Raw genomic sequence first — 56,819 nt, 5'->3', positions numbered from 1 at the left:
TGTTTGAGATAACGTTATAAACTTCCATCATGACGCGGTCAACAGATTTTGAGATTCCCCAAATACCACCGACTATAATCCCTATCACAACGTTGATGAAGGTTGCAAGGACAGAAATCAAGATAGAGTTACGAGCTCCAAACCAAACACCATCAAATAAAGACTTACCGTTACTATCTGTTCCAAACCAATATTCTCCATTCGGTTTGATATAACGAGCACTAAAGTCATTTACCTTACTAACATCGTTATAGTCAAAATTAGAGAACATTGGATAAATGAAACTCATCAAAATAACTGAAATCAAAATCGCTAGCATAACGATTGTTGATTTCTTTTTCATAAATTGTCTGAAAACAGAACCCCAGTATGAATAGGCAGGAGCATCAATTGCTTCAGAGGCAAAATCGTCACGTTTTACAAACTTAAATTTCTCATTACTAATTGTAGACATTATTTGCCTCCTTTCTCTGTCAATTTAATACGTGGGTCAAGCATTGTCATCCAGATATCTCCAATAAACAATGAGAAGATGGAGATACAAGTGAAGATAAAGACAAGTCCAACTACCATAGAGTTATTTGAAGCTTTGACAGAGTCAATCAACATTTTACCCATACCAGGATAAGCAAAGACTGTTTCAGTCAAAGTAGCTCCACCGATAACTCCCATAATAGAAGCCGGAATACCAGAAACCAATGGAACCATGGCATTTTTAAAGATATGCTTGTTAGAAATTTCTTTTTCAGACAATCCTTTTGAACGAGCAAAACGTACAAAGTCTTGAGATTGCAAGTCAATCATATAACGGCGAATCCAGATAGCCGTACCTGGTGCCCCCAACAATCCTAAAATGACTGCAGGTAAGATATAAGAGCGCACATCTCCAGCTCCCAAGATTGGGAATGAATCTGGAAGTCCGATAGAAGATCCAATCAAACGGATGATATAAACTAAGGCGATTGTTGGAAGAGCCAACAAGAAAGTCAAAGCACCTGTAGAAAAACTATCAATCCAAGAATTCTTATGGCGTGCCATGAGAGATCCAAGAGGAACTGCAATTGCATAAGAAATAACTAAACCAATCAAACCAGCAATAGCTGAACTTGTAATCATTGAAGGATATTGATAGTTGCTTTCAGTTGCAGTGTATGGATCATCCTTGCCGTAGTTTGCCACTTCACGGGCATCAGCTTGGCTTGGAGACTTATAAGTTCTTGAGTAAATATTGACAGATGACGTCTTTTTACCTGTTGGGAATTGAACCTCTGAAGTCTTCGTTTGACCTTGTCCTTGAGTGATTACTTGAAGAACAGGCGTATTTGCGTAGGTTGGATAAGAATCACCTAAGTTAATATTCACAAAGTTCTGATGGACAAACGGGAATTTATTGTTAAAATACAACAAATATTTATGCTTAGTTCCTGAACCGACTAAAGACCAACCAATAGCTGGGTCATTTTCAAATCGTAGATAACGCTGCAAGTTGGGATTTTCAGGATCTTGAATTTTATTTGTATGATCAATATCAATCAAATTAGCATAGAATTTGAATACACGTTCAAAAATTGGAATTTCACGCGTCGCATAAAATTGTCCACTTTCTGTGAATTCACCCAATTTCCAACCATGTCCTAGTTGTTGGATATACTTCTCATAAATGGCTTTATTAGTATCATTTGCATCAACTGTTACAGAGGAATCCATGCTACTAGCTTTTTCTTGCAACTCTTTTGTATCGTAATACTCAATGTATCCCATACGTTCATAAACGGTATTTTCATAATTATCCCGTTTATCCGCAGTAGTTGCGATCTTATTATAGTTCGGGTCCTGTTTGAAGATTAATTGCCGAGGAACCATCGTATAGATAATCGTATAGGTCAAGGTCGTTACTAGAAAAATAGAAACCAGTGACCGCAAGATACGCATAAAAACATATTTTCTCATATTATTTCCTTTAAAATCCCAAAAGAACCTTCTCCTTTAGGAGAGAAAGTTCTGATGAGCATTATTTATTTCACATGACTCGCTAATTCTTTTTGAGCTTTTTCGTTTGCTTCTGCTTTTTCTTTAAGCCATTTTTCACGAGCTTCTTCGTATTGTTTCTTCGTTACAGGTTTGCTTTGTAATTGAAGATACTTGAAGTAGATATCTGATCCTTTATCTCCAGATTGAGCATAAGTAGCCGTGAATGGTACTACGCGAGAGATGACTGGAGCAGCACCCGCACCTGTCATTGTAGGCATGAAGAGTGAGCTATCTGTTAACCAAGCTTGAGCAGCTGCATATTTTTCATAACGTTTGTTAAGATCTTTTGTTTCTTTGCTAGCTTCATCGACTAACTTATCATACTCTTTCAAACCAACTTGTTGAACTGCAGCGCTATCTGGATTATCGTAACCCATGTAGCTCTTAGTGTTTGCTTTATTAGTTGTTTTTAAGATATCCAAGTAAGTTGATGGGTCTTGATAGTCTGGGCTCCAACCAACTGCACCTGAAAGATCCCAGTCTTCAGCAGCTGCATTTGGTGCATAGTAAGTAATATTGTTCAACTCGTCTTTAGAAACTTGTTGGATATCAATCACTACATTATCAGTTCCAAGCACTGTTTCAACTGATTGCTTAAGAGATTGGATACGAGCAATATAGCTCTTAGTAGTTTGGTCAACTGGAATATCCAAATGGATTGGGAATTTGACACCTTCTGCTTCTAAGGCAGTTTTAGCTTTGGCAAACTCTGCTTTAGCTTTATCTGCATTGTAGAATGCATCTTGTCCATCAGCGAATTTCACATCTTTCCACTCATCTCCATAGCTAGCCATCTTTTCAGCAACCATATCACCGAAGGTCTTACCATCAGCAGAGACAAAGTCCGGTTTTACAAAAAGATTTCGAATTGCAAGAGCTGCTGCATCTTTACCATTTACTTGAGCAGAGTATGAATTACGGTCAAGCGCAAAGTTCAAAGCTTTACGGAAATCTTTGTTAAGAAGAGCTTTCTTAGTAGATGTTTTTTCTTCATCCGTAGTTTTTGAAGTATATTTATAACCTTGACGGTCAATATTCACACCAATACCGAAGGTACTTGAACCTGCTGGAGTGTAGTAAATATTGTCCTTGTAAGTTTCTTCAACTTTAGAGTAGTTTGAGCTAGTTGGGAAGAGACGGGCAAAGCTATAAGCACCACTTGTAAAGTTACGTTCAAGCGATTCTTGGTCTGAACCATCATAGAAAGCAAGATTTACTGTATCAAGATGGACATTGTCTTTATCCCAATAGTTTGCATTTTTAACAAATTCGATAGAAGACTTGGCTGTCAAAGCCTTAAGCAAGAATGGTCCATTGTATAACAATGAAGTTGGATCAGTCGCTTTGGCAAAGTTCTCACCTTGTGATTTTTCAAACTCTGCATTCAATGGCCAGAAGATACCGTAAGACATCTTAGAGTTCCAGTATGGTTCTGGTTGGTTCAATGTATATTGAAGAGTATAATCATCAAGAGCTTTCACACCAACTGTTGAAAAATCTGTTGTTTTTCCTGAAACATAATCAGCCAAACCTTTAACAGAATCTTGTGCTAGGTAAAGTGCTTCAGATTTTTTATCTGCAGCGTGTTTCAAACCGTTGACAAAGTCATTGGCTGTAACTTCCGCATATTCTTCTCCGTCAGAAGTGTACCACTTCACACCTTTACGAATCTTATAAGTGTAAGTCAAGCCATCTTGAGATACTGACCAGTCTTCTGCCATTGCTGGGGTAATATCACCATATTTATCATTTGTGAAGAGACCATCAATACCATTTGAAGTAACGATTTTCGTACTTGATTTACCTGAGATGAGGTAATCCAATGTTTCTGGGTCAGCAGAATAAACATAACCATAAGCTTTTGGTGCTTCTGCATCAGAAGATTTTGAAGAACCACAAGCTGCAAGGGTAGCTGATGCAAGCAGGACAACACCTGCTACAGCAAGAATCCGACTTTTTTTCATGTCTCATAACTCCTCTTTTTCTAAAAATTTTGAGATACTGATAATTATAACACAGTTTATTTAAAAAGTAAACAAATTTTCAGAATATTTTGTCATACCGCTTTCAAAACGGTGAAAACTTTCTATTTAAGAATAGAAACTATTGACGAGAATAAAATTTCAATGTATAATAATAAAAGTCAAGGCGGTATAGCCAAGTGGTAAGGCACGGCTCTGCAAAAGCTTGATCGTCGGTTCAAATCCGTCTACCGCCTCTATATTGAACTAAGACTCCGGATGGGGTCTTTTATTTTTAACGATGAAAAAGCTTTATCAGTATTTAGCTGATAAAGCTTTTATTCAGTTTCTTCTTCGACTTCAAGTTCTTGAATCTGAACCTTGACCTTTGTTACACGGCCGTTCTTGACCTTGTCGTTGGTCAAAGTAATTTTTTTATTACAATTTTCTAACTCATAACTGAGTTTTTCCGTTGTTGGTATAGTTCCTACACCTGTCAAATAATAACCGGCGATGGTATCAACATCGTCGCTTTCTAACTCTAAATCAAAGTAATCATTAAAGTCATTCAAATTCATGGTGCCTTGAACGATATAGGTATCTTCACCTATCTGATGGACTTCTACTTCTGCCTTGTCAGTTTCGTCATCAATATCACCAACAATCTCTTCCAGCAAATCCTCGAGAGTGACCAAACCTGCCATTCCTCCGTATTCATCGAGAAGAATAGCCATTTGTCTTTGTGAATTTCTCAATTCTTTTAACAAATCGTCCACAAAAATAGTTTCAGGTACAAAGAGTGGTTCCTGTAAAATTTTTCTCAATACAATATTGTCAAAACCATCGTCAAAGCCTGCTTTTAACAGGCTCTTGGTATGAATCAGACCAATCACGTTATCCTTGTCATCATCATAAACTGGAATTCGAGAAAAGTTTTGTTTTAAAATGCTTTCGATAATCGTCTGAGTATCATCTTGAATATCAACCATGAAGGCATCTGTTCGTGGGACCATGACTTCACGCGCCATAAGCTCGTCAAGCGAGAAAACCCCTTGCAGCATTTCAATTTCATCAGCATCCAAGGTTTCTTCACTATTAGTAAGCATATACTCAATCTCATCACGAGTCATTTTTTCATCTGCATCGTCAAATGTCATTGGTGTCAAGCGACTCAAAAGATTGGTTGATGCCGATAACATCCAAACAAAGGGACTTACAATTTTACCAAGAGCAATAATAAATGGTACTGTTCGGATAGCCAAGGAATCCTTAAGGTTTAGAGCAATTCGTTTGGGATAGAGCTCACCAAAAACGATAGAGATATAGGTCAAGAAAGCAAGTGACAGGAAGCTTGCAATTGCATGTGCAGATTCGCTATTTCCCATCCAAGAGGCAATCAATTCTCCAAGAGAACCCGCCAACTTCGCACCTGACAAGATCGTAATTAAAGTAATACCAACTTGAATGGTTGATAAAAAGTGATTTGGGTTTTCAAGTACCTTTAGCAAACGGATATAGCGTTTATCACCTTCTTCAGCTTTTTGTTCAACACGCGACCGGCTAAGGGAAACCATGGCCATCTCTGTCGCAGAGAAAAAGGCATTTAAAAAGGTCAAAACAACTAATAATACAAACTGCAGCAACAAATTCTGACTGCTCGGGTCTTCCATTTTCCTTCTCCTAAAAAGTATAATTGACACTATTATACCACATTTTTTATTTTCTACACATTAATTTTCAATTTCTATAATAAAGCCCCTATCGAATCGATAAGGGACTTTCTTACTATTAGTTCTTTGTAACTGTAACTTCTCCGGTGCGATAATTTAATTGAATCCCCTTTTGAACATTCGGAATTACAACATTAAATTCCAGTTCTCCGTCAGAAGATTTCGCTTCTATCTGAGATGCGGAAGGAACTAAGTCTTCTTCTGTAGCATATAGTAGCGTAACACGGTAACGCACTCGTTTATTCTGATCCAGTGCTTTTCGAACTAAACTTTCATAGTAGTTTTGTCCAGTTGAATCATCTGCACGTGCTTGATTGGCCCAAGCTGTCTGTACTGCAATATTTTTAGGATTACTGGTAGATGCATCGAAGCCATCTAAACCACCAATCAAGGCATAGCCTAGTAAATGCCCTCTATCCACTGCGTGATTGTAACTACCTTTTAGGTTCTTGACCTGATGCCATCCCGCTGGTGTCCAAGACGTTGAACCATTCCCAGTCTCTTCACGGTCTTTATACTGTCGAGTCGCCTTTGACATGAGAGCATTGGCTACAGTTGGGATAGTCTCCCCTCCTACAGTTTTCGTCTTATTATCAGCATAGGGTTTACTCGATACCTTAGCGTCTAGATTTGTTTTATTCCCATTAACTATGAAGGAACCTGCTCCATTCCACTCAAGAGTTCCCTTTATTTGTTTTTTGATTGAGTCAGTCAGTACACTCTCCGCCAATTCTTGACTAGGAGTGTCAAGCGACTGCGATTTTTGTGTTACTTGTGTTTGCCGTGCACTATTGGAAGTCTGCATCCTTTTAATGTAGTAACTTCCTATCGACAAGAGTAGAAAAATCAGAAGACCTATAAGGGCTTGTCTGGTTTTTTTATTCATGTTTCCTCCTTGTTTTTTATCCCTAGAAAAAGGCCGGTGTCCCAGCCTATTTTCCTGTAAATTTTGAAATCAATTCATGCCATTTTTCCGGTGTTAGTATTGCCCACGGATCTTGGCCTTTCCCAACTAAGCCATAGCCAATCATTAAACCGACGCCAATTGCTAAAATTCCTAGAAGTAAAACAACAATAACTAATAGAAATCGGCGTAATACATAAGTTACTTGTTTATTCGTCTTCATCAGCTTCCACACTTACCCGTTTAATATTAGCTCCTAACTGAGCCAATTTTTCATGGAAACGATAATAGCCTCTATCTAGATGGACAAGTTTCCCAACAACTGTCTCACCTTCAGCCACTAAACCTGTCAAAATCAAGGCTGCACTAGCGCGAAGGTCTGTAGACAGGACCTCTGCTCCTTGGAGAGCTTGCCCACCGACGATACGAGCTGTATCACGAATGATTTCAGAGTGCAAACCCATCCGGCGCATTTCCTCTAGATGTTGGAAACGATTCTCAAATACAGTCTCCACCATGGTTGATTCACCTTGAGCAACCGTCATAAGAGCCGTGAACTGTGCTTGCATGTCTGTCGGAAATCCTGGATGAGGAAGTGTCTTAACATGAACAGCCTTTAACTTATCACGCTGAAAGCGGATACGAATTCCTTCGTCTTCATCAATAACTTCAACACCCATTTCCTGCAATTTAGCAATCAAAGGGCGATTGTGTTCCCAGATAGCATCTTGAATCAAGACATCTCCACCTGTCATGGCTGCCGCCACCATAAAGGTCCCAGCTTCAATACGGTCCTGCACAACCTTATGTGTAGCGCCGTGTAGTTTTTCAACACCAATGATTGTCACTGTTTCTGTCCCTGCACCTTTGACTTTTGCGCCCATTTTATTTAAGAGAACAGCCAAATCAACAATTTCGGGCTCGCGAGCAGCATTTTCAATAACAGTTATGCCGTCAGCAAGTGTTGCAGCCATCATCAAGTTTTGGGTTGCCCCAACACTAGGAAAGTCCATATAGATATGAGCTCCATGCAAGCGTTCTGCCTTCGCCTCTATGTACCCTGCTGTTTGAGTGATCTTAGCACCCATTGCTTCTAAACCTTTAAGGTGAAGGTCAATAGGACGACTACCAATCGTACAGCCACCAGGCATCGAAACTTTAGCGTGACCAACTCTAGCTAGGATTGGACCCAAGACTACAATAGAGGCACGCATCTTACTAACATACTTATAAGGAGCTTCTTCTGTGATATCTTCTGTTGCATCCACTTCAACAACATGTGCCTCTTGATCAAAATTAACCTTCGCATTTAATCCACGAACTACCTGGTTCATGGTAAAGACGTCTGATAAAATCGGAACATTTTTTAAAACTGTTTTTCCTTCACTTGCTAAAATAGTCGCCGCAAGTAGTGGTAAAACTGCATTTTTTGCACCTTCAATAGTGACGCTTCCAACTAGGCGATTATCGCCACCTTGAACTACAATTTTTTCCATAAATATTTTCCTTTACTTTCAAGTTAAAACAATGTTCGTACTGCTTCTTGCCATAGTTGATAGATATTTAGGAAAAAAGAACTGATTAGATATCCTAAACCGATACTACACAAGACTACTAAAAGTCGTACCTTCCTCGCATTGTCCTTGGTCACCTTCAAGATTCGATCCCATTTAACCAAGTCTTTCAAGAGTTGAAAAACTAGGTAGACAAAAAACATATGACTACTGAGGGTAAAAAACAACTGAATCATCTGCCTATTATACCATCTTCTCTTTTTCTATGCTAGTCTATGAGCTCACACTTTAATTATGGATTGTTTTTCAAGTAATCAATCGCATCTTGAAGCGTTTTGACTGGAACAATCTTCATGTCTGTTTTAATCATTTCAGCTGCTTCTACAGCTGTGTCATAATTACTTTTAGCGTTTGGATTTGCCTTTTTTGCTTCTTCAGAAACAGGATTATTAGGAGCGAAAAACACAGTAGCTCCTTTTTTAGCAGCAGAAACAACCTTTTTATCGATGCCGCCAATATCACCTACATTCCCATCTCTGTCGATACTTCCTGTACCAGCAATGACACGCCCATTTCGAAGAGTAGGGTCTGCAATTTGCGTATAGATGGATAAACTAAACATCAATCCAGCACTAGGACCACCAATCCCAGCAGTTGAGAAACGGATTGGCACGTCACTAGATACTTCTGTGCGGTCAATCAGACCGATTCCAATACCATTTTTCCCATTTTCGAGGGTAATGATTTTACCTTCAGCGGTTTTGACTTTCCCATCTTCTTGGTAAGTAACCTTAACCTTGTCACCTAGCGTTTGAGAGTTAACGTAGTCGACCATTTCCTTGGAGCTCTCAAAAGTCTTATCATTCACAGCTGTCACGGTGTCAGCGATATTAAGAACTCCCTTAAAAGTTGAGTTATCTGTCACAGTCAAAACATAGACCCCCAAATATTTGAGTTCTATTTCCTTACCCGCTGTCTTTAGACCTTGATATTTAGCCATATTTTGCGAAGTTTCCATATAAAACTGATTGATTCGCATAAATTCCGTATCAGATGAACCACCTGTCATCTCTTTGGCGCTATGTATGTCCGTAAATGGTGTTAACCAGGCATACATCAAGTCAACCAGCCTGGCATGTTTAACTCCAACCGTCACAAATTGGTAGGACCCCTCCTCTTGGTCAGGTTGATTATTGACCAATAAGACTTTTCGAATATCCTCTGCAGTTCCTGGAACCTCAATGTAATAAGGCAGCGGCACCGTAAAAGCTATAAAAGTGATAATGAGGCCAATAATTAGATATATGGGCCATCTAGTCTTTCTCTTCATTCTTTAACTCCTCTAGGACAGCATTTGGCACATACTTACTGATATCTTGACCAAATTTCAATAGTTCTCTCACAGCTGAAGAGCTGATGTAAACATGCTCTGGGCGACTATGGAGATAGACTGTCTCAATCTCTCCTACTAATTGATGATTGTAAAAATCAAAACTGGCTTCATACTGAAGATCCGCAGCGTTACGCAAACCACGAACAAGAACATGGACACCCAGTTTTCTAGCAACATCAACGACTAATTCATCATGAGAGGCAATGACTTGGACATTTTTTAGGTGTCCCACCGCTTTTTCAACCGTCTCTAGCCGACTTTCTATCGGTAAAAATCCATTTTTGTTTGGATTATAAAAAATTCCTACATATAATTTATCAAAGAATTTACTTGCACGTTCAATAATATCCAAGTGCCCAGTAGTCATCGGATCAAACGAACCCGTGAACAACCCAATTTTATCTGACATAAACCGTCACCTTACTAATTCCATATATTTTTTGCTTCCAAATACCCAAACAAGCAATCTCTTCTGGAAGTTCTACTGTTTTATCGGTCTCACATACCACCATGACATCTTCTGAAAAAAGATTTCTCTCCGCCATTTTTTCAATGTCAGACGCAATCTGTTCCTTGGCATAAGGAGGATCCAAAAAAATGAGATCAAAGACGCCACTTACTTGTTCCAAAGCACGGCTAGACTCCATTTTTAATAGTTGAAACTTAGAGGTTTCTTTGGTCATCCCTATATTTTCTGCAACGATGTTCTGGGCTCGACGATCTTTCTCGACCAGAACTGCACTCGACATTCCTCTTGAGACTGCTTCGATGGATAGACCACCACTTCCAGCATAAAGATCCAGAACACGGCCACCATCAAAGTAGGGGCCAATCATATTAAAAATCGCTCCTCTAACCTTGTCCGATGTTGGTCTAGTCGTTTTTCCCTCTAGCGTCTTTAAAGGGCGCCCTCCGTAAAATCCAGATACAATTTTCATACCGTCTATTATACCAAATTCTGATAAAAAAAGAAAATCGAACCTTACGGTTCGATTGTTTAAAGAATGTTATCGTAAGTATCTCTGACTTCTTGTGGCCAAACACTAGTTTGAACTTCACCGATATGTTTCTTACGAAGTAAGAACATGGCCATACGAGATTGTCCAATTCCTCCACCAATTGTCAAAGGGAAAAGGCCATTTAAGAGAGCTTTATGCCATTCCAACTCTAAGCGATCCTCATCACCTGTAATGGCTACTTGGCGACGAAGAGTTTCTTCATCGACACGAATCCCCATAGAAGATAGTTCAAACGCGCCCCCAAGAGCTTCATTCCAAACAAGAATATCTCCGTTTAGTCCCTTATATCCATTTTCAGATTCTGTTGTCCAGTCATCATAGTCTGGTGCACGCCCATCATGAGGTTTCCCATCCGGCAAGACGCCACCAATACCAATCAAGAACACAGCTCCAAATTCTTTACAGACAGCATTTTCACGCTCTTTCGGAGTCAAATCTGGATAACGTTCCACCAACTCTTCGGTATGAATAAAAGTAATTTGTTTTGGAAGGACAGACTCAATGTCATAACGAGCTTCTACTGCAAGCTCTGTTAAACGAACGGCCTTATAAATCTTCTCAACAGTTTCTTTTAGATAAGCAATATTTCGTTGCCCATTTGGAATCACTTTTTCCCAGTCCCATTGATCAACATAAACAGAATGAATCGCATCTAATGAATCTTCGTCTGGGCGAAGTGCCTTCATATGTACGAAGAGACCTTCTCCTTCTCCGAAACCGAAACGCGCAAGGGTATGACGTTTCCATTTGGCTAATGAATGAACTACTTCGTAAGTTTCATTTGGGATTTGCAAGACCTTAACAGATACAGGGTGTTCAATCCCTGAAAGATTATCCTGCATCCCGTCCCCAACCTTACTGAGGATTGGACCTTGAACTTCAACGACTCCTAACTTATCTTTTAAATATTGAGTAAAGGTATTTTTTACAAATGAAATCTCTTCTTGCTGATGAATAAAACTCTTTTTCATATGCCCCTCCTTTTGAATAATAAAAAGATTATACCTTTTTGATGATAAAATTGAAAGTAAAAAGTAAAAAAGAGCTCAATCGAGCTCTTAAAGTTTTAATCATCACTTCCGAAAATACGTAAGAAGCTAAGGAAGAGGTTGATAAAATCAAGATATAGGCTAAGAGCTAAAGCAACTGCCCAACCTGTAGCAACCTGACCATCTGACTCTTCGTAAACATAACGAATTTTTTGATTATCCCAAGCGATTAAACCTGCAAAAACAATGACCATAACAATACTAATAATGTAGTCCATAAAGCCACTATTTAAGAAGATATTGACAACCATGGCTAGTATCAAACCAAATAAAGCTGCAATCAAAGCACGACCGATTCCACTCAAATCCTTCTTAATCACGACTCCAATAATGGCCATGACAAAGAAGAGGGCTGCACTGGAGATAAAGGCTGTTAAAACCGTACCAGGTAGGTATAAGGAAACAATAAAGCTAAGAGAGAAGCCATTTACCACTGAATATAGTAGAAACATTGGAAGTGTGGCAGGACTATTCTTTGCTGCTAAGCCACTCGCAAAAATCACTAGAGCAACTTCAACAATTCCTGTTACGATTAACCATATGCGGGCGTTAAGCATCAGCTGAACAAGTAAATCTTGGAAGGTTGTCAGCATTAAGGCTGAAACAATTGCGGATAAAGCAATTCCCAAGCCAACAAAACTATAGACTTTCGCATAAAATTGATTCAATCCAGAACGTTCTTGAATAATTGTTTGATTCATATTTGTTCTCCTTTATTTCCATTCTTTTTTATAGATTATAACAAAAATAAAATAATTTAACTCAAATAAAACATGAGTATCCCTGCAGCAACCGCTACATTGAGGCTTTCCGCCTGCCCTTTCATGCTGATGTGAACCAGTTGATCAGCCTGCTCCACCATGAATGGACTAATCCCTTGTCCTTCATTTCCCATGACCAAGGCGAAGTTTTCTAGCCTAGCAAGTTCACGATAATCCTTGGACTCTTGAGATAAGGTAGTTGCCAGAATTGGTAAATTGCCCTTTTTAGCCTCTTCAACAAATGTTTCAACAGGCATCCGATAAATCGGTACATGAAAATGACTGCCCTGCATAGATCGAAGGGTTTTCAAACTGTAGATATCTGCCGACTTGCTTGAAACAATCACACCAGTAAAATCAGCTGCATCTGCCGTTCGAATCATAGTCCCCACATTTCCTGGATCCTGTACATCTTCCAAAAAGAGATATTTCCCTGAAGTCAAATCTGGCATCTGCTCCTCTTCCTTTTGAACAATGGCTACAATGCCCTGAGGAGTTTGTGAATCTGCCAAATCAAGCAAAATTTCTTCTGTCACAAATACGGCCTGAGGATAGTCAGTTAATTTTTCCTCATGTTCTGCTAAAGCAAAGATTTTTTCAATCCTAGCTCCAGCTTGTACCGCCTCTTCAAATAAATGCCATCCTTCAATTAAATAAGAAGACTTTCGATATTTTTTTGATGCAATTTTTTAGCATTTTTCACCACAGAATTGGCTTTTGAGGTTATAATAGTCATAAAGATATTATAACACAATCAAGGAGGTTTGGTATGCAAAAGGTGAAGATGATAGCCCAAGGACGGGTTCAAGGGGTTGGTTTCCGTTGGGGTGTCTATAGCCTCGCTCTCGAATTGGGTGGTATTACTGGTCGTGTCTGGAATAATGATGATGGAACTGTCGAAATTTTAGCCCAAGCAGAATCCTCTGCTACCATGGCCAAATTCATCCAAGAAATCCGAAAAGGCCCTACCTCTTTTTCAGATGTCACATACTTGGATGTCGAATTAAGTAATTTTCCTTCCTACTCTGACTTCAAAATCGCAAATTAGGTCTCTAGAACTATTGTATATTTTCCAAAAAAACAGTAGAATAGAAAGGTATCAATTAAAAAAAGGAATAATTACTGTGAAATCAATTAAACGAATCGCTCTCTCTATCATGGGAGTTGCTATGCTATTAGTCTTGACAGGTTGCGTTCAGATTGATAAAGCAACAGGTCAGCCAACTGGTCCCGTTTGGGAGTTCTTAGGCGCTCCGATGGGAGAAGCTATCAAGTACCTCGCTACTGATAAAGGGTTAGGATTTGGAGTCGCTATTATTGTCGTAACCATTATCGTTCGCTTGCTTATCCTTCCACTCGGTATCTACCAATCATGGAAGGCAACCCTTCATTCTGAAAAGATGAATGCTCTCAAAGACGTCCTTGAACCACATCAGACTCGTCTGAAAGAGGCAACAACTCAAGAAGAAAAACTCGAAGCCCAACAAGCTCTCTTTGCTGCTCAAAAAGAGCACGGCATTAGTATGCTTGGTGGTGTAGGATGTTTCCCTATCCTCATTCAATTGCCATTCTTCTCGGCTATCTACTTTGCTGCTCAACATACAGAAGGTGTTTCTGAAGCTAGCTTCATGGGAATTGCACTCGGTTCTCCAAGTTGGATTCTTCTTGCCTGCGCAGGTGTTCTCTACTATCTCCAATCACTTCTTTCTCTACACGGAGTTGAAGACGAGACTCAAAGAGAGCAGCTTAAAAAGATGATTTACATGAGTCCGTTGATGATTGTCATGTTTTCAATCTTCTCACCAGCCAGTGTAACACTTTACTTTGTTGTTGGTGGTATTATCATGATTTTCCAACAATTTATCATTAACTATCTGATTCGTCCAAAACTTCGTAAAAAAGTACGCGAAGAATTTGCGAAGAATCCACCAAAAGCAAGCAAAACTTCAGGCGCTCGTAAAGATGTAACCCCTCAGCAACCTGCTGGCATTCCAACTAAGAAGAAAAATAATAAACGAAATTCTGGAAAACAACGTTCTAGATAAAGCCACGTGTATTATCCAATAATTAAAAAACGAATGAATGACAAATAGTTTTCATGAACTAGGTATCATTCATTCGTTTTTATTATCTACTTTCACATCTTAAATTTATTTAGATCCTATGATAACAAATTAGCAAGTAAATCACTTTGATTTAATACAATTGAGAGTCATTAAAACTTCTGCTCCCTCGTCTCTATTTCTAATCTCAACTCGGCCTTTATGCAGTTTTGCAACTCTACATACAAAACTAAGTCCAATACCATAATGTTGCTCATTAAACGATCTAACTTTATCCATACGATAAAAGAGCTTCCCAAAATTAGTTAAAACTTCATCTGGAAATTCAGAGCCATTATTCCATATCCCTATTTTCAATTCCTTCCCCTCTTGCTCTACTCTAATTTTAATTTTAGGATTCTGTTTATCAGCGTACTCCAAAGCATTTGTTAAAATATTTTGTATTGCACGAATTAGAAGAGATGGATTTATATAATAGCTTTCAGTTCCTTCCACATTTTGTTCAAAAGAAAACTTCATCTGATTTTTTATCAAAAAAGAGACTTCTTTCTCTAATTCATTGATAAAATCTGAAGAAGAATACTCCGTCCAACCTGTCTCATCATCATAGTAAGTTTTAGAATAATGAATCAACTGATTAAAATAATCAAGCAAGCGTTGACTAGCACGAACGATGTCTGCTAAACATTCTTTAGACTGCTCATCTTTAGTGGACATGTGCAAAAATTCTGCATTCCCTTTGATGATAGTTAAAGGTGTCTTCAAATCATGAGACACTGCTGAAACCTGAAACATCAAATCTTCTTTCTGTTGCTTCTCATCATCTAATAGCTGTCGAATACGATCTTGCATCACAATAATTCGATTTCCAGTCTCACGAAATTCCTTAACTGTTAATCTTTCTGTACATTCGCTTTCTAGCCACATACTATTTTCATAAATCAAATTCATTTCATAACTTAGTTTTTTCAACAATTTACCAATGTGGTAACTTATTAGAATAATCAATAAAACACAAATATATATCCATGATGACACATTGAAAAAAATTGATTGAACATCATTATTTTTAAGAGGTTTTCCATCCTCCATTATTTGTATAGATACAGAAGTTAAGGGAATAAGATAGGCCATTAATAAGCCAAGACTAAACTGCCAAATAATTCTCCAACAGGTTTCTCGAATTAATTGTCTAAAACTTTTGATTCTACCCATTGATAACCTCCACCGTACAAGGTTTTAATCGGATTTAATTGATAAGGTTTCAGCTTTTGACGAATTTTATAAATGTACTCTGAAACTGAACGTAAAAGAGCTTCTGAACTTTGGGGATATAAATAATTATAAATTTCCTCTATAGAGTATATTTTACTTGGGTTGCTTGCTAAAAGATTCACTATATCAAATTCTCTCCTTGTCAAGGCAATCTTATCATCGTTTATAAATAGTTCCTTACTATCAGTATATAGTATAAGCTTCCCACTTTTTATCTGATGAACAGTTTCTTTAGTCCGTTCTTCACGACGTAAGTGCATTTTAACTCGCGCTAAGAGTTCCTGCATACTGAAGGGCTTCATAATATAATCATCAGCGCCTGCATTAATTCCAGCTACCAAATCTTCATCCATATCCTTAGCAGTTATAAAACAGATAGGAACCGTTATCTGCTCGCGGATCATCTGACAGATTTCTAAACCATTAACAGGCATCATAATATCTAATAAAATTAAGTCAAATCCTGTAAAATCACAAAGGTCAACCTCTTCTATGTTATTTCGTATAACTACTTCATACTTTTCATACTCTAGTACCTTTTTTATTAGGCGAAGAATAGCAAGATCATCATCTACCACTAAAATTTTATAAGCCATAACTCACGCTCCTAAATTATATTATATCATTAACTGAGAAAAAGACAGGATAGCCCCTGTCTTTAGCGTACATTTCTTCCTATAAGTATCAGTGTAGCAACTACAAAAACAATTAATAACCAAACTATTTGTATCCCTAAGCCTTGCCACACTGGATAATAAAGTGATAAAGGATGGATATAGTAACAGTTCATACTAGCTAGTAATGATAAATTTCTAAAAAAAGAACTGAATTGTAGTAGCATTTGTCCCAACCCCAATAAAAGGGATAAACTTATTCCCAAAATTAAGGTAAAAGATCGAAAAATAAATACAAAAATACCACTTAAAAGAGAGAAGGTTAAAATAGAAATACAAACTGGAAATAGGATTGTTAGAACATTTTTAATATTGCTCAAAAGATTGATATTATAATATCCTTGAGTAAGTAGTATACATACTGATATTACAGCTAGCAATAATACAATTTCCACACATAACACAATAGCTAGTTTACATATTATAAATTTTAAACGATTTGGACATGTAAGAAAACTTGTACGAAGGCTAGAACCTGTAAATTCCTGACCTATAAATAGGACAGCTAGACTAATAAAACCCGCCTGTCCTAAATAGAGACTTTGCAGTAGCTGTTCCAAAACAAAGTTTAGGGTCAACTGATCTGGTTTACTATTTAAAAAAATAACCATCGCTGGAACACACAGTAATAGAGCACCTATAATCAACCAGTGCCAAGGATTCATCATAAACTTGAGATACTCACTTTTAAGTTGCTCTTTCAACTTATTCACCTCCTCCAACATCTGACTGAAGCAAGCGATAAATTGCCAAAGCCAAGAATGTCAAATTCCAAAAAAGTAAAAGCAAAATATTTTGGAAACTATTCTGTTCTAACATTTGAGGAGATGTAGCAATCAGTCCATAGCTCAATGAAACTGGAAGAAATTTTGCAACTGATATATGATTGGCTAAGAATGTTCCTAAATTGTAGACTTGAGGAAGCAAAAACAATAGGGGAACAAGGGGTTTTTTAAATGTTAAAGCCAGAATATAGGCTAAAAGTCCCAATAATGTCCAAGCTATACTGTCCAAAAACATATAGAACCAAACTGTCCCATTTAGTGAAAAAAGCAATAAACCATCTTGTCCTAAAACATAATGTGTCATGTTAATCGTCAGAAATATTGATAGGAAGGAAATGACAAAAGAAAATACCAACCAAACTACTGTTTTTGAAACTAGGAAAGTACTTCGACTCGTATTAGAGAGGAGGCTTGTACGAATAGCAGAGCCTTTATACTCTTCAGCTCCGTAGATTGAGCCTAAGATAATCATAAAAAAAATGCCAACTAAAGTAACATCAAAACCTAAAAATTCAATAGGGGGAATAGCTTCTATTAACTCTGGGTTTGTCTCTGGGGTAGCATGGATACCAACTGAAACAATTTGAGATGCACCAATATTTGCTAAAAACGTTTGAAATACTAGTAGCAAGAATAGTACAACATGAGTAGCTCTCTTATAAAGTAATTTCAATATTTCAGAATGAAGAGAGTAAATAAGTGCCATGTCACTTTCCTCCCTCTGTTAATCTAAAGAAGACTTCCTCCAGTGAAGAAAGATTTTTCATCACTTCTTGTAAAGTCCCTTTTATAAGAACTTTGCCTTTATTTATGATGACCACATCATCTGTTACTGCTTCCACTTCCGATAATATATGAGATGATAGCAAGACTGTCTTCCCTTCTTGAGCTTGTTTTTTTATAAACTCTCTAAACCACCGAATTCCTCTTGGATCCAACCCATTTGTCGGTTCATCCAATATCAGATACTGAGGATCCCCTAATAGAGCTGTTGCAATTCCCAAGCGTTGTCCTTCTCCTAATGATAATTTTCCAATTTTAGATTTTTTCTTATGGCTAATATCCACCATTTCCAAGACTTGCTCAATTCGCTGACTGGATATCCCATTACTAGCAGCAACAATTTTCAAATGTTGATAAACAGTTCGATCATCAGGAGCTCCTACACTGTCAAATGAAGCCCCTACAGTCTTTAGAGGAAATTGTAACTCCTTATAAGTTTGATCTCCAATTTTAGCAAGACCAGATGTTGCTTTGTCTAATCCTAATAAGATACGTAAGGTTGAACTTTTACCAGCTCCATTTGGACCCAGGAAAGCAGTCACTCTACCTGCTTTTGCTTCAAAAGAAATATCTTTTAAAATTTGAGTTTGACCATATGACTTACATAGATTTTTAATGGTAATACTTTGTTCCATGATATTCTCCTATCCAATTTGTTGTATCAATTTAAACAAGTATATATTAACCAATAATTTTCGGATTTTTTTCAGAATTTTAAATCTTTGTAAAATCTGTACTGTCATATAACTCATAAAAATTTTGTTTATTTTAAGTAAACTTAAAAGCCCGATGTTCCCATCAGGCTTCTTTTTATCCATGTACACGTTTCATGTAGTCTTGATAACTTTCTGTATCCATGAGTTCCTTAGCGTTCTTGACTCGTTCTTTCGTCGGTGGTTTAACACCTTCGAGCGAATATGGAATTCCGAGTTCACGCCACTTGAACTCACCCATGGTATGGTAAGGCAAAATCTCAAACTTATCAACGTTTTTAAGAGTTTTCACGAACTTACCAAGTTCAATCAAATCCTCATCTCGGTCAGTCAATCCAGGTACGAGAACGTGACGAATCCAGACAGGTTTCCCAATATCTGACAAGTATTGAGCACAAGCTAAAATGGTTTTGTTACTTTGACTAGTTACAATTCTATGCTGAGCATCATTAATTTCTTTGATATCAAGAAGAACCAAATCAGTCACAGCCATTAATTTATCAAATTTTTCAAGATAGCGTGGCTTATTACGGAATGGAAGTGCACAGGTATCTAAGGTACAGTGGATACCTTTTTCTTTTGCCTTTGTAAAGAGGGCAATCAAGAAATCGATTTGGAGAAGAGCTTCTCCCCCACTGACTGTAATACCACCCTTGTCCCCCCAGAATCCGCGGTAACGAAGCGCTTCTTCTAGAACATCATCCACTGTTCGTACACGAGACTTATTGGTTTCCATTGCCCAAGTATCTGGGTTATGGCAGTATTGGCAACGCATTTGACAACCCTGCAAAAAGACAATAAAACGAATCCCAGGACCATCTACCGCCCCAAAACTCTCTGTCGAATGCACCATTCCTGTCACTTGTCCGTAGTCAATTGTTTCTTCTGACATAGCGTTACCTTCCTTGAAACCGTTTTATAATTTTATTATATCACGCTTGAAAGGAAAAACAATAGATTTTGTCTATTTTTTAGTAAACAATCTGTTTTTCACTTTCAACTTTCATGATTTTCAAAAATTCTTCTATTCTTTGTTAAAATTAAACCCATACAAGGTCGCAAAATAATCTTCTGGGCGCTCTGCTCGACGAATTTCCTTGGCTTTTCCTTCTTCGGTAAAGAGAATCTCTGCCGAACGAAGTTTAGCATTGTACTGGTAACCCATAGAAAAACCATGGGCGCCTGTGTCATGAATCACTAATAAATCACCAATTTCTGTATGTGGAAGTTCGCGATTGACGGCAAATTTATCATTATTTTCACAGAGTGAACCAACCACGTCTACCACTTCAGTCTGACCATCTGGATGCATCATATTTGTAATGTGATGATAAGCACCATACATAGCTGGTCTCATCAGATTGACAGCTGAGGCATCTACTCCTAGATATGTACGATAGGTCTTCTTTTTATGGGTAACTCTTGTAACCAATACACCATGAGGCGCTAGCATAAAGCGTCCTAATTCTGTGAAGATTTTGACTTGACCAAGGCCTGCTGGTGTCAAAACTTCTTCATAAACCTGGCGAACTCCTTCACCAATCAAAGCAATATCATTAGGCTCTTGCTCTGGTCGGTAATTGACTCCAATACCTCCAGATAAGTTGATAAATTCAAGTGAGATTCCTAATTTTTCTTTAACCTCAACAGCTAACTCAAATAATTGACGCGCTAACTCCGGGTAGTAAAGATGCGTAACTGTATTGGAAGCTAGGAAGGAATGAAGCCCAAATCTTTTGGCACCCTTATCCTTTAGAATTTTATAGGCATCAAAGAGCTGTTGCTTGGTCATCCCAAACTTTGCTTCACCAGGATTATCCATGATGTCTGTTCCTAGTTCAAATACTCCACCAGGATTATAGCGACAAGAAATCACTTCTGGGATTCCCGCAGCACGCTCTAAATGTTCAATATCCTCAAACGCATCGAGGTTGATAGTTGCACCCAATTCGTGTGCATAAGTGTATTCTCTATCGGGAGTATTGTTAGATGAGAACATCATCTCAGAACCTGAAAAACCGAGTTTATGACTCATTAACAATTCTACGTAACTCGAGCAATCAACTCCACATCCCTCTTCTTGTAAGATTTTTAAAATAGTTGGATTTGGGGTAGCCTTAACTGCAAAATATTCTTTAAATCCCTTATTCCAAGAGAAGGCTTTGTTTACTGCACGCGCCTTTTCTCGAATTCCTTTTTCATCGTAAAGATGAAAAGGAGTTGGAAATTCTTGAACGATTTTTTCTAAAGCTTCACGATTTATAAATGGTGTTTTCATAGGACTCCTTTATATCCTTTACTAAAGAAAGGCTGGGACGAAAGTTCCAACCTTTGTATTTTAAGTCAATTCTTATTTTACTGAGTCAAAAATATTTCCGACTTCAACAGCAATTTGTTGGTTCTTCACATCAATATTTGTGACTTTCAAGAGGGATTTATAGTCAAACTGTTGTTCACGATCTTCTTGCGCATTATCAGCAAAGACGGCTACTCCAGCTAACTCTGAATCAAACTCTGCTAAAAGGCTGATCATCCCGTTAATGGTTCCTCCACCCTTCAAGAAGTCATCGACAATCAAGACACGGCTTCCTGCTTTGAGGCTACGTTTTGAAAGGAACATTTTTTCAATACGATCACTAGAACCTGAAACGTAGTTGACACTCACAGTTGAACCCTCAGTGATTTTCAAGTCACGACGGACAATTACAAATGGTACGTTGAGAACATTTGCTACCGCATTTGCAAGCGGAACCCCTTTTGTTGCAACAGTCATAACAGCATCAATCTTTTGATCCATAAAACTCTTAGCAATAATACGACCAATATTTTTTAAAATAGCTGGGGTACTAAGTAGATCAGATAAATAGATATAGCCACCTGGAAGAATACGGTCGCTCTCTGAAAGTTTATCGCGAAGCTCTTCGATAATTGTTTTTGATTCGAGGGTGGAGATTGATGGTGTGAAAATAACTCCACCACCAGCACCTGTAACTGTCTGGATATGGCCGATTTCAATTTCTTCAAAGGCTCGCTTGATAATGACAATATCTTCTGAAATCGAAGATTTAGCAGATTCATACTTTTCCGCAAAGGTATTGAGACTTGTTAGTTTATAGGGGTTGTTGATCAGGTAATTTGAAATCACAACCATCCTATCACTTCGTCTTAATTTCATTATTTTTTTACCGTTCCATTCATTTCATATTTTTTCTATTATATCACAATCATGAGAAAAAACGAACTTTATTACTCAAATAAAGTCCATTTTTTAGTTTCTAGTCTAATTTTGGCTTGTAGAAGGAACGATTGTCCATGGCAAAGACCTTATTGGTCATTTCTCCTTCATCCACTAACCCAAGAGCTGTCGTCATCATCATCATACTGGCGTCCAAATTGTCAATCATATGAATAATTTCTGCCTCCATCACACGTGGGCGAACAGGACTACCATACTCGAGCAAACCGTGGTGGCTGAGAATGACGTGACGCAAGAGCACTACTTCTTCTCGAGTATCATCAATGCCAAGTTCCATAACAGTTTTGATGATTTCGCTGTCTATCAAAGAAATATGACCTAAAAGGTTTCCTCTAACGGTATATTCTGTCTGCTCAGGCCCACTCAACTCAATAACCTTAGCCAGATCATGCAACATAATGCCCGCATAAAGAAGACTTTTGTTGAGCTGAGGATAGATATCACCAATTGCATCTGCTAAGCGAACCATAGTCGCTGTGTGATAAGCCAGACCACTCTCAAAAGCATGATGATTAGTCTTAGCGGCCGGATAGGAGTAGAATTCCTTATCATATTTAGTGTAAAGACTCCGGACGATTCGTTGCCAAATGGGATTTTCGATTTTGAAAATCATCTGTGACATATACTCACGGATTTCTTTGACATCTACTGGGGATTTAACCTTGAAATCTGCTGGATCACTAGGTTCGCCAGGCTGAGGTAGGCGAAGGGTGATTTGATTAACCTGTGGAGTGTTGTTGTACACCTCACGACGACCCTGCATGTGAACAACTTTCCCTGCAGTAAAAGCCTCTACATTATGAGGTTGGGCATCCCAGAGTTTTCCTTCAATCTCGCCACTATCATCTTGGAAGGTAAAGGCTAGGTAATTTTTCCCAGCACGTGTTTGTCTCAGGTCAGCTGATTTGATTAGATAAAATCCTTCAAATAGCTCATCTTTCTTCATGTGACTAATCTTCATATTCTTCCTCATCTTCTTGGAACTGGAGTAAGTCAAGCGTAGGCTCATCTTCCGATAACTCAATATGACGGAGCGTTCGCTCGATAGCTGTAGTACGACGGTTTAACAATTCATCAATGTTGCCAGAGGCATGTTGGAGATGCTTTTGTGCCTTGACCAGAATCCCACCAAACTTAGCAAATTCGGTTTTGACGTTGGCTAGAGTCTGACTAATATGGTCCGCACTCTTTTGGATATTAAGGGTCTTGAAACCAACTGATAGGGAGTTAAGAAGGGCTGACAAGGTACTTGGCCCCGCAACAATAATCTGCTCCTCTCGTCTCAAACCATCAAAGAAAATCGGATTTCGAACGATTTCTGAGTAAAGACCTTCTGTCGGAACAAACAAAACTCCAAAATTGGTCGTCCTTGGTGGCGCTATGTACTTGCTCTTGATATCTTTGGCAAAACGCTTGATGCTCGTTTGGAGAGATTTGCGACAATTTTCGATTTCATCCTTATCACCTGCCTCATAGGCTTCTTCCAGGCGGTAATAAGCTGCCAGTGGAAACTTAGAGTCAATCGGCAGATACACATATTCCTGATCACCTTGGCCAGGCAACTTGATGGCGTACTCGACTCGCTCACTGGAATTTTCAACCGTTGCAAATTCTCGTTCATACTGGGCAGGCGTCATGATATCTTCAATAATCTGTCCCAGTTGCAATTCTCCTAGAATACCTCGGGTCTTAGTTCCGGAAAGAACTTTATTTAGCGCACCAACATCTCGCGCAACAGTTTGCATTTCTCCCAGACCTCGATTGACAGACTCCAACTGTTTAGAAACTGTCTCGAAGGAGGCTTGCAAACGTGTCTGCAAGGTCTTTTCTAGCTTTTCCTCAACCGTTTGGCGCATCTGCTCTAAACGTTGCTCATTTGATTCTTGCAAGGCTTGGAGGCGTTGGTCGGTCTTATCTCTGGTTTGGAGGAGGTTCTCATTCATCTCTTGCCGAACCTGAGTCAGCCCTTGGTGCAATTCGATTCGCACCTCCTTCAAACGGTCGCTAACAGCCACTTCTAGATTTTTTTGGTCCAGCTGGCTTGCTTGTCGCGCTTGTTCAAATCGATAATCTAACTGGTCTGAAAGGTTATCTGCCTGGTCTTCTAAACTTTTGGTCAGGTATTTCTCCTGCTTGTCCTGCCTTTGCCAAATGAGAAAGAGGCCGGTTAGGTTAGCAATTAATAACAGTAGTAATACAATCTCCATCCTATCTCCTGTCCTTGCTATGCAGTACGACCACATAGCCATCTGGGCAAGTCACCGAAACTTCCCTATTTATATATTCGTTAGAAGCGTAAACTTTCTTAAAGAAAAAATTCTCCTCAGTCAGTTCGTACTTGGCTCCGACAATGGTCAACTGACTATCCCTCACAGGCATAAAAGCAAGGTAATCATAGTCCGAACGTGGTTCTAGCTGACTGGTCCCTTCTGGACAGTAACGAATCAAATTTTGCCCATCCTCAATCTCTATTTGACGCATAAAGGGCGCCAATTTAGGATTGCTAGGCAGAAAGACATTAGCCAGCATATGGTCAATACGACCACCTAGTGCACCAAAAATAGTGACCTGAGCTTGAGGATTTTGTTCAAAAATCGTTAAAAGTGCCAGTTCCAGATCTGTATCATCCTTTTCTGGCTGGGCTTGAATAAAGTACTGAGCACATTTTTTAATTACTTGGCGCTCTTCTACAGTCACAGAATCAAAATCCCCAACCGCAATAGCAAGAGGAAGATTTTCCTCTAGTACCCAAAGTGAGCCTCGATCCACACCAACAAAGCAGTCAAAATCTGTCCGATAGTGACCACGATCTCCGCCTGCAAAAACTGCAACGTTAGTCCAGTTGTTTTCTGAGAGCTTGCACTCGTTCATTGACATCTCCCTTAAAGACATAAGAACCGGCTACAAAGACTGTAGCACCAGCTTCTTTGGCTTGAGCAATAGTCTGGTCATCAATCCCGCCATCCACTTCAATTTCAAAATTCAAGCCTTTTTTCTCGCGTAGGGCAACCAACTCACGAACCTTGTCCATAGTTTCTGGTAAAAAGGCTTGCCCACCAAATCCAGGGTTAACCGTCATGACTAATACTTGGTCAACCAAATGAAGGACATGTTTAATGGCCTCGACAGGTGTACCAGGATTGATGACCACCGAAGGTTTAACACCGAGAGAACGAATCTTTTGAAGAGCGCCATGGATGTGAGGTGTTGCTTCAACATGAATGCTGATGATATCAGCTCCTGCACGCGCAAAATCTTCTAAATAATGCTCTGGATTAGCTACCATCAAGTGGCAGTCAAAGACCATCTTACTATGAGGTCGAAGACTTTCGACTACACCTGCACCAAAGCTGATCTGAGGTACAAAGTGACCATCCATGATATCGATATGGGCGTATTCTGCCCCAGTTGCTTCTAGGCGTTTGATTTCACGTTCAAAGTTGGCATAATCTGCTGCCAAAATTGACGGAGCAATCTTGTATTGTGACATGGGTTTCTCCTTATTTTGGAATTTTTTTACTGACTTTTTTATAGGTTTCTCTACGATTTTCAATCTCACTGAGGAATTGTAGATAGTTATCAAAACGGAAGGTAGCAATGGTACCTTCTTCTACTGCTAGCTTAACCGCGCAAGATGGCTCATGAGTATGAGTACAGCTACGGAACTTACAGTCTCGGCTGACAGAGGCAAGCTCTGGAAAGGCCTGATTCAGGTCTTCTGACGTCGATACTTCATAATCTAGCGATGAAAAACCTGGTGTGTCTGCGATTTTTCCACCATTGAGATTGTAAAAACTAACAGCTCGAGTGGTATGACGACCGCGCCCCAGACTATCTGAGATTTCACCCGTCTCTAGATTGAGATCTGGTGCGATTTTATTGAGGAGAGTTGACTTTCCAACACCTGTCTGCCCCATAAAGACTGTCACTTTATCTGTCAACAGAGGCAAGAGTTCCTCTTTACTAGTCACAAAGTCATAACCAATAGCGTGGTAGGTCTGCTCGTAAAAATCCAGTTCTCCCCCATCTTCCAGTAAGTCCATTTTGGAAATATAGATGATAGGATGAATGCCCTTATGTTCTAAGAGAACCAAGAAGCGATCCAGCAAATTGCTATTAAAATCCGGCTCTTTAACGGACATAATGACAACGGCTTGGTCAATATTGACAATGGGTGGACGAACCAGACTATTTTTTCGCTCGTGAATCTTGAGAATATAACCTTCGGAATTTTCCTCTGCAGAAAAATCTACCCAATCTCCAACATAGGGGGTATGACCTTTTTTACGAAAATTCCCACGCGCGCGTGTTTGATAAATCTGACCATCACTTTCCACATAGTAGAAGCCGGCCAAGGCTTTAATGATTTGTCCTTGCATCTTAGAGTCCTTGTCCTTTAAGCGCATCGGCTAGACTGGCAAATTCTTCTAAGCCAAGAGCTTCACCACGCACAGATGGCGACAGACCTGCTTGGTCCAGAGCCTTGGTCAACTTATCCTTGACTTCATCAGTCTTGCCAAAGTAGCCTGTCAAGTTATTCCACAAGGTCTTGCGACGATGGGTAAAACTAGCCTTGGAAACCTTAAAGAAGAAGTTCTCGTCTTTTACTGCTACCGCAGGTTCTGGACGGCGTACCATTTTCAGGATAGCTGAGTCCACATTTGGCGCTGGTACAAAGACCGTACGAGGTACGATAAAGGCAACCTTGGCTGTCATGTAATACTGAACTGCAATCGACAAGCTGCCGTATGCCTTGGTATTTGGCTTAGCAGAGATACGATCTGCCACTTCTTTTTGCATCATTACCACAAACTCACTAAAAGGAATGCCACTTTCAATCAAGTGCATGAGAATAGGAGTCGTGATATAGTAAGGCAAGTTGGCTACTACCTTAATAGGCAGGTCAGGGTTTTTAAAATTCTGGATATGTTGCGCTAGGTCAACTTTTAGAATGTCCTCGTTGACTACGGTCACATTGTCAAAATCACGCAGGGTATCTGCCAGAATTGGTACCAAACGGTGGTCAATCTCAAAGGCCATGACTTGGGCCGCACGCTCAGCTAAAAACTCAGTCAGGGCACCAATCCCTGGCCCAATCTCGATGACATTGACCTGGTCATCAATTTCAGCCGTATCCACAATTTTTTGAAGGATATTGGTATCGGTCAAGAAATTTTGCCCGAAGGATTTTTTAAAGGTAAAACCGTGACGCTCCAGCACTGCCTTGGTCACGCTATAATCTGCAATTCTCATGTATTCTCTTTTCTATCTCTTAACCATCATATAAAAAATCAACCTAATTACTAGTGCAAGTATAAATAAATATACTATACCATTCCTCCACTTGTTCGCTTTTGTATCGGCTCCAGTCAAATCGTCTCCTTGCTTATCATCTTGAGGGTTCGTTTTATTCAATTCATCTTGATAGGCGACTGAGGCTAGAATATTGTCTTCTGGCAATAATTCTGAGGCATAATAATCAGGAAACCCCATAGCAAGGCCGATTATGTTCTTATCCGTTAGAGAAAAGTCCAAATCTTTTGGTTGATTTTCTCGAATAGCTCGTATGTTTTTTAACAGTTTATCAGAAGCTGTGGATACTTGATCCATAAAGATAACTTCTAAAACATCAAATCCAAGCACATCACCGTCTTTGACATTTGCAAGAATATAGCGAACAAAGGCATCATATAGTTGCAAGGCTTGCGGGGCATTTTCTTCTAAAAAAGAGCGATTTTGGAGGGCATGTTGCTGAAATTTCTCAATAGGAAGCAAAATATCTACATTCTGCTCTTGATAAAACTTTTCTGCTTGCTCTTCATCTTCTTCGAGTTTTTCTGCTGTTTTCCAGAGAGAAATGGGAGCTCTTAAATCTTCTTCATCCCAAAACAATTGCCAAAAATAGGGTATCGTGTAAATTCCCTCTGTTAGAATACGAGTTTCATCCCCGTTTTTTAAATAAATATAGCTTCTATTTGCCATATCGTTCCCTTTCAAAATCTTTGAAGATATCTAGTAGTTCAAGCAAGAATTGAAAAATTTTACATTTTTTTATGCAAAGTAACTTCCTAATCTTGAGTTCTTCCTTCTAGCTCCTCACTAAGCTTTTGCATCTCTCTAAATGTCTTTTCACTGACATAGGCACCTGCCTTATAATACTCAGTTGCATTGATAGCATAGTCAAAAGAGGCAATCATCCCGCCTGCTTCTTCAATCATGCCGTTCCACTGTTCATCAAAGACCATTCTCAGACGTTTCCAATCAGTAAATACCTGCACGGAGTTTCGGCCATCTTTTCCTTCTCTAACTGGAATGCTGAACTTGGCGTCTTCTTTCAATACAAAGGAGTTGACTCCCTGATTCTTATCTGGGAAACCTGAAGTAGCATTTAAAGGAATGAGGAGTTTGGCTTTTGGCATGGCTGCTGAGAAGAATTTATAATAGAGCTTATATATGACTTCTTCGTCTTCTGTCGTGGGCTTATCCATCTGCCCCATCAACAGCATCCATCTTACAATATCCGGATTCATGACAGGAACTTGTATCTCTGGCAGGTTCGAAAAATCTGGTTTCTGAACCAAAACAGAAGCACTGATGCTGACTTCCTTGGTATTAAAGGTTGCTCCCAAAGCTCCGTTTAAGTAAAAGGCAGTCCCAAGAAAATTCTCAATTCCTTTTTTATCTGCTGTATTTTCAATCAGTTTCACAACTGAATTTGGTCGGCTATCAATGGTTTCCTTAAACTGGTGATACCAACGTGGTGTATATAGCATAATCATCGGGTCTGAACAGAGATAGCCCTCTTCACCTCTATCATAAGTCGTCGAAAAGAGATATGGTTCACCCGTTTTTTCTGAAAAGACCGCGTAAATCGAATCTGCTGCTAACAACTTATCCTTAACGATAGCTGCTAGGCGTTCTAGCTTACGAGTGTTGGCTTGATAGCTTTCTTCACTTTCAGTTTCCTGATTTTGACGGCACTCCCATAAAAAGAGACGTAAAATCTCTACGCTGTCATCAAGGCTAGCTGCCAAATAGTCTTCATTTGTTAACTGACCCTCTTGGATGGCTACAAAAGCACGATAAAGAGCATCTGAATAGCTAGATAATTTTTGCTCTTCCTCAATACCTGAACTAAAGAGCACACTTCCTTTTTTCAGTTTATCCAAAGAAGGAATCCTATCAACCACTAGATGGGCAAGAACTTCATCAGTTAGACTATCTGCATCTTTGTTTTGACTGCTGAGTTTTTTAACCTCTACAGTACCAAGACTTTCCATTCCTTGGTCGGGATTGCAAAACTGCAACTGATCTCCAACCTTGATACTACCTTCTAGACTCCCAACAATTAATAATTGGTTCGTTTCCTTCATCTGGAACAAATCTAGAACACCTACGCAAGCATTGCCTTTCGCCTCTTCTGCTTCCTTATTGGATTCAGTTGTTTTAGTAGGTTTTGTTGCTTCTGTCTTTTTTAAAAAATCAAAGATTCCCATAACTTTTCCTCATCATCTCCACTTAGCACAATTTCTATGGAGTCACTTTTCTAATGCTTGCTACCAAGCCTGATTAAACCGTTTATGATTACTTCTATTGTATCATATTCCCCTTACATTTTGGGGAGTTTCTCAATCCTCATAAGATTTCATGGCATCTTCAACTTCAGCCAAACTGATCCCAAATAATTCCAATCGCTTGAGAAGTTGCTTGCCATTGGAATAACCGATACGAAGGTTTTCTCCTAGATATTCTCTACGTTTTCGACTATCTGCTCCAGCCAAAAATCCTAACCGAATCAAGTCACTACGGCTAATATCAAAGTCACTTTCTGCTTCAAACCGCTCTGTCACTTGTTCTAGTGCTGTTTTCAAGTCTTCATAACTGGCGTGTTCGACTCCTAAAGAACGTCCCTTGGTCTTGGACTTAGGAACTGCCTCATCACGCTTGAGGAAGGCGTGTTGAACTGTCGGAATAGCCGTCATAATCATCCGACGAATGCGTTCCCCGTTAAAATCAGGATCTGTAAAGACAATCACCCCATGACGTTGGTGTAGACGTTGGATTCGTTCAAGGTCCTGTTCATTGATAGCAGATCCACGAGTCTCATAGGTCTCCACATCAAAATAACGTTTGAGATTGGCCGTGTCATCGCGTCCTTCAACTACGAGGACTTGGGAAATTTTCTCTTTCATGATTTACGTTCCAATCCAAAGATTCGTTCAGCATTGGCACTTGTCGCAGCAGCTATTTCTTCTGTCGTTAAGCCACGCAAATCTGCGATAAAGTCTACTACATAGCGCGTGTATGCTGTCTTATTTTCACGACCACGCTTGGGTACTGGTGCCAAGTATGGCGCATCCGTCTCTACCAAAATCTTATCCAAAGGAAGTCCTTTAGCTGCTTCCTGAACATCTGTCGCTTTTTTAAAGGTCACCACTCCTGAAAAGGAAATGGTCATGCCAAGCTCCACAAACTTCTGAGCCCACTCTAGAGAACCTGAGAATGAGTGCATAATCCCACCTCGAGGACCAACGCCCTCACTCTTAATAATCTCATAGGTGTCTTCTAACGCATCACGGGTGTGGACTACAAAAGGCAAATTCAAATTCTTAGATAGCTGAATCTGACGACGGAAAATTTGTTCCTGTACTTCTTTAGGCGCCGTCATCCAGTGATAGTCCAAACCAATCTCACCCAAGGCAACAACTTTTGGATGTTTTAGTTTTTCCAACAGGTAATTCTCAACCTCCTCTGTATAGGTTCCTGCTTCTGTCGGATGCCATCCAATAGTCGCATAGAGTTGATCATACTTATCTACCAGTTCCAAGGCACGCTCAATGGTCGGTTTATCAAAACCAACAATATTCATTCGCGTCACGCCCATTTCAGCGGCTAAGGCTATTTCTTCTGCTTCTCTTCCTGAAAATTCTTCCACATTCAAGTGGGTATGTGTATCAAAAATCATGATTTCTATCCTCTTTTTCTTTTCCTATTATACCAAAAAATCGAGCCTCTTTCTTTGGAAAAGAATAGTTCCTTCCTATAAAAGGCCTAATCATAGAGGGACAGAGCTCCTTTTATCCAAGAGCGAGAGCACAAACTAGACAAAAGCGCCTGTATACAAGGCATCAAGTACCATTCTCCCTTGACTATATCTTCTCAAAGCAGTATAATATCACTTGTTTAAAATTCTAAACAAAGGGAGATCTTATGTTTCTTAAATTAAAACAGACCTTTATCGGTCGTCCTCTTAAATCACTTACAGAGGGAGAAGGTGGCCTTCTCGGAAAACTACAAGCTCTCGCTATGTTATCCAGCGATGCACTTTCTTCCATTGCATATGGACCTGAGCAAGTTATTCTCGTTTTAACCAGTCTCTCTCCGCTCGCTATTTGGTGGAGCCTTCCTATTGGCGTTTTCGTTCTTTTGCTACTTGCCAGTTTAACAATTTCTTATCGTCAAATCATTCACGCCTATCCTCAGGGTGGTGGCGCATATATGGTAACACGCGAGAATCTCTCCCCTAAATTGGGTTTAATTGCAGGTGGTAGCCTTTTGGTTGACTATATGCTAACAGTTGCGGTATCCGTCTCCTCAGGTGCTGATGCCATAACCGCAGCGATTCCTCTTCTCCACCCCTATAATTTACATATTTCAATCTTTTTAGTCTGCATCCTCATGCTTCTAAATCTTCGGGGATTGAGGGAGTCTGCTAGTTCCCTTATGATTCCTGTCTACCTCTTTATCCTAAGCACTGTATTCTTATTACTTTACGGAATATTCCAGCTATTGACGGGGAATCTCAGCTATCACGCAACTTCGGCTATCGGTCAAGCTGTTCCAAGTCTCTCTATCGTTCTTATCCTGAGAGCTTTCACCAGCGGTTCTGCTTCTCTAACAGGGGTTGAAGCCATCTCAAATGCTGTTCCATTTTTCAAGGTTCCAAAAGAAAAGAATGCTGCACAGACATTAACCATTATGTCTCTCATTCTTGGATTCTTATTTGCAGGAATCACTTTCTTGAACTACTGGATGGGAATCACTCCTCAACATGGTGAAACAATCCTTTCGCAAATGGCTAGAGGAATCCTAGGAGATTCTGCATTCGGTCAAATGGCCTATTATCTATTCCAATTTTCAACGGCTCTTATTCTAGCAGTCGCTGCTAATACTGGATTTTCAGCCTTTCCAATGTTGTCATACAACATGGCGAAAAACAAATACATGCCCCATCTTTTCATGGAAAAAGGAGACCGTCTTGGCTACTCCAATGGTATCCTAACACTTGCCTTTGGTGCCATTATCCTTCTTCTCATCTTTAATGGGAATACCGAACGACTTATTCCTCTTTATACAATCGGTGTATTCGTTCCCTTTGCTCTTTCACAAACGGGAATGGTCCATCACTGGAGAAAGGTCAAGGGCGCTCATTTTTTGAAATCTGCCTTTGCAAATATCCTCGGCGCTATTATTTGTTACGCTATTGTCCTCATCTTACTCCTCTTCAGAATCGGTGATATTTGGCCTTTCTTCCCAATTATCCTCGTGCTTACCCTACTCTTCTTGGCCATCAATCGCCATTATCAAAATGTTGCGAAACAACTTCGACTATATGAAGGAATCCAAAAACGAACATACGATGGCAATATCGTCCTTGTGTTGGTGGGGAATGTCACTCGAGTGAGTGTTGGAGCCATTAACTATGCACAAAGCATCGGTGATCAAGTGTTGGCCATGCATATCTCTACGAAAGAGACCGCAGAAAAAGACCAAGAAATTTTACAAGAATTTACCCATTATTTCCCAACTATTTCTTTGAAAAATATCCATACTAGCTATCGTGATATCATCACTCCTACTGTTAGATATGTCAAGAAAGTCTCTATGGAAGCCAAGAAGAAAAACTGTACCGTAACAGTATTAGTTCCTCAGTTTATCCCTAACAAACCTTGGCAAAATATTCTCCATAACCAAATGAGCCTCAAGCTCAAATACGCACTCAGATGGCACGAAGATGTCGTCGTTGCTAGCTATTCTTATCATTTGAAAGAATAACAAAAAGCCCAAAATCAGAGATTTAATTATCTGATTTTAGGCTTTTCCTATATGCAATCTTTCCAATTCATCATCTTAAACTTTCACCCTAAACCAACTATATTGGAAAATTCCATTATGAAACAACAGAAAAGTCAGTAGGCTCGAGTTCCTACTGACTTCTTTGTTTCATTTGTTTGGATTATGCAGCCAAAACTTTGCGTCCTTTGCGACGACGAGCTGCCAATACGCGACGACCGTTTTTAGTTGACATACGGTTACGGAATCCGTGTTTGCGCGCACGACGAAGTTTACTTGGTTGATAAGTACGTTTCACGATGAATACCTCCTCATAGATTTTGTATTCGTTTAGCCGGCTATAAAGTGATCAGTTACTAAACATACTTTACTATTCTATCTGATTCTTACCTATTTGTCAATAGCTCTGACAAATGTTTCCAGCTTTTTTTGCCATGAAAGCCTTATCTACGATACTGTTTCAAGAAGCGAGTCATCTTCTCTTGGATTTGTGCCAACTCATCGACACGAGGAAGATAAACGATACGGAAATGATCTGGTTCTTTCCAGTTAAAGCCTCGTCCGTGTACCAAAAGCACTTTCTCTTGTTTCAAGAAATCTAACACAAATTGCTCATCATCTTCAATTCGATACATATCTCGATCGATTTTAGGGAAGATATAAAGACCAGCCTTAGGCTTGACGGCTGACAAACCTGGAATATCTTGAATGGCATTGTAAATAAAGTTTCGTTGCTCGTAGATACGACCGCCTGGCAAGAGTAATTCATCTACAGATTGGTGACCACCAAGTGAGGTTTGAACGACCTGTTGGGCAAGCACGTTTGAACAAAGGCGCATATTTGAAAGCATATTGAGACCTTCAATGTAGCCTTTTACATGATGTTTAGGTCCAGACAAGACCATCCAACCCACACGGAAACCAGCAATACGGTGAGATTTAGAGAGACCATTCATGCTAACACAGAAAAGATCTGGAGCCAAACTTGCTACTGATGTGTGGACATTCCCATCCATGACCATACGATCGTAGATTTCATCCGCAAAGATAATCAGGTCATTTTGACGAGCAATCTCAATAATATCTAGCAAGAGTTCTTTGGGATAGAGGGCCCCCGTTGGATTATTCGGATTGATCAACACAATGGCCTTGGTATTTGAACTAATCTTAGACTTGATATCATCTAGGTCTGGATACCATTCAGCTTCTTCATCACAGATGTAGTGCACGGCATTTCCTCCGGCCAAGCTGACAGCAGCCGTCCAGAGAGGATAGTCAGGCATAGGAACTAAGACTTCATCGCCATTGTCCAAAAGCCCCTGCATAGACATGACAATCAGCTCACTAACCCCATTTCCAAGGTAGATATCATCGATACCTACATTTGGGAAATTTTTCAGTTGGCAATATTGCATGATCGCTTTACGAGCTGAAAAGATCCCTTTTGAATCTGAATAACCTTCGCTATCACGCGTATTCATAATTAGGTCATGAATCACCTCATCTGGTGCTGTAAAACCAAACTCGGCTGGGTTTCCTGTATTCAAACGGAGAATTTTTTCTCCATTTGCACGCATGCGCATAGCTTCTTCCAAAACTGGACCACGAATATCATAAGCCACATGTTCTAATTTGATTGATTTATTAAATTCTTTCATTTGAATTCCTCTATTCATCAGGATAGTTAATATTATACCACTCCAAAACGAAATCGTAAATTTCCTAGCGCTTTTCCTCAAAAAAACCTTGCTTAACGCAAGGTAACAGAGCAAGGTCGATTTCTTTCTGTATTTGGAGAAGAAAGAGTAGAGAAACTCTCTAGATCGAAAACAAAGTCATCATAATGGATAGTAACTGCATAGACAAAAGAATCGCTTCTCTTATCCAGCAAAACGCAAAGAAAAAATAAGTAGACTCACTAACATTAGGAATAATGTTTAGACTAAGCCGAGTCTAGTTGTAAAAATACCATCTCACTAACTTATTTCCTTACCCTGTCAATTCATATTATACACTAAAATCTTTGCATTTTCAAACAAGTATACATATAAAAAGAACTCAATATTTGAGCTCTTTTTAAGATGCTATTTTGCGATTTTTTCCAACATGCTTTCAATGTGTTGGATTGATTTTTCACGACCAAGCAGGAAAATAGTTTCTGGCAATTCTGGACCATGCATTTCTCCGGAAACTGCAATCCGAATTGGCATAAAGAGATTTTTTCCTTTGATACCAGTCTCTTTTTGAACCGCTTTAATTTGTGGGAAGATATTTTCTACCACAAACTCTTCGTCAGACATAGCCTCCAATTTCGCTTTGAAAGATTCCAATACTGTTGGTACTGTTTCTCCTGCCATGACTTCTTTTTCTGCATCTGTCAACTCTGGGAAGTCTGCAAAGAATAGATCTGTCAATGGAACGATTTCATCGACTGATTTCATTTGTGGTTTGTATAGTTCTACAAACTTCTCAGCCTTATCAGTTAAACGACCTGCTTTTTCTAAGAATGGTTTAGCCATTGCTACGATTGTTTCAAGATCTGCATTCTTGATATAGTCGTTGCTCATCCAATCCAATTTCTTTTGGTCAAAGGCTGCTGGAGACTTGCTGAGGCGGTGTTCATCAAAGAGTTTGATGAGTTCTTCACGAGAGAAGATTTCGTCTTCTCCACCAGGGTTCCAACCAAGAAGAGCGATAAAGTTAAAGACCGCTTCTGGAAGGTAACCTTTTTTACGATAGTCTTCGATAAATTGAAGGGTATTGGTATCACGTTTAGACAACTTCTTACCAGTTTCAGAGTTGATGATCAAGGTCATGTGACCAAACTCTGGTGCTTCCCATCCAAGCGCTTCATAAACCATGAGTTGTTTTGGTGTGTTAGCGATGTGGTCGTCTCCACGAATAACGTGAGAAATCTGCATATCGTGGTCATCAATGACAACAGCAAAGTTGTACGTTGGGTAGCCATCTTTCTTTTGGATAACCCAATCGCCACCGATATTACCACCTTCAAACTCGATATCTCCTTTAACGATATCATGCCATTTGTAGATACCAGACTCATTAACTACCAAACGAACGGTCGGAACAATCCCTGCCGCCTCACGTTCTGCGATATATGCTGCTTTTTCCTCTTCGCTCATGCCAAGATATTCATTGACGTAGCGAGGTGTTTCCCCCGCTGCTTCTTGACGTTCACGTTCTGCTGCCAATTCTTCTTCGGTTACGTAAGATTTGTAGGCTTTTCCTTCTGCCAAGAGTTGGTCAATGTATTTTTGATAGAGTTCCAAACGTTCTGATTGGCGGTAGTTTTCATGCGTTTCAGGGCTTTCATCCCAGTCCATCCCCAACCAACGAAGATTTTCCAGCTGTGAACGTTCTCCGTCTTCAACGTGGCGCTTACGGTCAGTATCCTCGATACGAATAATAAAAGTTCCACCATGGTGGCGCGCATACAAGTAGTTAAACAATGCTGTACGGGCATTTCCGATGTGTAGTAGTCCTGTTGGACTTGGTGCATAACGCACACGAATATCTTTTGACATATCTTCTCCTATAAAGTCTCTAGGCATCTGCCTTTTTGCTCTCTTTATTATATCACAAGTCTTGCCAGAGTCCAATTTCTCTTTTCGAGAAAAAGCAAAAAAGAGTGGTTTCCCCACTCTTTTTATTCTATTATAGACGGGCGTTTAGTTCTTTGCTCAATTCTTCAAATCCTGGTTTTCCAAGAAGGGCAAACATGTTACGTTTGTATGCTTCAACACCTGGTTGGTCAAATGGGTTGATCGCATTCAAGTAACCTGAAAGGGCGATTGCCAATTCAAAGAAATAGATAGTGTAACCAAGAGTAAAGGCATCTTGCTCAGGAAGTGTTACGTACATGTTTGGCACGTCACCATCAGTGTGGGCAAGGAGAACACCGTCTGTTGCTTTTTTGTTTACAAAGTCAACATCTTTACCTTGAAGGTAACCAAGTCCGTCAAGGTCTTCTTCCAAAGTAGGGATGATCACGTTCTTACGTGGTTTGTCAATGCGTACAACTGTTTCAAACATGATACGAGTTCCTTCTTGGATAAATTGACCCAATGAGTGCAAGTCTGTTGAGAAGTTAGCTGAAGTTGGGTAAATACCTTTTTGGTCTTTCCCTTCTGACTCACCAGCCAATTGTTTCCACCATTCTGAGAAGTATTGAAGAGATGGCTCGTAGTTTACCAAGATTTCAGTAGCATAACCTTTACGGTAAAGGATGTTACGAACTGCTGCGTATTGGTAAGCTTCGTTTTCAGAAAGTTTGTCTGATGTGTAGTCTTTACGAGCAGCATTTGCACCTTCCATAAGGGCTTTGATATCTGCACCTGATGCAGCGATTGGAAGCAAACCAACGGCTGTCAATACTGAGAAACGTCCACCGATGTCATCTGGAACTACAAATGTTTCCCAACCGTTCGCATCTGCTTCAACTTTAACAGCACCTTTTTGGCGGTCAGTAGTTGCATAGATACGTTTGTTAGCTTCTTCTTGTCCGTATTTCTTCACCAAGAGTTCTTTGAAGACACGGAAAGCGATGGCTGGTTCAGTTGTTGTACCAGATTTAGAAATCACGTTTACTGAGAAGTCTTTGTCTGCAACATACTCTACCAAGTCAGCAAGGTAAGTTGATGAGATTGAGTTTCCAGCGTAAAGGATTTGTGGCGCTTTGCGTTCTTCTTTTGTTTGCAAGTTTGCAAAATGGTGGTTCAAGAAGTCGATGGCCGCTTTCGCTCCAAGGTATGATCCACCGATACCAATCACGACCAAAACATCGCTGTCTGCTTTAATTTGCTCAGCAGCTTTCAAGATGCGGTCAAATTCTTCGCGGTCGTAATTTTCAGGAAGGTCCAACCAACCCAAGAAGTCGCTACCAGCACCAGTTCCTTTACGGATTAATTCGTCTGCTGCTGTAACTTGTGCTTGCATATATTCCACTTCATGTGGTGCAACAAATTTGTCTAATACTTTTGAATAATCAAATTTAATATGTGACATAGTATTCCTCCAAAATTTCTTCTTTTCTATCATAACCCTTACCTTGGATTTTTTCAAGTTTTTATACTGAATTTTTCCAAATTTTATCATAATTCAAACGTTTGCGTAAAAAATGTTACAATATTAAAATTTGAATGAAACAAGACAAAAAACGACTAGATTTCTAGTCGTTACAATTCCTTCAATAAATACTCAAATAATTCTAGATTCCCATCTTCTTCATTAACCAAGAATTCTGGATGCCACTGCAAGCCAATAATACGGTGTTCATCGATAGATTCGATTGCTTCAATCGTTTGGTCGCGAGGATCAACAGCCGTTACGCGGAAATTCGGTGCCAAGTCTTTGATGCTCTGACGATGGACTGAATTCACTTGACTTTCTTTTCCAAATAACTTGGCTACAACACTTCCTTCAACTGTCTCAATGGAATGAGATGTTCCAAAAGGTAAACCTTGCCAATGCCCTTCAATTTCTTGATTGAGAGTACCTCCGAAGGCAACGTTGACAAGCTGAACCCCACGACAAATTGCAAGAATCGGCTTATTTTGCTTCAAAGCTTCTTGTAGTAGCGCTAATTCAAATTCATCGCGAACAAGATTGTAATCATCACTATCAATGGTTTTTTGTTCCCCATAAAATTGCGGATGAACATTTTGCCCGCCTGTTAAGATGAGTTTATCAATCATTTCAACATAATCTCGGACAACTGACTCATCTCCAACTGGAATCACTAAAGGAAGACCTCCGACCTGACGAATGCTCTCTGCAAATCTACAAGATACTGATGAGTGAATATTTTTCCCTTCTGCATCGACTGGGCATAAATTTGCAGCAACTCCAACAACCGTTCTAGTCATGATAGGACTCCTTTCATCTTTCTGATTACAATGCTATCTTATCACCCTTCCCACCATCTGTCCAATATGTATTTTTTAAGTCCGTGATAAAATTTTTTTATCAGAAAAAGTTGCCCAAAATCAGGACAACTTTTTTGTTTATACTCAATGAAAATCAAAGAGCATACTAGGAAGCTAGCCGCAGGTTGCTCAAAACACAGTTTTGAGGTTGTGGATAGAACTGACGAAGGCAGCTCAAAATACTATTTTGAGGTTACAGATGGACGCTGACGTGGTTTGAAGAGATTTTAGAAGAGTATTATTCAAAGACAAATTGATTATGGTACAGTTCAGAGTAGAAACCTCCAAGCTTGAGTAATTCGTGGTGATTTCCTTGTTCGATAACCTCACCATCCTTAAGGACAATAATCTGATTGGCATTGAGAATCGTTTTCAAGCGGTGGGCAATGACAAAGCTAGTTCTTCCTGCCACAATAGCTTCCATGGCATTTTGAATCTTACTTTCTGTTACCGTATCAACGTTTGATGTTGCCTCATCCAAGATTAAGACCTGTGGATCTGTCATCAAGGTACGAGCGATGGAAATCAACTGCTTCTGACCTGTTGAGAATACGCTCTGATCATCATTAATCAAAGTATCGTACTTATCTGGTAGACTTTCGATATAGTCATGGATATGCGTAGCCTTAGCAGCTGCTTCTACCATCTCCTGACTAGCATCCGGTACTCCAAATCGAATATTGTCCCGAATAGTTCCACTGAACAAAACAGAATCCTGTAGGACAATTCCTACCTTACTTCGCAAACTATCCAAGTCAAATTCTCGGATATCTGTTCCATCAAAGCTGATACTTCCTGCATCCACATCATAAAAACGATTGATTAAGTTCATGATAGTTGTTTTCCCTGAACCTGTCGGACCAACAACCGCAATCATTTTTCCTTTTGGAGCTGAAATGCTAACATCTTTCAAAATGGGTTTTCCTGGCAGGTAGGAGAAGTCTACGTTCTGAATTTCCACACCCTCTCGCAATTCTGTGAAAACTGGAGCATCTTGAGGACGAATTTCTTCTTCTGCATCAAACATTTCTTGGATACGTTCTGCACCTGTAAAAGCAAGTTGCAAACTTCCCCAGCTCGCCGCTAATTGGATAATGGGTTGGTAATATTGCTGAGAAAACTGGGTAAACATGACAATCAAGCCCAGAGCAGTTGCTGTCTCGATGTTCTTATCATTCAGCAATACAGCTGAACCGACAAAAATAACAATAGCTGTGTTGACCAAGCTCATTCCGTTCATGACAGGAAAGAGAATTCCTGAAAACATTCTGCCCTTAAAAGTTGCTTTACGGACACGCTCGTTTTGCTCAACAAAACCTGCGATCACATCATCTTGAATACCCTGAACGATAACGGCTTTTTGACCTGAAATACTCTCATCCATGTAGGCGTTGAGCTTCCCAACCTCTTTTTGCTGAAGATTGGTATATTTTCTTGCCAATTTCAAAATGACAATCAACATGATGACAGCTATCGGAGTGCTAGCAATCGTAATCAAAGCCAAGGTCACATTCTTTGCGAACATGACAATCAACAAACCAATATAAAGGGCAATATTGGTCATAACAGACACCAGACTTTCGTTGAAAGCCTGTAGGATGTTATCCAAGTCACTGGTGAAACGTGACAGGATATCTCCATCTTGATGGCGGTCAAAGAAGGAAACTGTCAAGCGAGAAAGCTTGCCAAAAAGGCCCTTACGCATCTCATTTGTCGATTCGGCAATAATACGACTCATCAAAACCATATAGATAAGACTCGACACCACGAGCACAATCAAAACATAGGCAAGATTGATTAGGAGTCCGTAAAGACTTTGCCAAACCATATCTGAATTTCCATTTTGATAGGCTATAACTAAATTAGCCAGTTCTGTGACTGTTTGACCTGCAAATACTGGAAAGAGGGCTTGTGCTACCGTTGCAATGATAATCATAGCAATGACAACGATAAAGGATATCTTGTAAACTTTAAAATAGTTCCAAAAAAATCGAAATGTCTTCATCCTACTCCTCCTTTCCTTTTTGCGTTTCGTAAATTTCACGATAGACTGCGTTCGTTGCAACCAAGTCAGCGTGTTTGCCTTGACCAATCAAGCGACCTTGGTCAAGCACTAAAATTTTATCAGCATGCACAACAGAGCTAATCTTTTGTGCGATGATAATCGTAGTCGTCCCCTTCAAATCCTTGTTGAGGGCTTCTTGAACCAAACGTTCCGATTTGGCATCAAGGGCAGAGGTTGAATCATCAAAAATCAAGATACGAGGATTGCTGACAATCCCACGCGCAATAGACATTCTTTGTTTTTGTCCACCAGAAAAGTTAGTCCCACGTTCCTCAACCGGACTTTCAAAGGCCAAGTCCATACGACTAATAAATTCACTGGCCTGGGCGATGCGAGCCGCGCGTTCCATTTCTGAAACTGTCGCATCTCCCTTACCTTGTCTGAGATTATCTGCGATGGTTCCACTAAAGAGAATGGCTCTCTGTAGGACGATAGAAACTGTCTTACGAAGCGTCCCTTCACTAACTGTCCGAATGTCCTTTCCACCAATCTTGATCGAACCTTGCTGAGGATCAAATAATCGTGGAATCAACTGAGCTAAGGTTGATTTCCCTGCACCAGTTGCTCCGACAACTCCAACCATTTCACCAGCTGCGATATCAAAGGATACATCTTTTAGGATAGGTCCCTCATCATTTGGATAGGTGAAGGTCACATTTTCAAAACTGAGACTTCCTTCCAATTCTTCATCTTTCACATCCTTGAAGGTCATAGCTGGTTCTGTGTCTAGTATTTCACGAATACGACGGAGCGATATCATGGCACGAGTGACTGAATTTCCCAAAAATCCAACCATAACGATAGTAAAGATAATCTGACTCAGATAGTTCACAAAGGAAGCAATGGAACCAACTACTGACGGATCTGACTCTGCCATACCTGCTACAAGCCAGATTGAGAGAAAGACGGCCCCGTATGAAATCATCATCATTACAGGTTGAACGATAGAAAAGGCGTAGCCGATATAAAGGTTTTCACCCAGTAATTCATCGGATACCTGCGTAAATTTAGCAAACTGGTCTTTTTCTCGAACAAAAGACTTAACCACGCGCACACCACGTAAATTTTCTTTGGCAATGGCATTGATACGCTCCAATAAGGTCTGGAATTTTGCAAATCGAGGCCCCATCATTCCCATCATAAGACTTGTCATAGCAACGATCAAAACGACCATAAGAACAAGCACCCACCACAGCGAAGGTAAGGTCGCGACTGCTAGAATAAAGGAACCGATAAATAAAAGCGGTAGTCGAAAGAGGATTTGGAAGGTCATCATGACAACGTTCTGGATTTGGTTGATATCGTTGGTCATACGGACAACAAGGTTCCCTGCATTAAATTCTTCAATATTAGCATATGAAAAAGTTTGAATCTTACGAAAGGCATCTTCACGTAAGTCAGACGAAACTCCTTGCGCAATGTAGGCGGCTAAGACTACATTAATCCCACCTGCAACTAAACCAATCAAGGCAACAAGAATCAACCAAAAACCGATAGTATAAATAGCTTCATTGTCACCTGTTAACAGTGCCTCTAAAACCTCCTGCAAATAACGTGGTTGCAAGAGTGAACTAGCAACCATTAGACCTGTCATAACCAAGGAAGCCAGGGCCTGCCATTTATAGGCTTTTATTTTCTGAAACAGCATATTTCCCCCTTATAAGATAGACAAAAGGGGACGACAGTTCTGTCAGTCCCTTCTTATGCTTTTATGTTGATACTATTCTAACAAAAAAGAATGCTATTGTCAAAGCACTCAGCTCTCGCAAGCTTGTGAATCAAGACATTAGCATTCTATCAATCCTTTAAAAATTCTTCTAAATTTAGTACTGAATTTTATTGTTCTGGACTAGCTTGCTCTTCTAGTTTAGCTCGTCCAAGTTCACGGTAGCTACGGTCACCAACTATCTTGACTGAGAATTGACCATCTTGGTACTCGAGAATCGTCACACTACCATTATCAAGGCCATGCGGATGCATTCCGTTGATTAAATAAACAATGGTTCCAATAGTCATTCCATGGCTGACTACGAGAGCGTTTCCACCTCCATTAGCTTCCATTTCCTTGGCAATGGCCTCAAAGCCTTCCCAGATACGCCCACTTAGTTTTTCCCAGCTTTCAGCCCAGCCTGCTGTATCAACTTCTACCAAACCTTCAGCTAGCTCCGCATAGGACAAACGATGCACATGATCGACATTAAAGATTCGAGGGATAATACCCATAAAAAGATCCCCATCATAAGCACCATCAAAACTACCAAAGCACCATTCACGGATTCTCTTATCCATCTGATAAGGAATTTTCCCTGTCAAACCTAGCTCCTCAAGGATAATTTTCATCGTCTGAATCGTACGCCCAGAATCACTTGAATAGGCACGTTCAAACGTTAAGCCAGACTCACGCAAGCCAATTCCCAATTCATGAATTCCTCGCTCACCTTCAGCAGTTAGAGGAGTATCACTCCAACCTTGAGCACGCCCAATCGCATTAAACATCGTTCTTCCATGACGCACTAGATACAATTTTACACTTGACATTTTCTGTCCTCCATATGTATCTATTATAGCATGATTTTAGGTAAAAACCTCGTCCTAACCCACTTGTTCCAACCTAACAACTTAAACGTGAACTGATACAAGAATCAAGCTACTCTATGTCTTTCTTAGAAGTAGCAACTTCGGAAGGCTTGGCAGGCTCTTTTTTAACCTGTTCTTCTTGCTTCTCCTTACTTCCTTCTTTTGACTTCTTTTCTGTCTTATTAGTTTTTTCGTTTGCCTTTTTCAAAGGTGGAAAGTGAAATTCAAATTGATTTTTATTCATTTGGACAACTGTCGTAAATCCAGTTTCTTTATTTTGGTAGGTCACACTTCCAAGATGATAAGATTTTCCACCATTTTCATCGAGAACCTTGTCTCGAGTTCTCTTGGCCATCGCATAAGCCACCAGTTTTTCTTTATTTAAAGCATAATCCTGATGATGAGCAACTTGTCGGTTCAGGTAAAATTGGAATAAAAGACTAAAAATACCTGCCATCACAAGAGCATAAAGAAGAACGCCTGCCTTAACTTTTTTCTTTTTCCACACGATAGATGAACTCTCTTTCTAATCCCTTCTGAAATTGGAAATGGAAATGAACTAGCTGTCCCTCTTCATGAACTCGCGCTGATTTAAGTCCATATACCATCGGTTGGTACCCTCGACCACTAGCATCTGTTTTTCGAAAATCATCCGACTTAGATTTCCCAATAGAGATATCTTTGCCATCTTGTTTCAGATAAATACGATTGTTTTCCACTTTTTGATAATGGGATCCGTCAAGCTCTGCTTCCAGTTGATCCACAAATAAAAGCCACTCTTTTTGCTCATGACTTTTCTGGTAGCGAACTTCTGATATAAGAAGGCGACTCATAGCTTGAAATAACAGTAAGCTCCCACTAATAACCACTAAGGCAATCAGAGATTCTAAAAGCGTAAACCCTTTGACCTTACCTTTCCTGAATGTCAAGTAATTTCTCAGTCCCATGATACACCTCTAAACTCTTCTCTCTCGTGACAACATCAATCGTTACACCATTGACGGTCAATTGTTTTTGTCCAGTCTGTAAAGCCATGCGAGCCACTCGCAGAACTTCTTCCTGTTTTAGAAGTTCTACTTCTCTTTTTCTACTTTCTTGAATCTGCCCTAGCAAGAGGGTTGCAATACTTGCAAAAATTGCCAGCGAAATCACTGCCTCTAATAGAATAACAGCCTTAATTTTTCGTGTCTTTAGTTTGTTTAATCTTTCCATTTCCTAAATATAATTGATAACGAATTGTTTCTTTTCTCATTTGAAATTCCACCTTTGCTAGACTTGAATTTCCCCCAGAACGGTCAAATACAATTGTTTGGCCTGATGGAGCTTGAATTCCTTTGGGAACTGTCAACTTTTGACTGCCATTACTGATCGTCTGCCCATCTAAGTTTAGACTAGTCTTTTGCTGACTCGCAACACTGCGTTTTTGAGTTTCCCGATAGAGTTCCTCAAATTCCATAAAAAAAATCTGCTCCTCAACCGCCGCAAAAGTGGACCGGACGGAACCTGATAGACCCAATGCTAATAGGCTCACAATTCCTAAAACTAAGAGACTCTCAAGCATGGTAAATGCCTTAATCCGCAACTGTTTGACTTGTATTTTGTTTTGCATGGTATTCTTTGTAAGCTTTTGCTTGCTCAGCTGTGATACGCCCATCCGCCTGTAATTTGCTTAGACTTGCAGTCTCATTTTTATCCAAACTATAGAGCTCTGCTTGGCTTTCTACTACCTTAACTACAGCTGCTTTACCCTTGTCATTGACTGCATCCTTTTGCTTGGTCAAATTTGGCACAAAAAGCAAGAGTAAAACACTAATGATAAGAAGAACCACCAACATTTCAATCAGTGTAAAAGCTTTTACCTTCGCCTCTTTTAATTTCATCATCATTTTTTTCATCTAAAAATTTACCTCCATATTTTGATACATTGGCAGCAACATGGCTGCGTACAATAAAACGATTAGTAGAGCTACAAAAATAAATACCAGCGGTTGAACCAGATTCATGGTTTGATTGACTCGGGTAAAGAAGGATTCCCAAGTTTTCTCCGCGTAGACTTCGAGTTCACTACCCAATTTGGATTTGACCTCTCCATATTCAATAATTAACCCCAACTCTCTTCTAAAGAAAGGATAATTTTGCACAACTTTAGAAAATTCACGCCCATTTTGCAAGGACTGCTCTAAATCTTGACCAATTTCCTTAAAAAGTGGGTTCCCTTGCTCCTGCATCATCTGAAAAATCTGTGATAATTCTAAACCTTGTCCAATCATATTTCCCCATTCCCGAGCATAATAGGCAGTCAAATAATACTGAATAAACACACCCATAAAAGGAATTTTAGCCAGAAAAGAAAAGACTTGTATCTTCCTAGATTTTCGGTAGAAGAACAATCCCGTTAAAGATACTGTACCTAGAGCCAGAGCGAGCCCAAGAAAAATCTGTGGTAGATTACTAATCACTACTGTAGCTATGTTACTACTATCTAGTTGGGGCAAGAGATAGTTTCGCAAGCCCAACATAATGAGCAGTAAGAAAGCTAACAAAATGATTGGATAGGTTGCAACTTCGATTAACTTTTTCTTGATCTTAAAAAGATTATCCAGATATTCTTCAATTTTTCCTAAACTCAGATGGAGATTTCCATGAACTTCAGCTAGTGATAGTTGCGTGACAATCGAACTCGAAAAACCTAAATTCCCCATCATCTCTGAGAAAGATTTCCCTTGTGACAAGCCTTGCTTCATCTGCATTACATAGTCTTTTTCTAGAAGAGCACTTCGCTCTAAAAAAGAAACAATCTCCACTAAATGAAAACCACTCGAAAATAAATTGTTAAACAGATTTATGATTTTCTTCTGCTTACTGGTAGCTAATTTTCTCCCTTTCAGCTTGAAGGGCAGTGATATATCCTTCTTTAAAAAGTTTGTCAATCTGCTCGTTCCACTTGTTTGCCTGGTGTTCTTGATAATTTCCGTTTGCAAAATCAATAATTCCTCCTCCCCCAATCAATCTCTGGTAGCAGACCCCTTGCAGAACGACTGACAGCTCTTCCTGACTCACACCCAATTCTAACAAGCGTTCGTAAACACCTCTCACGCTCTTAGCATGAATCGTAGAAAAAACTGTCGCACCCGTCAAACTGGCTCTGACCACCGCACGCGCCGTTTCGCTATCACGAATTTCACCAATAATCAATAAATCAGGCCTGTGGCGAAGAGATAGTTTAATGAGATTCTCATAGCTCAGCCCGATAGCTTCATTGAGTTGTAGTTGTAACATCTCTTCTTGCTTAATTTCCACCGGATCTTCAATCGACATAACCTGCTGCCCTTTAAATAAGGATTTGGCTAACTCATGCATCAGAGTCGTTTTGCCACTTCCTACGGGGCCTGCAAATAGATATAGTCCTCGTTGCCTATAATTCTGCTCCAATTCTCCTAAGTCTTGAAACCAAAAGTGTAACTCTTGCTCTTGGTCATGTAAAAGTCGAATAACTAGACTTTCGTGACCACGATAATCTCCTACCGTCGATAAGCGTAGTGAAGAAACCTTACCGTCATGCTGATAATCACAGGAACCAAGCTGACTTCGACGTTTTTCTCCAACATTCATCCCCGCAAGAAATTTAAAATGACTAATAACTGCTCCCAACTTTTCAAAGTCATAGGTATTGATTAAACGCCTTTCATCTCCTATTCGCATATGCAACTCATAAACCTTTTCCTTGGGAATAAAATATATATCTTGAGCTCCATCCGTTTTCGCGAGACTAATTAATTCTTGTGCTAATACTTGTACCATATTCCCTCCTCAGTTTATTATTCGAAGAAAATATAAAAAAAAGAACAACTTTATTAAAAAGTTGTTCCATCTTTTTTGATACGACAAGTTCTGTGAATTTCTAGACCTGTTTGTTTTTCATATCCGGGTCTAAATTTTTCATCTGGAATAATCTGACCATCTTCTAATAAGGCGAGAGAGTGATATTGCTGCAGATACTCATCGCATTCATCACACCAACGCTTATCCTCTGGATTCCAAAATATAGTCATTAAGTCTCCTCGACTTTTATAAAGAGGAATTTTCTTTTCCAGTTTAAACCAGCAAGATTTGTAATACTTTAGTGCATCATAATACTTATCAAATTTCTTACTGGAAATCACATCTTCTTCCCAGCCCTCTATAAACCACCAAGGTTCATAATCTCCATACATTTCTATAACTCTATACATAGTTTTATTTCCTTTGTATCGTATATTATAGCGAATTTTTGAAAACAATTAAAGAAATTTGCTCGTTTTCAGAAGCCTCTTTGAAGTATTTTTCGTTCATTAGATACCTTTACAAAATACAGTTAAGGGAATAACTCAACTATAAAAACGTTACATCTTTGCAAGAGATTATTCAAGATTGTCTCTAGTATAAAAATTAAAAAGCAGCGACTAAGTCTAGTCACTGCTTTATTTTTACGCTTGATAACGTTTTTCCCCATCAAGATAAGTTGCTACTAACTCTAAATCTTTATCTAGAACAATGAAGTCCGCATCATAACCTTCACGAATTTGTCCACAAACATCATCAATATGAACTGACTTAGCAGCATTTAGACTAGCCATCATCACTGCTTCATAAGGACTAGCAATTCCCCAGTTGACGACATTTTTCAAACCATCTTTGAGTTTAAGGATAGACCCCGCTAGGTTACCCGTAGATTTAAGACGAGCAGTACCATTAGCTACTACTACAGGAAATTCACCAAGCATGTAATCACCATCTTGAAGTCCACCTGCTGTCATACAGTCTGTAATCAGAGCGATATTTTCAACTCCTTTTTGCTTAAGAAGAATATCACATGCTTTTGGATCTACGTGATGACCATCGCAAATCAATTCAGCATAAGTATGGGGTAATTCATACATAGCGCCAACCATCCCAAGTTCACGGTGAGTCAATCCACGCATACCATTGTATGCATGTACCCAGACACTAGCACCAGCGTCAACAGCCTTTTTAGCTTCATCAAATGTCGCATTTGAATGACCAAGCGCAACAGTCACTCCTTCGCCAGTAATGGTACGAACAAAGTCTTCTACACCTTCACGTTCAGGAGCAAGCGCAATTTTATTAAGGAGACCATTAGATGCTTTTTGCCAAGCACGAAATTCATCCATACGAGGGTCTTTCATGTAAGCTGGATTCTGAGCTCCTTTATATTTCTCAGTGAAATAAGGACCTTCAAAGTAAATCCCACGAATCTTAGCACCAGTTGCTTCCTGATAACGAGCCCCGATATTCTCAGTTACCGCAAGAAGTTGTTCATAGGATGAAGTTAAAGTAGTTGGTAAAAAACTTGTAACACCAGTACTAAGGAGTCCCTCACTCATAGTATGAAGAGTTCCTTCGATATTATTATCCATAACATCCACACCACCGAAACCATGAATATGAGTATCAACAAGACCAGGAGCAATGCTATAACCACTATAGTCAACTACTTCAGCATCTTCAGGTACTTCTTCTACATGTTTTCCAAACTTACCATCGACAAGTTCCAAATAACCACCACGACGAACACCATGTGGATAGAAAAATTGATCCGCTTTAATATATTTAGGCATAATGTAAACCTCCTCTAATATTTCATATACTATTTATTATGTCAATTACATTATAAACCTTTCTCTAAAATTTGTAAATGGTATAGACCTATTATAGTTTAAAAATACAAGAAATAAATTAAGATTTAGTAAAAATAAAGTAAAAATAATTTTATAAAATAAAAATTAGTATTCAGAATAAATAATAGTAATTTTAGGTAACTCTGAGAGAAAAAATTTGAAGAAAAAATAAAAAGGCAAGGTCCGAAAACCTTGTCTTTATTACTATACCGGCGGCCGGGGTCGAACCGGCACGTCCTTGCGGACACTGGATTTTGAGTTCTATTCTTGCATTTTTTAAGTAGCAAGGTATTGATTTAACAGACTTTTGGAACTTTTGGTTTTCACAAAAAGGGGACTTTTTTCAGAATTTAGTACCTTTTTAGTAACTCATCTTTCTCTCTTAAATAACTACTTCCATAAATAGTGAGTCGATAATCTTATTTCTTAGTTATCTCATTTGTCAAATTAAGCTAGACAATTTCACCTGACTCAGAAAAACTTGATACGGAGTTTGGTAGTTCAAGGACTTCCTTGGGATTCGATTTCGCTTATCAAGTACAGAAAAAACAAATTAAACTATAGTCCGTTAAAAATTAGAGGTATAGTAGTTAGTTTACATATCTATCAAGTGTCTATAGTAATAAACTTCATTATTAAAATGAAATGTATTAGTATCAAAGCAACTATCTCAACTTGATTGGTTACTATAATACATCCCTACTAATATCAAAAAGCCACTGTTTCCAGTGACTTCATAATACCTTTCGCTCAAAAATATTTACGTTTTTACCAACAAAGCTACACACTCAGCGGTTCGCTGTTACCTTAAATTTCGTTATGAAACAAGTTTATTTCTTTCTAACGTCCTCAAGAACCTCATCGCCTTTCAACTGAAAGACTCTGTGATTCTATTATTTGTAAAACTTCTTTCATATTTTCAACTTTCCATTGCGCTTTGTCATTAAAAAATGGTAATCGGCTATCATAATAACCAATAGTTGCAATTCCGGCGCTAGTTGAAGATTCAATTCCAGAGTATGAATCTTCAATTGCAATACATTGTTCTGCTTGCAATTCTAACTTATGTAGCGTTGTTAAATAGATAGACGGATTTGGCTTACTTTCTACAAAATTCTCTCCGCTAACGATGACATCAAAATATTTTTTTATGTCACACCTTTCTAAAACTTCATTAATATGCTCATATTTTGATGATGATGCTACAGCTAATTTGATTCCGTTTTTCAATGCATAGTCAATAATTTTTAGAATTTCTTTTCTAAAAAGTAAAGAATAATCAATTTTTTCATATCTCTCATCACTAAAAGAAGCATATTCTTTTTCTATAGTTTTTATATCATATTGTTTCCCAATAAATTGCTGTAAAAGCCTATAAAGATTAAAATATGATTTACCAACTAATACCAATAGCTCAGAATCTTCGTAACTAGATTTTGGATTAAGGTGTTTGATAAAATCTTTCTGTATTAGAAAATCTTGGTACTCTGTATCAACTATAACTCCATCCATATCGAAGATTATACCTTTCAAATTCATAAATCCTCCTTTAAAATCAAAATCGGTTTGTGAAAGCATTTTTGTCCTAATTTCAAATTGAGTTCACTGTCAACACTTTAATTTCTATGGTATTATAATGTGTTCTAATTTGGAAAATCTTGAAACTCCAACTGCACTTCTTTAAAAATTATGTTTATTATATCCCGCTCATCTTTATCTAGATTGTGTTCGGTAATCAAATTGTCTTTTAATTTTAATAAGCTAATTTTATCATCTCTTGTCATTATTTCAAATAAAATTGCAAATTTAAAACTATCTCTTTCTTCTTTAGTCCAGTTTTTTATATTACTTACATCATAATCATCTAAAAATCTAACTAAATTTGCCTTTGAATAAATTGTCTGACCTAAAAAATAATCTGTAGTTGTATTAAATATATTAGCCAGTTTTACTACATTTTCTAGCGTTGGTTCTGTTTTTTGAGTTTCCCAATGACTATATGATTTTTGGCTAATTCCTAGCATATTAGCCAGTTCTACCTGAGTTAATTTGTGTTCCTGTCGTATTTTCTTTAAATTTTCACCTAAAAAAGCCATAATTCACCTATTTTTCTGTTGACAATATTACCCAACAGGTATATAATGTGTAATATACCCGTTAGGTAATAAGAGGCCCTTGCTATTCTTTCTTCGGGGATTGTATAAAGGAGGTAACCGCCTATGATTGTATTAAAAAGTCTTTGATAATCACGACAAAATCAAAGACTTACCAAACTTCTATATAACTATTATACCACACTTTCCGTTAGAACGGGGGAATATGGATATAAATAAACTTGTTTCCTTGGTTGACGGTTTAAACTCTGTCAGTACTGCTAAAAAATGGATAACCTTGATAAAGGAAATTAGTGGTCATGAGTTTAAAAAAGTTCAAGCAAGGAATAGTAGGCAGTTTGTGAGTTTTTATAATTTCACTGATAATGATGTTGAGGATTTCAGGACAATTGCTTATTTGAAAAATGAGATGCCATTAAAAGATGCTATAAGGGAAACTTATGGAGATATTCATAAACATAAGGAGTACACCCTTACTCAGCAACTCGAAACCCTTAAAGAAGATTTTATTACCTTGAATGATAATTTTAAGAATTTGTATTCTAGTAATAAAAAACTGCAAATGAAATTTCAACGATTGGAAAAAGAGCAAGAAGAAATTCTCGCAACACTTGAACTACTTCCATTTGGTGCTTGGGAAAAAGCTCGTAGGAAGTTCGGCAAGTAGGTTTGTTACGGTCGGCGAGTATGGTACCGCAGACCGTAACAAATCGTAAGCGCAGACGAACAATAAAGAGCTTTTTCAAGGTTGGTGAGGGTGTGTAGTAACACCACCCTCTGCAAGTCAGGTGCATCACTGAGAAAATGCAGTAGTATCAAGGTTTTCCACGATTTTTAAGGCGGTGAAATTAGGCAAAAACTTGATTCAAAATTTATGGCAAAAAACGAGAATTTACGTTCTGTTTTTGACTGGATTCAAATCCAGTTCAATACATTCGACCTTTCACTAGAAGAAATAGTTGAAGATATCTTATTTCTTGATACAGAGCTATTTATAATAGATAAAGGCAGTCTTAAATACTATGAATATGACTCTCAGATAAACTATGGTAATATTCGTATCTACTATGGTGATGAAGAAAATTCTTTCATGCTTGTCATGTCAGGACAAGCTTTAGAATTCTATCGAGATATGGTTTTAACCCCAAAAGGACTTTCTGAACGACACTTCTTAGATAATCTATATTCCAATTATAAGTCATTTTCAGTAAGAAGAATTGATATCGCAATAGACGATTTTAATGAAGTCCCTTACTTCACTCCAAATCAGCTTGCTAAACTTTGTAAGAAAAATCGATTCCTATATGGTAAGAGCAACTTCTACACTACATACGGAGATGAGAAAACAGGGCAGACCTTATATTTAAGAAGGCCTTCTGATGATGAACGGCTTAGAATTTATGATAAACGCTTAGAACAAGCTTCAAAGCTCGGTGTTAGCAAGAGATTTATCGAAAATTGGATAAGAACGGAGTTAGAACTACGTAAAGAGAAAGCTCACTACTTCATTCAAGAATGGCTAAAATCAAAAATAGATATTCTAAACTTTACAAAAGGATATTTAAAGGATAAAGTGAAGTTTTACACTGATAGTCAATTTTCAAAACCTCTTAGGTCTTGGGAAAAATTTCTAGGTGCATCAAAGCCGGTGACTATTATTGTGTCAAAACCAAAAACAGAACTTGAACAAAAATTAGAGTGGCTTGTCTTTAAAGGTTCTGGAGCCATTCTAAGAGCATATAAATTTCTCTATGAAAATGAATTACTATTTGAACTAGAGAAAGAGAACTTTGAAAAATTAGAAGCTTTGGAGTTTCCTCCAGAGTTAGCAAGTCAACTCATAGAAAGGGCAATATCCTTCAAAAGAGAAGACTTGATACCCACAATTAAAGAAAACATCAAAAGGAGAAATTAACTATGGCAAAAATGCTTTCACAAAATGATTGGGATTTCAATAATATTGGAACTAAATTTGAATTGGATGAGGTACTTCCAAAATTTGAAACTGAAACAAGAGTCGATGAAAATGGCGAGATTATCAAAAATAGTGATGGAAGTGAAAAACGATTTAATACTCAAAATATTATTGGTTGGAAATATAATATCACTATCAAAGATGGACCATTTAAAAAGAAATCAACACAAGTATCTGTTGATAACCCTGAACCATTAGTCGATAATGATTATATTCAAGCAATGGACGAAGTCCCTGTTACATTTGAAAACCTTCGAGCTTCGATGATTAGCAAAACGATGTATTATAAGGCTGATGCTATTCACTTAGTAGATAAAAAACAAAAATAACTACTGAATCAAGGGGAGTTAGTCGCTCCCCTTAGTTTATAAAATAAATCAAGGAGAACCAATGATTAAAACAGTAACAAAAGATGATTTAATTGAACTTGGATTTAGTCCTGGTACTGCTAGAAAAATTATTCATACTGGTAAAGTGCTTTTAGTCAATCGTGGCTTTGCTATCTATAACAATAAACGAATCGGAACAATTCCTGCAACAATAGCTGAAGAACTACTAGGGATAGAATTACAGAAAGAAGCATAGTAAATGGCCGTTCGTAAAAGCAAAAATGGGACATGGATTGCTGATGTTTCTAGTGGAACGAACCCTATAACACTAATACAACGACGAATTGTTAGAAAAGGATTCAAAACCAAAAAAGAGGCTTTGGAAGCCGAGCGATACTTAAGAAGCGTAGAACTAAAAGAGAAAAATTTTGGCGCAAAAATAACAATAGATATGCTTTATCAATTGTTAAAAGAAGAGGATGAAATAAACAATAGAAAAAAGAGCTATATTGATACTCAAGAAAACAATTATAATAAACATATCAAAGACTATTTTTCAAAAGTCGATAATATAGATAAACTAACTTATGAAGATATATATCAGTTTAGGGAACATTTACGAGAAAAGAATGCTAAAAATTCTGAGAAAAAATTGAGTCCAAATACTATTAATAAAATCATTGTTCTATTAAAGAAAATACTAGATGTTGGATTAAGAAAAGGATATTACAAAGAACATCCAGTAGGTTTATTGAAAAAATTACCGATAGAAAAAAGAAAAATGCAATTTTGGACAGTTAAAGAATTTAAACATTTTCTTTCACTATTCAAGAACGACGAATATAATCTTGAACTACTATTTACAGTACTTTTCTTTACTGGCTTACGACTTGGAGAAGCACTCGCTCTTACTTGGAAAGATATAGAGTTTTCTACAAGTACAATACATGTTAGTAAGTCAATGTACGTGAATAAAGGTGAAGAACACATTAGTTCTACAAAAACTAAATCCGGTACTAGAAGAATCATTATTAATAAAAAGCTTATAGAAACACTAGAAGAATGGAAACAAGAACAGACAGAAAGACTAAGAGAATTTTCAACTGATACTGAAAAACTCCAAATCTTTCAGGATAGTCCAATCACTCTAACAAAAAATTCTATTGAAAAACAATATAAAAAGATTCTATCTAGAGATAGTTCTTTAAAGAAAATAAGGATTCATGATTTTAGACACTCTCACGCTTCTCTTTTAATAAACCAAGGAGAAGACTACTTAATTGTAAAAGAGAGATTAGGACACGCTTCTATAACCACAACAATTGATACCTACTCCCACTTATACCCAAGTAAACAAAAAGATTTAGCAGATAAACTAGATAATCTATTATAAAAAGAACAGCCAAAATAAGTGCTGTTCTTTTTCTTATTAAAAATATTAAAAACTCAGTTCTACAAAAAAGGATATTTAGGCATGTAATATCCCCACATAGTCCTTCCACGTTTCAAGATAGTTATCACGATTTAATTCAATTTGTCTTTGTGCAAATCGTATATCATAATCTGCTAAATCCAAATTTTCTATAATTTCACCTGTAAGAATACTAAACGTTCCAATCAACTCTTCATCATCATACATCCGCAGAATAGGATTGTTAGGATTTTTAGAAATATCTTCTTTGGTTACTTCTAAATTTGTAACACCAAACTCTTTAATCATGATTCCTTCCTCCTTTCACTTTCTTTAATTACCTTTTGAGTGAATTCAATCTAACAAAATAAGTGCTATTCTTTTTCTTATTGAAAATAAAATAACTAAGCTCTACCAAAAATTACTTGGTATTTTCACGAACCATTCTTTCAAAATAATTATCTATACTTTCGGAACTTTTAGTTATTCCCTCCGTTTTATACTTTTCTAAACTTTCCTTAATTGCATTCTGAGTGACTTCATTATACTCGGTTATATCTCTCATACGAGGATTATTAACTAAATTTTCTACCATAGCTTCCTCCAATTTTTGATAGATGAGAACTCTATCATTTAAAAAATTCTTTTTCACCAATGAGCCAATATTGGTTTTAGGTGACAATAAATCACTAACTAAAAGAATATCTACATTTCCACTAAAGATGGTCGAAAGATGCCCGTATACATCCATAAATTTCGTTATATCTCCTAATTCTAAAGCAATATCTATATCACTATTTTCGTCTTCTTCTCCTCTTGCATAGGAACCAAACAAGTAGACTTTTGATACGTTATATCGTTTAGCAATAGGCTTAATCTTAGCCTTAATTTCATCTATTGTATAAACCACGAGAACCTCTTTATTACCTAGAAAAATACTTCTAACATCGAAAAATAAAAATTATTCTTTATCGAAAAATTCAGATACATCTTTTGGATTATTAAAATCAAGTTTAACAAGTTTTGACTTTTCTTTCGCTAGAGATTTAATATCGCTTTTTGCTTGTTCAACTTCGAGCATTGAATAATTTTCTTGATTGTATAACATGATATCTCTCCTTGAATAGTATATACCTATTGTATATTTTTACATAAAACGAATCAAGTTTAATACAAAATATGTTAAATATTTTCTTCCTAATTTAGCAAAAAAAAAATTTTAAGTAATTTTAGGTAACTCTGAGAGAAAAAATTTAGAAGAAAAAATAAAAAGGCAAGGTCCGAAAACCTTGTCTTTATTACTATACCGGCGGCCGGGGTCGAACCGGCACGTCCTTGCGGACACTGGATTTTGAGTCCAGCGCGTCTGCCAATTCCGCCACGCCGGCATATAGTAACTGGGGTAGCTGGATTCGAACCAACGCATGAGGGAGTCAAAGTCCCTTGCCTTACCGCTTGGCTATACCCCAATAATATAAAATAGGCGAGTGATGGGGATCGAACCCACGCATGCCAGAGCCACAATCTGGTGTGTTAACCACTTCACCACACCCGCCATACTATTAAACACGGGCAGTAGGAATTGAACCCACACTGAAGGTTTTGGAGACCTTAGTTCTACCTTTAAACTATGCCCGTAGAGGATGGAAGGGGAGGGATTCGAACCCCCGAACCCGAAGGAGCGGATTTACAGTCCGCCGCGTTTAGCCTCTTCGCTACCCTTCCATATGATAAAAATTAT

The 56,819-nt window shown here is 38.5% G+C and carries 61 protein-coding genes, 6 tRNA genes and 2 pseudogenes (1 of these 69 only partly in view); 9 read left to right on the top strand and 60 right to left on the bottom strand.

Annotated elements, in window-relative coordinates:
- The 3 genes from oppC to HMPREF9180_RS02875 all read right to left on the bottom strand — a co-directional run.
- On the bottom strand, positions 1 to 454 hold the start of the coding sequence (gene oppC, locus HMPREF9180_RS02885) for an oligopeptide ABC transporter permease OppC (RefSeq protein WP_006144894.1). It extends 473 nt beyond the left edge of the window; only the first 454 of its 927 coding nucleotides appear in the window; its start codon is at positions 452 to 454; the stop codon falls past the left edge of the window.
- A complete protein-coding gene (locus tag HMPREF9180_RS02880) occupies positions 454 to 1,950 on the bottom strand; it encodes an ABC transporter permease (RefSeq protein WP_006144893.1) in 1,497 nt (498 codons plus the stop codon). The genes oppC and HMPREF9180_RS02880 overlap by 1 nt, the downstream gene beginning before the upstream one ends.
- Before the next feature lie 65 nt (positions 1,951 to 2,015).
- Positions 2,016 to 3,995: a peptide ABC transporter substrate-binding protein gene (locus HMPREF9180_RS02875; RefSeq protein WP_006144892.1), complete on the bottom strand. Its 1,980-nt coding sequence runs from the start codon at positions 3,993 to 3,995 to the stop codon at positions 2,016 to 2,018.
- 183 nt (positions 3,996 to 4,178) lie between these two features.
- On the opposite strand from HMPREF9180_RS02875, the gene HMPREF9180_RS02870 reads away from it, so the two are divergent.
- Positions 4,179 to 4,249, top strand: a tRNA-Cys gene (locus HMPREF9180_RS02870).
- A gap of 81 nt (positions 4,250 to 4,330) precedes the next feature.
- Here the strand turns inward: HMPREF9180_RS02870 and HMPREF9180_RS02865 are convergent.
- The 11 genes and pseudogenes from HMPREF9180_RS02865 to HMPREF9180_RS02815 all read right to left on the bottom strand — a co-directional run bounded on the left by HMPREF9180_RS02865 (position 4,331) and on the right by HMPREF9180_RS02815 (position 13,098).
- Positions 4,331 to 5,662: a hemolysin family protein gene (locus HMPREF9180_RS02865; protein ID WP_006144891.1), complete on the bottom strand. Its 1,332-nt coding sequence runs from the start codon at positions 5,660 to 5,662 to the stop codon at positions 4,331 to 4,333.
- A 118-nt stretch (positions 5,663 to 5,780) separates the two neighbouring features.
- Positions 5,781 to 6,608: a DNA/RNA non-specific endonuclease gene (locus HMPREF9180_RS02860; protein WP_006144890.1), complete on the bottom strand. Its 828-nt coding sequence runs from the start codon at positions 6,606 to 6,608 to the stop codon at positions 5,781 to 5,783.
- 46 nt (positions 6,609 to 6,654) lie between these two features.
- Positions 6,655 to 6,849, bottom strand: a complete 195-nt coding sequence (locus HMPREF9180_RS02855; RefSeq protein ID WP_006144889.1) for a DNA-directed RNA polymerase subunit beta — start codon at positions 6,847 to 6,849, stop codon at positions 6,655 to 6,657.
- Positions 6,836 to 8,122, bottom strand: coding sequence for a UDP-N-acetylglucosamine 1-carboxyvinyltransferase (gene murA, locus HMPREF9180_RS02850; protein WP_006144887.1), 1,287 nt, complete (start codon positions 8,120 to 8,122; stop codon positions 6,836 to 6,838). The genes HMPREF9180_RS02855 and murA overlap by 14 nt, the downstream gene beginning before the upstream one ends.
- 23 nt (positions 8,123 to 8,145) lie before the next feature.
- On the bottom strand, positions 8,146 to 8,376 hold the full coding sequence (locus tag HMPREF9180_RS02845) for a DUF1146 family protein (RefSeq protein ID WP_040287833.1): 231 nt from the start codon (positions 8,374 to 8,376) through the stop codon (positions 8,146 to 8,148).
- Between the two features lie 56 nt (positions 8,377 to 8,432).
- Positions 8,433 to 9,470 carry a SepM family pheromone-processing serine protease gene (locus HMPREF9180_RS02840; RefSeq protein WP_006144885.1) on the bottom strand — a complete coding sequence of 346 codons (1,038 nt, stop codon included), beginning with the start codon at positions 9,468 to 9,470 and terminating at the stop codon, positions 8,433 to 8,435.
- Positions 9,454 to 9,942 (bottom strand): pantetheine-phosphate adenylyltransferase, encoded by a 489-nt coding sequence (gene coaD / locus HMPREF9180_RS02835; protein WP_006144884.1) that lies wholly within the window; start codon positions 9,940 to 9,942, stop codon positions 9,454 to 9,456. The genes HMPREF9180_RS02840 and coaD overlap by 17 nt, the downstream gene beginning before the upstream one ends.
- Positions 9,932 to 10,471, bottom strand: a complete 540-nt coding sequence (gene rsmD / locus HMPREF9180_RS02830; protein WP_006144883.1) for a 16S rRNA (guanine(966)-N(2))-methyltransferase RsmD — start codon at positions 10,469 to 10,471, stop codon at positions 9,932 to 9,934. Before rsmD ends, coaD begins: the two co-directional genes overlap by 11 nt.
- 59 nt (positions 10,472 to 10,530) lie before the next feature.
- Positions 10,531 to 11,523, bottom strand: coding sequence for an aspartate--ammonia ligase (gene asnA / locus HMPREF9180_RS02825; protein WP_006144882.1), 993 nt, complete (start codon positions 11,521 to 11,523; stop codon positions 10,531 to 10,533).
- A 95-nt stretch (positions 11,524 to 11,618) separates the two neighbouring features.
- Entirely contained in the window at positions 11,619 to 12,302 is a 684-nt protein-coding gene (locus tag HMPREF9180_RS02820) for a Bax inhibitor-1/YccA family protein (protein ID WP_006144880.1), read from the bottom strand.
- Between the two features lie 56 nt (positions 12,303 to 12,358).
- A pseudogene (locus HMPREF9180_RS02815) lies at positions 12,359 to 13,098 on the bottom strand (TrmH family RNA methyltransferase).
- 33 nt (positions 13,099 to 13,131) lie between these two features.
- On the opposite strand from HMPREF9180_RS02815, the gene HMPREF9180_RS02810 reads away from it, so the two are divergent.
- The gene (locus HMPREF9180_RS02810) at positions 13,132 to 13,410 is read left to right on the top strand and encodes an acylphosphatase (protein ID WP_006144878.1); all 279 of its coding nucleotides are present in this window, start codon (positions 13,132 to 13,134) and stop codon (positions 13,408 to 13,410) included.
- A 76-nt stretch (positions 13,411 to 13,486) separates the two neighbouring features.
- Entirely contained in the window at positions 13,487 to 14,407 is a 921-nt protein-coding gene (gene yidC, locus HMPREF9180_RS02805) for a membrane protein insertase YidC (protein WP_025168590.1), read from the top strand.
- Between the two features lie 141 nt (positions 14,408 to 14,548).
- Here the strand turns inward: yidC and HMPREF9180_RS02800 are convergent, their stop codons facing one another.
- From HMPREF9180_RS02800 to HMPREF9180_RS02715, 18 genes are all read right to left on the bottom strand, one after another.
- The gene (locus HMPREF9180_RS02800) at positions 14,549 to 15,640 is read right to left on the bottom strand and encodes a sensor histidine kinase (protein ID WP_006144876.1); all 1,092 of its coding nucleotides are present in this window, start codon (positions 15,638 to 15,640) and stop codon (positions 14,549 to 14,551) included.
- Positions 15,610 to 16,296, bottom strand: coding sequence for a response regulator transcription factor (locus HMPREF9180_RS02795; protein ID WP_006144875.1), 687 nt, complete (start codon positions 16,294 to 16,296; stop codon positions 15,610 to 15,612). Before HMPREF9180_RS02795 ends, HMPREF9180_RS02800 begins: the two co-directional genes overlap by 31 nt.
- Positions 16,297 to 16,358: 62 nt before the next feature.
- Positions 16,359 to 17,078, bottom strand: a complete 720-nt coding sequence (locus tag HMPREF9180_RS02790; RefSeq protein WP_025168589.1) for an ABC transporter permease — start codon at positions 17,076 to 17,078, stop codon at positions 16,359 to 16,361.
- A 1-nt stretch (position 17,079) separates the two neighbouring features.
- The gene (locus HMPREF9180_RS02785) at positions 17,080 to 17,865 is read right to left on the bottom strand and encodes a hypothetical protein (protein WP_006144873.1); all 786 of its coding nucleotides are present in this window, start codon (positions 17,863 to 17,865) and stop codon (positions 17,080 to 17,082) included.
- 1 nt (position 17,866) lies between these two features.
- Positions 17,867 to 18,577: an ABC transporter ATP-binding protein gene (locus HMPREF9180_RS02780; RefSeq protein ID WP_006144872.1), complete on the bottom strand. Its 711-nt coding sequence runs from the start codon at positions 18,575 to 18,577 to the stop codon at positions 17,867 to 17,869.
- A 175-nt stretch (positions 18,578 to 18,752) separates the two neighbouring features.
- Positions 18,753 to 19,547 (bottom strand): pyruvate formate-lyase-activating protein, encoded by a 795-nt coding sequence (gene pflA / locus HMPREF9180_RS02775; RefSeq protein ID WP_006144870.1) that lies wholly within the window; start codon positions 19,545 to 19,547, stop codon positions 18,753 to 18,755.
- 132 nt (positions 19,548 to 19,679) lie between these two features.
- Positions 19,680 to 20,933: a diaminopimelate decarboxylase gene (locus tag HMPREF9180_RS02770; protein ID WP_006144869.1), complete on the bottom strand. Its 1,254-nt coding sequence runs from the start codon at positions 20,931 to 20,933 to the stop codon at positions 19,680 to 19,682.
- Between the two features lie 72 nt (positions 20,934 to 21,005).
- Complete coding sequence (purR, locus tag HMPREF9180_RS02765) at positions 21,006 to 21,830, bottom strand: pur operon repressor (protein ID WP_006144868.1); 825 nt, start codon at positions 21,828 to 21,830, stop codon at positions 21,006 to 21,008.
- Positions 21,831 to 21,930: 100 nt separating this feature from the next.
- Entirely contained in the window at positions 21,931 to 22,872 is a 942-nt protein-coding gene (locus HMPREF9180_RS02760) for a 3'-5' exoribonuclease YhaM family protein (protein ID WP_025168588.1), read from the bottom strand.
- A complete protein-coding gene (locus HMPREF9180_RS02755) occupies positions 22,862 to 24,118 on the bottom strand; it encodes a DNA recombination protein RmuC (protein ID WP_006144865.1) in 1,257 nt (418 codons plus the stop codon). Before HMPREF9180_RS02755 ends, HMPREF9180_RS02760 begins: the two co-directional genes overlap by 11 nt.
- A 1-nt stretch (position 24,119) precedes the next feature.
- Entirely contained in the window at positions 24,120 to 24,782 is a 663-nt protein-coding gene (locus HMPREF9180_RS02750) for a thiamine diphosphokinase (protein WP_006144863.1), read from the bottom strand.
- Complete coding sequence (rpe, locus tag HMPREF9180_RS02745) at positions 24,745 to 25,401, bottom strand: ribulose-phosphate 3-epimerase (protein WP_025168587.1); 657 nt, start codon at positions 25,399 to 25,401, stop codon at positions 24,745 to 24,747. The genes HMPREF9180_RS02750 and rpe overlap by 38 nt, the downstream gene beginning before the upstream one ends.
- Before the next feature lie 10 nt (positions 25,402 to 25,411).
- Positions 25,412 to 26,290, bottom strand: a complete 879-nt coding sequence (gene rsgA / locus HMPREF9180_RS02740; RefSeq protein ID WP_025168586.1) for a ribosome small subunit-dependent GTPase A — start codon at positions 26,288 to 26,290, stop codon at positions 25,412 to 25,414.
- Position 26,291: 1 nt separating this feature from the next.
- Entirely contained in the window at positions 26,292 to 27,164 is an 873-nt protein-coding gene (rsmA, locus tag HMPREF9180_RS02735) for a 16S rRNA (adenine(1518)-N(6)/adenine(1519)-N(6))-dimethyltransferase RsmA (RefSeq protein ID WP_006144859.1), read from the bottom strand.
- 12 nt (positions 27,165 to 27,176) lie between these two features.
- Positions 27,177 to 27,893, bottom strand: a complete 717-nt coding sequence (locus tag HMPREF9180_RS02730) for a hypothetical protein (RefSeq protein WP_006144858.1) — start codon at positions 27,891 to 27,893, stop codon at positions 27,177 to 27,179.
- Positions 27,894 to 27,979: 86 nt separating this feature from the next.
- Positions 27,980 to 29,407, bottom strand: coding sequence for an SseB family protein (locus HMPREF9180_RS02725; protein ID WP_006144856.1), 1,428 nt, complete (start codon positions 29,405 to 29,407; stop codon positions 27,980 to 27,982).
- Between the two features lie 132 nt (positions 29,408 to 29,539).
- On the bottom strand, positions 29,540 to 30,103 hold the full coding sequence (gene rnmV, locus HMPREF9180_RS02720; protein ID WP_006144855.1) for a ribonuclease M5: 564 nt from the start codon (positions 30,101 to 30,103) through the stop codon (positions 29,540 to 29,542).
- Positions 30,100 to 30,876, bottom strand: a complete 777-nt coding sequence (locus tag HMPREF9180_RS02715; protein ID WP_006144854.1) for a TatD family hydrolase — start codon at positions 30,874 to 30,876, stop codon at positions 30,100 to 30,102. Before HMPREF9180_RS02715 ends, rnmV begins: the two co-directional genes overlap by 4 nt.
- Before the next feature lie 245 nt (positions 30,877 to 31,121).
- Here HMPREF9180_RS02715 and HMPREF9180_RS02710 point away from each other — a divergent pair, with 245 nt between their 5' ends.
- Entirely contained in the window at positions 31,122 to 32,966 is a 1,845-nt protein-coding gene (locus HMPREF9180_RS02710; protein ID WP_006144853.1) for an APC family permease, read from the top strand.
- A gap of 181 nt (positions 32,967 to 33,147) precedes the next feature.
- Here the strand turns inward: HMPREF9180_RS02710 and rpmH are convergent, their stop codons facing one another.
- The 20 genes and pseudogenes from rpmH to HMPREF9180_RS02615 all read right to left on the bottom strand — a co-directional run bounded on the left by rpmH (position 33,148) and on the right by HMPREF9180_RS02615 (position 51,345).
- On the bottom strand, positions 33,148 to 33,282 hold the full coding sequence (rpmH, locus tag HMPREF9180_RS02705) for a 50S ribosomal protein L34 (protein ID WP_000831905.1): 135 nt from the start codon (positions 33,280 to 33,282) through the stop codon (positions 33,148 to 33,150).
- Between the two features lie 145 nt (positions 33,283 to 33,427).
- On the bottom strand, positions 33,428 to 34,642 hold the full coding sequence (locus tag HMPREF9180_RS02700; RefSeq protein WP_025168585.1) for a pyridoxal phosphate-dependent aminotransferase: 1,215 nt from the start codon (positions 34,640 to 34,642) through the stop codon (positions 33,428 to 33,430).
- A gap of 426 nt (positions 34,643 to 35,068) precedes the next feature.
- The gene (gene gltX / locus HMPREF9180_RS02695) at positions 35,069 to 36,529 is read right to left on the bottom strand and encodes a glutamate--tRNA ligase (RefSeq protein ID WP_025168584.1); all 1,461 of its coding nucleotides are present in this window, start codon (positions 36,527 to 36,529) and stop codon (positions 35,069 to 35,071) included.
- Positions 36,530 to 36,659: 130 nt separating this feature from the next.
- Complete coding sequence (locus tag HMPREF9180_RS02690; RefSeq protein WP_025168583.1) at positions 36,660 to 38,009, bottom strand: glucose-6-phosphate isomerase; 1,350 nt, start codon at positions 38,007 to 38,009, stop codon at positions 36,660 to 36,662.
- A gap of 170 nt (positions 38,010 to 38,179) precedes the next feature.
- Positions 38,180 to 38,869 carry a gamma-glutamyl-gamma-aminobutyrate hydrolase family protein gene (locus tag HMPREF9180_RS02685; RefSeq protein WP_006144832.1) on the bottom strand — a complete coding sequence of 230 codons (690 nt, stop codon included), beginning with the start codon at positions 38,867 to 38,869 and terminating at the stop codon, positions 38,180 to 38,182.
- A 298-nt stretch (positions 38,870 to 39,167) separates the two neighbouring features.
- The gene (locus HMPREF9180_RS02680) at positions 39,168 to 40,934 is read right to left on the bottom strand and encodes an ABC transporter ATP-binding protein (protein ID WP_006144830.1); all 1,767 of its coding nucleotides are present in this window, start codon (positions 40,932 to 40,934) and stop codon (positions 39,168 to 39,170) included.
- Between the two features lies 1 nt (position 40,935).
- On the bottom strand, positions 40,936 to 42,642 hold the full coding sequence (locus HMPREF9180_RS02675; RefSeq protein WP_006144829.1) for an ABC transporter ATP-binding protein: 1,707 nt from the start codon (positions 42,640 to 42,642) through the stop codon (positions 40,936 to 40,938).
- A 188-nt stretch (positions 42,643 to 42,830) separates the two neighbouring features.
- Positions 42,831 to 43,532, bottom strand: a complete 702-nt coding sequence (locus tag HMPREF9180_RS02670) for a histidine phosphatase family protein (RefSeq protein WP_025168582.1) — start codon at positions 43,530 to 43,532, stop codon at positions 42,831 to 42,833.
- 109 nt (positions 43,533 to 43,641) lie between these two features.
- On the bottom strand, positions 43,642 to 44,079 hold the full coding sequence (comGG, locus tag HMPREF9180_RS02665; protein ID WP_006144827.1) for a competence type IV pilus minor pilin ComGG: 438 nt from the start codon (positions 44,077 to 44,079) through the stop codon (positions 43,642 to 43,644).
- The gene (gene comGF / locus HMPREF9180_RS02660; protein WP_006144826.1) at positions 44,057 to 44,518 is read right to left on the bottom strand and encodes a competence type IV pilus minor pilin ComGF; all 462 of its coding nucleotides are present in this window, start codon (positions 44,516 to 44,518) and stop codon (positions 44,057 to 44,059) included. Before comGF ends, comGG begins: the two co-directional genes overlap by 23 nt.
- Positions 44,481 to 44,783 (bottom strand): competence type IV pilus minor pilin ComGE, encoded by a 303-nt coding sequence (comGE, locus tag HMPREF9180_RS02655; protein ID WP_006144825.1) that lies wholly within the window; start codon positions 44,781 to 44,783, stop codon positions 44,481 to 44,483. The genes comGF and comGE overlap by 38 nt, the downstream gene beginning before the upstream one ends.
- Entirely contained in the window at positions 44,746 to 45,180 is a 435-nt protein-coding gene (comGD, locus tag HMPREF9180_RS02650) for a competence type IV pilus minor pilin ComGD (protein WP_006144824.1), read from the bottom strand. Before comGD ends, comGE begins: the two co-directional genes overlap by 38 nt.
- The gene (gene comGC, locus HMPREF9180_RS02645; RefSeq protein WP_006144822.1) at positions 45,143 to 45,466 is read right to left on the bottom strand and encodes a competence type IV pilus major pilin ComGC; all 324 of its coding nucleotides are present in this window, start codon (positions 45,464 to 45,466) and stop codon (positions 45,143 to 45,145) included. Before comGC ends, comGD begins: the two co-directional genes overlap by 38 nt.
- Complete coding sequence (comGB, locus tag HMPREF9180_RS02640) at positions 45,467 to 46,501, bottom strand: competence type IV pilus assembly protein ComGB (RefSeq protein ID WP_083801010.1); 1,035 nt, start codon at positions 46,499 to 46,501, stop codon at positions 45,467 to 45,469.
- Positions 46,431 to 47,372, bottom strand: coding sequence for a competence type IV pilus ATPase ComGA (comGA, locus tag HMPREF9180_RS02635; RefSeq protein ID WP_006144820.1), 942 nt, complete (start codon positions 47,370 to 47,372; stop codon positions 46,431 to 46,433). Before comGA ends, comGB begins: the two co-directional genes overlap by 71 nt.
- 53 nt (positions 47,373 to 47,425) lie before the next feature.
- A complete protein-coding gene (locus HMPREF9180_RS02630; protein ID WP_006144819.1) occupies positions 47,426 to 47,803 on the bottom strand; it encodes a DUF1033 family protein in 378 nt (125 codons plus the stop codon).
- Positions 47,804 to 48,037: 234 nt separating this feature from the next.
- A complete protein-coding gene (gene nagA, locus HMPREF9180_RS02625; protein WP_006144818.1) occupies positions 48,038 to 49,189 on the bottom strand; it encodes an N-acetylglucosamine-6-phosphate deacetylase in 1,152 nt (383 codons plus the stop codon).
- Between the two features lie 502 nt (positions 49,190 to 49,691).
- Positions 49,692 to 49,802, bottom strand: a pseudogene (locus tag HMPREF9180_RS10375) (IS30 family transposase); the annotation flags it as partial.
- A 305-nt stretch (positions 49,803 to 50,107) separates the two neighbouring features.
- Positions 50,108 to 50,788, bottom strand: coding sequence for an HAD family hydrolase (locus tag HMPREF9180_RS02620; RefSeq protein WP_025168579.1), 681 nt, complete (start codon positions 50,786 to 50,788; stop codon positions 50,108 to 50,110).
- A gap of 104 nt (positions 50,789 to 50,892) precedes the next feature.
- Complete coding sequence (locus tag HMPREF9180_RS02615) at positions 50,893 to 51,345, bottom strand: helix-turn-helix domain-containing protein (RefSeq protein WP_006144816.1); 453 nt, start codon at positions 51,343 to 51,345, stop codon at positions 50,893 to 50,895.
- 223 nt (positions 51,346 to 51,568) lie between these two features.
- Here HMPREF9180_RS02615 and HMPREF9180_RS02610 point away from each other — a divergent pair, with 223 nt between their 5' ends.
- The 5 genes from HMPREF9180_RS02610 (at position 51,569) to HMPREF9180_RS02590 (ending at position 55,060) form a co-directional block, all read left to right on the top strand.
- A complete protein-coding gene (locus tag HMPREF9180_RS02610) occupies positions 51,569 to 52,030 on the top strand; it encodes a hypothetical protein (protein ID WP_006144815.1) in 462 nt (153 codons plus the stop codon).
- Between the two features lie 207 nt (positions 52,031 to 52,237).
- Complete coding sequence (locus tag HMPREF9180_RS02605) at positions 52,238 to 53,278, top strand: replication initiation factor domain-containing protein (protein ID WP_006144814.1); 1,041 nt, start codon at positions 52,238 to 52,240, stop codon at positions 53,276 to 53,278.
- 2 nt (positions 53,279 to 53,280) lie between these two features.
- Complete coding sequence (locus tag HMPREF9180_RS02600) at positions 53,281 to 53,667, top strand: hypothetical protein (protein WP_006144813.1); 387 nt, start codon at positions 53,281 to 53,283, stop codon at positions 53,665 to 53,667.
- 61 nt (positions 53,668 to 53,728) lie between these two features.
- Positions 53,729 to 53,923: a DUF3173 domain-containing protein gene (locus HMPREF9180_RS02595; protein ID WP_006144810.1), complete on the top strand. Its 195-nt coding sequence runs from the start codon at positions 53,729 to 53,731 to the stop codon at positions 53,921 to 53,923.
- Positions 53,924 to 53,926: 3 nt separating this feature from the next.
- A complete protein-coding gene (locus HMPREF9180_RS02590) occupies positions 53,927 to 55,060 on the top strand; it encodes a tyrosine-type recombinase/integrase (protein WP_006144809.1) in 1,134 nt (377 codons plus the stop codon).
- Between the two features lie 75 nt (positions 55,061 to 55,135).
- Here HMPREF9180_RS02590 and HMPREF9180_RS02585 read toward each other — a convergent pair whose 3' ends face one another.
- The 8 genes from HMPREF9180_RS02585 to HMPREF9180_RS02555 form a co-directional block, all read right to left on the bottom strand.
- The gene (locus HMPREF9180_RS02585) at positions 55,136 to 55,387 is read right to left on the bottom strand and encodes a hypothetical protein (RefSeq protein WP_006144806.1); all 252 of its coding nucleotides are present in this window, start codon (positions 55,385 to 55,387) and stop codon (positions 55,136 to 55,138) included.
- 112 nt (positions 55,388 to 55,499) lie between these two features.
- A complete protein-coding gene (locus HMPREF9180_RS10415) occupies positions 55,500 to 55,988 on the bottom strand; it encodes a nucleotidyltransferase family protein (RefSeq protein ID WP_006144805.1) in 489 nt (162 codons plus the stop codon).
- Positions 55,989 to 56,039: 51 nt separating this feature from the next.
- Positions 56,040 to 56,186: a hypothetical protein gene (locus HMPREF9180_RS10265; protein ID WP_006144804.1), complete on the bottom strand. Its 147-nt coding sequence runs from the start codon at positions 56,184 to 56,186 to the stop codon at positions 56,040 to 56,042.
- 196 nt (positions 56,187 to 56,382) lie between these two features.
- Positions 56,383 to 56,466, bottom strand: a tRNA-Leu gene (locus HMPREF9180_RS02575).
- Positions 56,467 to 56,475: 9 nt separating this feature from the next.
- Positions 56,476 to 56,547, bottom strand: a tRNA-Gln gene (locus HMPREF9180_RS02570).
- Between the two features lie 13 nt (positions 56,548 to 56,560).
- Positions 56,561 to 56,633 (bottom strand) — tRNA-His (locus HMPREF9180_RS02565).
- A 12-nt stretch (positions 56,634 to 56,645) separates the two neighbouring features.
- A tRNA-Trp gene (locus HMPREF9180_RS02560) sits at positions 56,646 to 56,716 on the bottom strand.
- A gap of 6 nt (positions 56,717 to 56,722) precedes the next feature.
- Positions 56,723 to 56,803 (bottom strand) — tRNA-Tyr (locus HMPREF9180_RS02555).
- Positions 56,804 to 56,819: the final 16 nt, after the last annotated feature.

It is taken from the genome of Streptococcus peroris ATCC 700780, assembly GCF_000187585.1.
Classification (GTDB): Bacteria; Bacillota; Bacilli; order Lactobacillales; family Streptococcaceae; genus Streptococcus; species Streptococcus peroris.
This window is presented reverse-complemented; position numbering and strand designations above follow the sequence as displayed.

Excerpts from the sequence above, each read along its gene's own strand:
- HMPREF9180_RS02880 (WP_006144893.1), bottom strand. The coding sequence starts at position 1,950 with ATGAGAAAATATGTTTTTATGCGTATCTTGCGGTCACTGGTTTCTATT.
- HMPREF9180_RS02875 (WP_006144892.1), bottom strand. The coding sequence starts at position 3,995 with ATGAAAAAAAGTCGGATTCTTGCTGTAGCAGGTGTTGTCCTGCTTGCA.
- HMPREF9180_RS02865 (WP_006144891.1), bottom strand. The coding sequence starts at position 5,662 with ATGGAAGACCCGAGCAGTCAGAATTTGTTGCTGCAGTTTGTATTATTA.
- HMPREF9180_RS02860 (WP_006144890.1), bottom strand. The coding sequence starts at position 6,608 with ATGAATAAAAAAACCAGACAAGCCCTTATAGGTCTTCTGATTTTTCTA.
- HMPREF9180_RS02855 (WP_006144889.1), bottom strand. The coding sequence starts at position 6,849 with ATGAAGACGAATAAACAAGTAACTTATGTATTACGCCGATTTCTATTA.
- murA (WP_006144887.1), bottom strand. The coding sequence starts at position 8,122 with ATGGAAAAAATTGTAGTTCAAGGTGGCGATAATCGCCTAGTTGGAAGC.
- HMPREF9180_RS02845 (WP_040287833.1), bottom strand. The coding sequence starts at position 8,376 with ATGATTCAGTTGTTTTTTACCCTCAGTAGTCATATGTTTTTTGTCTAC.
- HMPREF9180_RS02840 (WP_006144885.1), bottom strand. The coding sequence starts at position 9,470 with ATGAAGAGAAAGACTAGATGGCCCATATATCTAATTATTGGCCTCATT.
- coaD (WP_006144884.1), bottom strand. The coding sequence starts at position 9,942 with ATGTCAGATAAAATTGGGTTGTTCACGGGTTCGTTTGATCCGATGACT.
- rsmD (WP_006144883.1), bottom strand. The coding sequence starts at position 10,471 with ATGAAAATTGTATCTGGATTTTACGGAGGGCGCCCTTTAAAGACGCTA.
- asnA (WP_006144882.1), bottom strand. The coding sequence starts at position 11,523 with ATGAAAAAGAGTTTTATTCATCAGCAAGAAGAGATTTCATTTGTAAAA.
- HMPREF9180_RS02820 (WP_006144880.1), bottom strand. The coding sequence starts at position 12,302 with ATGAATCAAACAATTATTCAAGAACGTTCTGGATTGAATCAATTTTAT.
- HMPREF9180_RS02810 (WP_006144878.1), top strand. The coding sequence starts at position 13,132 with ATGCAAAAGGTGAAGATGATAGCCCAAGGACGGGTTCAAGGGGTTGGT.
- HMPREF9180_RS02800 (WP_006144876.1), bottom strand. The coding sequence starts at position 15,640 with ATGGGTAGAATCAAAAGTTTTAGACAATTAATTCGAGAAACCTGTTGG.
- HMPREF9180_RS02795 (WP_006144875.1), bottom strand. The coding sequence starts at position 16,296 with ATGGCTTATAAAATTTTAGTGGTAGATGATGATCTTGCTATTCTTCGC.
- HMPREF9180_RS02785 (WP_006144873.1), bottom strand. The coding sequence starts at position 17,865 with ATGGCACTTATTTACTCTCTTCATTCTGAAATATTGAAATTACTTTAT.
- HMPREF9180_RS02780 (WP_006144872.1), bottom strand. The coding sequence starts at position 18,577 with ATGGAACAAAGTATTACCATTAAAAATCTATGTAAGTCATATGGTCAA.
- pflA (WP_006144870.1), bottom strand. The coding sequence starts at position 19,547 with ATGTCAGAAGAAACAATTGACTACGGACAAGTGACAGGAATGGTGCAT.
- HMPREF9180_RS02770 (WP_006144869.1), bottom strand. The coding sequence starts at position 20,933 with ATGAAAACACCATTTATAAATCGTGAAGCTTTAGAAAAAATCGTTCAA.
- purR (WP_006144868.1), bottom strand. The coding sequence starts at position 21,830 with ATGAAATTAAGACGAAGTGATAGGATGGTTGTGATTTCAAATTACCTG.
- HMPREF9180_RS02760 (WP_025168588.1), bottom strand. The coding sequence starts at position 22,872 with ATGAAGATTAGTCACATGAAGAAAGATGAGCTATTTGAAGGATTTTAT.
- HMPREF9180_RS02755 (WP_006144865.1), bottom strand. The coding sequence starts at position 24,118 with ATGGAGATTGTATTACTACTGTTATTAATTGCTAACCTAACCGGCCTC.
- HMPREF9180_RS02750 (WP_006144863.1), bottom strand. The coding sequence starts at position 24,782 with ATGAACGAGTGCAAGCTCTCAGAAAACAACTGGACTAACGTTGCAGTT.
- rpe (WP_025168587.1), bottom strand. The coding sequence starts at position 25,401 with ATGTCACAATACAAGATTGCTCCGTCAATTTTGGCAGCAGATTATGCC.
- rsgA (WP_025168586.1), bottom strand. The coding sequence starts at position 26,290 with ATGCAAGGACAAATCATTAAAGCCTTGGCCGGCTTCTACTATGTGGAA.
- rsmA (WP_006144859.1), bottom strand. The coding sequence starts at position 27,164 with ATGAGAATTGCAGATTATAGCGTGACCAAGGCAGTGCTGGAGCGTCAC.
- HMPREF9180_RS02730 (WP_006144858.1), bottom strand. The coding sequence starts at position 27,893 with ATGGCAAATAGAAGCTATATTTATTTAAAAAACGGGGATGAAACTCGT.
- HMPREF9180_RS02725 (WP_006144856.1), bottom strand. The coding sequence starts at position 29,407 with ATGGGAATCTTTGATTTTTTAAAAAAGACAGAAGCAACAAAACCTACT.
- rnmV (WP_006144855.1), bottom strand. The coding sequence starts at position 30,103 with ATGAAAGAGAAAATTTCCCAAGTCCTCGTAGTTGAAGGACGCGATGAC.
- HMPREF9180_RS02715 (WP_006144854.1), bottom strand. The coding sequence starts at position 30,876 with ATGATTTTTGATACACATACCCACTTGAATGTGGAAGAATTTTCAGGA.
- HMPREF9180_RS02710 (WP_006144853.1), top strand. The coding sequence starts at position 31,122 with ATGTTTCTTAAATTAAAACAGACCTTTATCGGTCGTCCTCTTAAATCA.
- HMPREF9180_RS02700 (WP_025168585.1), bottom strand. The coding sequence starts at position 34,642 with ATGAAAGAATTTAATAAATCAATCAAATTAGAACATGTGGCTTATGAT.
- gltX (WP_025168584.1), bottom strand. The coding sequence starts at position 36,529 with ATGTCAAAAGATATTCGTGTGCGTTATGCACCAAGTCCAACAGGACTA.
- HMPREF9180_RS02690 (WP_025168583.1), bottom strand. The coding sequence starts at position 38,009 with ATGTCACATATTAAATTTGATTATTCAAAAGTATTAGACAAATTTGTT.
- HMPREF9180_RS02685 (WP_006144832.1), bottom strand. The coding sequence starts at position 38,869 with ATGACTAGAACGGTTGTTGGAGTTGCTGCAAATTTATGCCCAGTCGAT.
- HMPREF9180_RS02680 (WP_006144830.1), bottom strand. The coding sequence starts at position 40,934 with ATGAAGACATTTCGATTTTTTTGGAACTATTTTAAAGTTTACAAGATA.
- HMPREF9180_RS02675 (WP_006144829.1), bottom strand. The coding sequence starts at position 42,642 with ATGCTGTTTCAGAAAATAAAAGCCTATAAATGGCAGGCCCTGGCTTCC.
- HMPREF9180_RS02670 (WP_025168582.1), bottom strand. The coding sequence starts at position 43,532 with ATGTCAAGTGTAAAATTGTATCTAGTGCGTCATGGAAGAACGATGTTT.
- comGF (WP_006144826.1), bottom strand. The coding sequence starts at position 44,518 with ATGGGACTGAGAAATTACTTGACATTCAGGAAAGGTAAGGTCAAAGGG.
- comGE (WP_006144825.1), bottom strand. The coding sequence starts at position 44,783 with ATGGAAAGATTAAACAAACTAAAGACACGAAAAATTAAGGCTGTTATT.
- comGD (WP_006144824.1), bottom strand. The coding sequence starts at position 45,180 with ATGCAAAACAAAATACAAGTCAAACAGTTGCGGATTAAGGCATTTACC.
- comGC (WP_006144822.1), bottom strand. The coding sequence starts at position 45,466 with ATGAAAAAAATGATGATGAAATTAAAAGAGGCGAAGGTAAAAGCTTTT.
- comGA (WP_006144820.1), bottom strand. The coding sequence starts at position 47,372 with ATGGTACAAGTATTAGCACAAGAATTAATTAGTCTCGCGAAAACGGAT.
- HMPREF9180_RS02630 (WP_006144819.1), bottom strand. The coding sequence starts at position 47,803 with ATGTATAGAGTTATAGAAATGTATGGAGATTATGAACCTTGGTGGTTT.
- nagA (WP_006144818.1), bottom strand. The coding sequence starts at position 49,189 with ATGCCTAAATATATTAAAGCGGATCAATTTTTCTATCCACATGGTGTT.
- HMPREF9180_RS02620 (WP_025168579.1), bottom strand. The coding sequence starts at position 50,788 with ATGAATTTGAAAGGTATAATCTTCGATATGGATGGAGTTATAGTTGAT.
- HMPREF9180_RS02615 (WP_006144816.1), bottom strand. The coding sequence starts at position 51,345 with ATGGCTTTTTTAGGTGAAAATTTAAAGAAAATACGACAGGAACACAAA.
- HMPREF9180_RS02610 (WP_006144815.1), top strand. The coding sequence starts at position 51,569 with ATGGATATAAATAAACTTGTTTCCTTGGTTGACGGTTTAAACTCTGTC.
- HMPREF9180_RS02605 (WP_006144814.1), top strand. The coding sequence starts at position 52,238 with ATGGCAAAAAACGAGAATTTACGTTCTGTTTTTGACTGGATTCAAATC.
- HMPREF9180_RS02600 (WP_006144813.1), top strand. The coding sequence starts at position 53,281 with ATGGCAAAAATGCTTTCACAAAATGATTGGGATTTCAATAATATTGGA.
- HMPREF9180_RS02595 (WP_006144810.1), top strand. The coding sequence starts at position 53,729 with ATGATTAAAACAGTAACAAAAGATGATTTAATTGAACTTGGATTTAGT.
- HMPREF9180_RS02590 (WP_006144809.1), top strand. The coding sequence starts at position 53,927 with ATGGCCGTTCGTAAAAGCAAAAATGGGACATGGATTGCTGATGTTTCT.
- HMPREF9180_RS02585 (WP_006144806.1), bottom strand. The coding sequence starts at position 55,387 with ATGATTAAAGAGTTTGGTGTTACAAATTTAGAAGTAACCAAAGAAGAT.
- HMPREF9180_RS10265 (WP_006144804.1), bottom strand. The coding sequence starts at position 56,186 with ATGTTATACAATCAAGAAAATTATTCAATGCTCGAAGTTGAACAAGCA.